A 57,262-nucleotide genomic window follows, 5' to 3' on the forward strand; every position below is an offset into this window, starting at 1 on the left:
TCGGCCAAGGTGCGTTCATCGCTTCAGAGGCCGCGGCAGCATTGCTGTTCCTGACGCTATTCGTGTGGCGTGAACGCACTGCCAGGCACCCCTTGGTGAATATTGCACTATTGCGCAAACCAGTGTTTTTGTACGCTAATCTAGGCGCCATGGCCATGGGCCTGGCGTTGTTCGGCTCCACCTACCTGATTCCTTTATTCGCTCAGACCGCATTGGGTTCCAGTGCCACCGAGGCCGGTTTGTTAATGTTGCCTGCGGGTATTGTTTTGGGCATTGTTTTTCCTATTGCCGGCAATATGGCGGACAAACACAGCAGTCGTAAACTGGTTATTTTTGGCATTCTGGCATTTACGTTGTCGGCCACACTGTTTGCGTTGTCTGGCTTCGAAACACCTCTGGGCTGGCTGGCTCTGTGGGCAGCGGTGGGAAGGGTTGGTATAGGTTTTATGTTGCCGGCACTGTCGATGGGTGCGTTGAATCCTTTGGCTCCAGCGGAGCTGGGCGCAGGGTCCAGTACCATCAGCTTTACCCGACAGCTTGGCGGGGCCTTTGGTGTCAACATGGTCGCATTGGCCATCGAACACGGTGATCATCAAAACGGCATGCCCACCGTAGAGGCGTTTCAGTTTGCCTGGTGGATGGTGGCGGTATTTTTGGCGCTGGCGATTATTCCAGTGTGGAAAATGCGCACCTGATAGCGCCGGTATTCATTGCCTTTTGTAGCCAAGCGCCAGTAATCTACTCGCTCTGCCGTCGGGTTCATTTTTGTGGCCTGTGCGTAATGGAACTCTTGGTTGGGTCCAGGGTCTGAATTTTGTCTATTCCTGTCTTTGAGTAGAATGTTATGGGTGTGAAAATGCGTTTATTGACACTGTTGCTGAGTGCAGCCTTTGCGCCTTTGCTGCTAGCTCAGGGCGCAGCGAATCCTGTTCCGGCTGATAAGGCAGCAAGAGTGGCTACCTACAGTATTCAGGGCGATATGGCCGGGCAGTTGAGTGTGTTTAAAACCCGCTACGAAGACACCTTTGCCAATATAGGTATCGCTGAGGCTCTGGGTTATCTGGAGTTGGTGAAAGCCAACCCGGGAGTAGACCCTTGGCTGCCTGGCGAAGGCACCAGTATTACTTTGCCCCGGCACTATGTTATGCCGGATGCGAAGCGAGAAGGTATTGTGATCAACCTGGCGGAATATCGCCTTTATTACTTTACCGACAGCGGCGTTCAGGTATACCCGGTGGGCGTTGGTACCGAAGAAAACCCATCACCGCTAACCAACGCTCAGGTGACTATGGCGCTGACGTCGCCAGCCTGGTACCCGCCTGAGAGTATTCGCGCCGAGCACGCCGCTGTTGGCGATTTCCTGCCGCGGATGATTCCGCCGGGGCCAGATAACCCGTTGGGTAGCCATGCGCTTATTCTGAGTGAAAAAGGCTATTTAATTCATGGTACCAATAAAAAATTCGGTGTCGGCATGGCGGTAAGCCATGGTTGTTTTCGCATGTATAACGAAGACATTTCGCGTTTTGCATATCAGATAGCAAAGGGCACACCGGTGCAGATAGTCCGTCAATCGGTGAAAGTGGGTGTGGCCAATGGTCAGGTGTGGCTGGAAGTACATCGGCCTGAGGAAGATTATTCTGCAGCGGACCGCAACAAGCTTTGGCTGGCTACTGTGGAACAGTTGGAACGTCTGGCTATTGCTCACCCAGAAGTGGAAGTACGGCGTAGGGCGATTGAAATTGCAGTTGATCAGGCAAGCGGCGTGCCTACGGTGATTGGCGAGAAAATGACATCGGTGGCGAAAGGTGAGCCTGTAAAGGTCCTAGAAAATGCCGGGCAACAGCTGTATTTTTAAGCGCAGGTGCCAGAGAGCACTCAAGCGCGGTTGTCTCAGGTACAAAATCAGGACACAAAAAAAGGCCGGGGTTACCGGCCTTTTTACAGTACAAAACTTACTTCTTGCTGGCTTGTTCAAGCATGCGCTTGGCGCGCTCGTTGGCTTCGTCAGCGGATTTTTGAGCAGCTTTGGCAGCAGCCAGAGCTTGGTCAGCTGTCTGCTTGGCAGAGCGGGCAGAACTGGCGGCGCTGTTGGCAGTGTTCATTGCATTTTCAGCCGTTTGCTCAGCTGAATTAGCTGTAGCAGTGGCTTCGCTCATAGCAGCGTCATCAGTAGTGGCACAACCAGCAGTCAAAGCAGCTGCCAGTGCAAAACCAGCGATCGTCAGTTTACGCATTGCAAATCCCCTTATTAGTCGTTGTATTTCCCGAAGTCCGACAATCAATGTAGCTGACGTCCCGTCAGCTCACCTCCTGCCAATACAGGTCTGATTGGTGATCAATTACCGAAACAGCAGACAGTGTAAATCAGTCTGCCACCAAATGTTAACTAAGCGTAGGTAAATGTCCGAAGCTTATGACAACAACGTAATCTTACACTTCGCTCCATGTCAGAAAATTATTCCAATGCCGACACTTAGCCTACTTTTTAACAAGGGTTTCAGGGCAGGATTTCAATCGGGGTGCCATCGCTTACCAGTTGCCAGATTTCATCAATCTCTTGATTGCTGACGGCAATGCAACCGTCAGTCCAATCAAGCCCCAAAAAAGCAAAAGCAAAATCGTCGTCGGTTCCGTTGGGCAGGCCGTGAATCATGATGCTGCCGCCTGGATTCAGGCCCCAATTTTCGGCCATTTCACGGTCTTTGGCGCTGGGGTAGGAAATGTGAATAGACTTGTAAAATGAACTGCCTGCGTTGCGCCAGTCCAGCGAGTATTCGCCTTCGGGGGTGCGGCTATCGCCTTCGTAAAGCTTGTGGCCCAGGGGGTTGTCACCCAGTGAAATGCGATATTGGCGGATAACCTGCTCACCACTGAGTAACTGCAGTGAACGCTCGCCTTTTTGCACCAGCACTTTGGTGATGGACGGTAGCTGGTCGATGTCTGACGAATGCGGAAATGGAAGACGGGTGTCTGCTCGCGCTAGCAAATCCGAAGCCAGGGCCTGGGGCGTGAGCAAAGTGAGCAGCAGTGAACATAGAATAAGTAATCGACTCAGGGCCATAAAACCGACTTACCGATGATTAAAGTTAATTTAGAATGTTTATATCATGACTGAAGGAGCAGTTGTTAATGGGTTTTGTCTTCGTCGGTGCTGTTATGTTTTGCCTCGGCTGCGTTTTGCTGGGCGTCCATTTTCAGGCCTACCTTGGCAACGGTGTCGCCGTTCATTGAACGCACCACCAGCGTAACCGGCCCCAGAGCGACCAGGTCGCCAATAACCGGGCGGCCCTTGGTACGTTGGGCAAAACATTCAGCAAGTGACAAGTCTGGCGGCAGTTCATCAAATTCAATGCCGTAAACCTGCTCTACATCGCCCAGCAGAGCGTCGCCGTTCAGCACAAAGTCGCCAAAGAACGCACGTTCGGCTAAGTGACCGGGAGCGTAGGCCCCGCTGAGTGATTTGTTCAGATCCGGTAAAACACTTGGGGTAGCAAATACGGCGACAACGTCGCCCTGAATCACTTCAAGATCGGGTTGTGATTGTAGGCACAGGCGGTTGCGGAATACGCCGGCCACCGCCGTGTTATCTGGAAGTTTGAGCTGGTCTAGGCGCCGCGGCAGTTCCCAGTTTTTGCCCCGCAGCGGAAACAGCATTAATTCATGGTCGCCGGCGGCCGGGGCGTCCAGCGGAAAGCGGCGAAACGGCGCGTTGTCGGCGGGCACTTCCAGTTTTAGCCAACGCGCTACAGGCGCCATGGTGGTGCCCTGAACCAGCAATGACACCAGCACGATAAAGAAAGCGGCATGGAACACCAGTTGCGCGTCTGGTAGGCCGGCAATAATGGGGAACAGTGCCAGCACAATAGGCACCGCACCGCGCAGACCCACCCAGCTGATAAAACTCAGCTCACGGCGGTTGAAGCCAAATGGCCAGAGCGTGGCCAATACGGTGAGCGGCCGAATCACGAAGATTAGAGCCAGCGCCAATATCAGGCCTCCGCCCGCCAAGGGCAACAACTCCGAAGGAGTTACCAAAAGCCCAAGCATCAAAAACAGGCACAGCTGCGCTAGCCAAGCCAAGCCGTCGTGCACCTGCAGAATCATCGGCATCATGCGTACGGGCCGGTTGCCAATCACCACGCCGGTCAGGTAAATCGCCAAAAAGCCACTGCCGCCCAGAGCGTTGGTGGCGGAAAATACGGCAATACCACCGGCGGCGACCAGTAGTGGGTAAAGCGGCGGTGCCAGGCGCATCCGATTGGCCAGTGCGACAACTGCAACGCCGCCGATCAACCCGGCAACACTGCCGATACCAAACTGTTGTACCAGTAATAGCAGAGCGGAGCCAACGGTGTTTTCACCTGCGTTACCAATCAGGGTGACCATCAGCAACGTCAGGAAAATGGCCATGGGATCGTTGCTGCCAGACTCGATTTCCAAGGTGGCGCTGACACGCTCGTTGAGATGAACGCCGCTGCCTTGCAGCATCGAGAACACAACGGCAGCGTCGGTAGACGAGATAATAGCGCCAACCAGTAACGCCAGCATCCAATGCAAATCGAACACCCACCAGGCCACGACCGCTGCGCCGGCAGCGGTTAGAAAAACACCGAGAGTCGCCAATACCAGAGCCGGGCGCAGGCCAACACGGAAGGTTTCAGCGCGGGTGCGCATGCCACCGTCCAGCAAAATTACGCCCAGGGCCAGACTGGCGATTAAAAACGCCAGCTGGTAATCATCAAAACGAATGCCTCCGGGTCCGTCTTGACCCATGATCATGCCGACTGCCAAAAAAATCAGCAGCACGGGCATGCCCAACCGACTAGAAAGCGGGCTTAAAACAATGCTGATAACCAGCATCAGGGCACCCACCAGGGTGAGAATCGGATCCATCACAACTCCACATCAAGAATGGCAAGCAGGGCCAGGCAAAAAGATCGTGTTGGCCTGCTTTAAGTCTGCCCATAGCTGGCACGGTTAACAAGTAGAGTCGATGAGGGTTGCGCTGGGTATGTCGCAGGCGTTGTTGTTGGGTGCTAAAGTGCGGTTGCCGAGAGTTATATATATGCACATGAATTCATACGTTAAATACCTATTTGCCGTTTGACTATCTTAAGAATCACATTAATACTCAACCCCGTTAATTTATCAGTCAGCGATATATGTTTTTATGTGCCTATATCAGTGCTGAGTGATTAATTCCAAGCTGTGATAAATAACAATACAACAACAAAATAGAGGTTATTGATGGATGGCATGGCACAAGACCGTTTACAAAACGGCGACGAGGCACGCTTCAACCCCGGTTTTTTTGACCGTGAAAACACGGTTGCAGGCCCCAATTTCAATCGTTGGTTGGTACCCACTGCGGCGCTGGCGATTCATCTTTGCATCGGCATGGCCTATGGCTTTTCGGTGTTTTGGCTGCCTATGGCCAATTTGGTAACGGCTGCAGACCCGGTGGCTTGCGCCGATATCGGCATACTTCAGGCAATGACGACTACGTCCTGCAATTGGGCCGTTAGCCATGTGACTTATACCTTCGGTATTTTTATAGCCATGCTGGGCATTTCGGCCGCGGTGTGGGGTGCCTGGCTGGAACACGCCGGCCCGCGTAAAGCCGGCGCCATCGCAGCGGTATGCTGGGGTGGAGGCATGATTCTGGGTGGCGTAGGTGTGATGACCCATCAGCTGTGGTTGCTGTATCTGGGCTGCGGTGTGCTGGGTGGTATTGGCCAGGGTTTGGGTTACATCACTCCGGTGTCTACGCTGATTAAATGGTTTCCCGACCGCCGCGGCATGGCGACCGGCTTTGCAATTATGGGTTACGGCGGTGGGGCCATGGTGGGTGCTCCACTGGCGGTTTGGTTGATGGGCTATTTTTCTGTAGACGGTGGCAAAGGTGTGGCCAGCACGTTGATGGTGATGGGCGTCATCTACTTTTTTGTGATGATGGCCGGCGCTCTGGGCTTTCGCGTGCCACCTAATGGTTGGAAGCCAACGGGTTGGGAACCCCCCCAAGGTAAACAAGCCAATGCCATGATCACTCACGGCCATGTACATCTGAGCAAAGCTTGGAAAACACATCAGTTCTGGATGATCTGGAGCGTGCTGTTTTTGAACGTAACAGCGGGTATCGCGGTGATTTCCATGGCCAGCCCCATGCTGCAGGATGTTTTTGGCGGCGCGCTTGTGGGCATTAAAGACTCTGCAGTGGCGCTCACTGCCGCGCAGAAAACAGCCGTTGTGGCAGCAGCTGCCGGGCTGGTTGGCCTGATCAGCCTGTTCAATAGTGTTGGTCGGCTGTTCTGGGCATCGCTCTCGGACAAGCTTGGCCGCAAAAACACCTATCTCGTGTTCTTTGTTCTCGGTATTGCCATGTACTGCCTGTTGCCCACGTGGGGACACCTGGGTATGGCGGGCATGTTCGTCATTTCCATCTGCGTGATCTTGAGTATGTATGGCGGTGGTTTCGCCACGGTACCCGCGTATCTGGCTGATATTTTTGGCACTCAAATGGTGGGTGCGATTCATGGCCGGCTGTTAACCGCCTGGACGGCAGCAGGGCTTGTTGGGCCGGTGGTTATTGCGTTGATTCGCGAGGTGCAGCTGGCGGCGGGAATAGAGCCTGCTCTGGTGTACGACCGCACGCTGTACATTATGGCGGGTTTGTTGGTGGTGGGTCTGATCTGTAACAGCTTGATCAAGCCGGTAGATCATTCACTGCACATGACCGACGCAGAGCTGGAACGCGAACGTAGGTTGCAGCGCGACAACGGTGTGTCGTCTCACGCCCAAACCGCCGCCCGTGGAGCTTTCGGAATTACCGGTGTGCTGGCCTGGATGGCGGTGGGTATACCGTTCCTGATCGGCCTGTACATTGCTCTGGCCAAAGCGGCGGCGCTGTTTTAACGAGCAGAGCCGGCCGGGTCCAGGTTATTGGTCAGAAGCGATCAGCTCGTCAAAGCCGGTAATCTGGCCGGGCTGGTCGGGCTGATAGCCTGGAACGTTGTCGATGCGCTCAAGCAGTTCGGGTGCACGAAGTAGCTCAATCAGATGGTCAAGCGTGCCTTGCGACAGGTGCTCTGGCCGATAGATCAGCAGATAGTGCTCGCAGGCCAGTTCCAAAAAGTCCAGGCCGAACTGGTCGGCTGCGGCCAGCACACCAAAGCCTACATCGGCCATGCCGGAGGCCACAAACGCCGCCACGGCGGTATGGGTGAATTCTTGCTGGCCACTGCCGTTAATGCTGTTGGCATCTAACCCTTGCTGCTCCAGCAGCAGATTGAACAGGATACGGGTACCGGAATGTAAGTCGCGGCTGATAAAGCGTAATCCGGATTTACTGAAGTCTTTCAGGCTGCGCACCTGCGGATGTTCGCCTTTGCGGAGCATCAGGCCTTCGCGTCTGGTCACAAAACGAATCAGTCTATGGCTGCCGTCGCTGAGTAAATCCCGGTAGTGGCTTAAAACTTGGCGAGCCAACTGCGGACAAGTCGGCAGGTGGAAGCTGGCAATGTCGCATTCACCGCGATTGAGCGCGGAAATCGCTTCTGCAGGATTGCGATATTGCAGGTTTATGTTCAGCTCTTCTGCCACTTCGGGCAGCAGCGCCACTGCATAACCGTGGCTGGCGTGCAGGCGCAGCGTTGGTTTTGTGTTGGCCAGCAGTTGCTGAATCTGGTCATTCAGTTCGGCAGTCATGCTGTCTATTTGCGGCCCTAAGCGCGCGTCGACCCGATGCTCTGCCCACAGCAGTTTTTCGCCCAGGGGAGACAGTTGGGAGCCTTGGCCTTTACGCATGATGACCAGTGGCAAGCCAATAATATGGCCGCCACGGTTAAGCAGGTTCCAGGCGTGGCGATAGGAAATGCCCGCGTTTGTAGCGGCTGCGGTAAGTTTACCGGTGTCGCGAATGCCTTCAAGCAGGCGGAATAGAATCGGCTCAAACAGTTCTCCGTTGGCTGTACGGAAAATCCAGGCCGGTGAAATATTAAGTTTTTTGTTATGCACTTTTATTCATATTCCGTAGGTTGGGGCAGAATGCTAGTTTAGGCACTGTTGAGAGATAGACTACTGTACCAAAATAAAAACAGGTAGGAACAATTATGCATATGTCAGAGACAACCGACCCAAAGGCGGCGGTTAAGTCCATGCTTGTGGCAGGCGATTGGAGTCCTGAGATTGTTCGTCAGGAAGTCGCTGCCCTCCAGCACAAACCCGGTGCACTTTTACCCATTCTGCACGCTATACAAGACCGCGTTGGTTATGTGCCGGAAGACGCGGTACCCATTATTGCTGAAATGCTGCAGCAGACCCGCGCCGATATTCACGGTGTTATCAGCTTTTATCACCATTTTCGCACTCACCCGTCCGGCAGCAATCTGCTGGAGGTATGCCGTGCCGAGGCCTGCCAGGCTCGCGGCGGGCGCGCTCTTGAGCGCCATGTTCAGAAACGTCTGAATGTGGGCTATCACGATACCACCGCCGACAACGAGTTCACTCTTGTGCCTGTGTATTGCCTGGGCAACTGTGCCTGTGGCCCGTCTATTCGTGTGAACAATGACATTATTGGCCGCGTTACGTCGCAGAAATTCGACCAGCTGGTCGACGCCTTAACAACGTCTGTTCTTCAGCTAAAATAAAGGCAGGAGCAAACTCCATGACAACAACAATTTATGTGCCCTGCGATACCACCGCCTTGTCTTTGGGCGCAGACCGCGTAGTACAGAAACTCCAACAGGCGGCAGACCAGAAAAATATTGAACTTCACCTGATACGCAACGGCTCTCGTGGTCTGTTCTGGCTGGAACCTCTGGTGGAAGTACAAACCCCTTATGGCCGTGTGGCTTATGGTCCGGTGGAACCGGAGCAGGTGGACGAGCTGGTGTCCGCCGGTTTGTTTGATGGTAACCCCGAGCACCCGCTGTTTCTGGGGGACATTTCCCAACACTCGTACTTGCAACAACAACAACGCCTGACGTTTGCCCGCATTGGTATTACCGACCCGATTTGTATTGAAGACTATATTGCCCACGGCGGTTTTGCCGGCCTGAAGAAAGCAGCTGCGCTGACCACTCAGGGCATTGTGGACGAAGTAAAAGTGTCTGGCCTGCGCGGCCGTGGCGGCGCCGCTTTTCCAGCCGGCATAAAATGGCAGACCGTCCTGGACGAGCCCCAAAACCAGCAAAAATATGTGGTGTGCAACGCCGATGAGGGCGATTCCGGTACCTTCGCCGATCGCCTGGTGATGGAGTGCGACCCCTACATGCTGATAGAGGGCATGACTATTGCCGGCTTGGCGGTCGGTGCAACTCTGGGCTTTATATACGTGCGTTCGGAATACCTGCTGTCGCAGAAGATGCTGGACGAAGCTATCCGCAGAGCCGAAGTACTCGGTTATTTGGGCGATAATGTCTGCGGCAACGGCCGCAGCTTCCGTCTAGAAGTTCGCTTGGGCGCCGGCGCGTATATTTGTGGCGAAGAAACCTCGCTGCTGGAAAGCCTGGAAGGCAAGCGCGGGCTGGTTCGCTCCAAGCCGCCACTACCTGCCATAAAGGGCCTTTTTGGACAGCCTACAGTGGTGAACAATGTGCTGTCTTTGGCCGCTGTGCCCTACATCATGGCCCATGGCGGCAAAGCCTATGCAGACTACGGCATGGGCCGCTCTTTAGGCACCCTGCCGATTCAACTGGCGGGCAACATTAAACACGGAGGCCTTATTGAACTGGCCTTCGGCGCAAGTTTACGCAAAGTGCTGGAAGATTTTGGCGGCGGTACCTTCACCGGCCGGCCCATGAGGGCGGTACAGGTAGGCGGCCCGTTAATGGCGTATTTGCCGGAAAGCCAGTGGGATACGCCGATGGATTACGAAGCCTTCGCCAAATTGGGCGCGGGCATTGGTCACGGTGGTGTAGTGGCGTTTGATGACACAGTGGATATGGGCGAGCAGGCCCGTTTTGCGATGGAGTTCTGCGCCGCAGAATCCTGTGGCAAGTGTACGCCTTGCCGAATTGGCTCAGTGCGCGGTGTGGAAGTGATTGACCGCATACGTGCCGGTGAACACCGCGATAACAATTTAATATTGCTGCAGGAACTGTGCGAAACCATGGTGGACGGCTCACTGTGTGCCATGGGCGGCATGACGCCCTTCCCGGTGCAAAGCGTGATGAAACACTTTCCAGAAGACTTGATGGCCAGCTCGCGCCCAGTGGAGGCATAACATGTTGCACTATTACGATCCAGGCACCCAAAACTACGAAGTCGGCAAGAGCGCCCTCAACCCCGATTTTGATTTTGGTACCCCTGCAAGGGTGTCCGAAACCTTGGTGTCGGTGTCTATCGACGGCCGCGAGATTACTGTTCCTGAAGGCACTTCTGTGCTGCGGGCAGCCGCGCTGGCGGGCATCAATATTCCGAAGCTGTGCGCCTCTGACAACCTGGAGCCTTTTGGCTCTTGCCGCCTGTGCGCGGTAGAAATCGAAGGTCGCCGTGGCTACCCGACTTCCTGCACCACGCCGGTGTCTGAAGGCATGGACGTGACCACCCAGACCGGAAAGCTGGCAAAATTGCGCCGCAATATCATGGAGCTGTACATCTCTGACCATCCGTTGGACTGCCTGACCTGTCCGGCTAACGGCGACTGCGAATTGCAGGATGTGGCTGGCGTGGTAGGCCTGCGGGAAGTGCGTTACGGTTTTGATGGCAAGAATCATTTAGACGCGGAAATTGACGATTCTAACCCGTACTTCAGTTTCGACCCTAGTAAGTGCATCGTGTGTTCCCGGTGCGTGCGCGCCTGTGAAGAAGTACAGGGCACGTTTGCTCTGACCATCGAAGGCCGCGGCTTTGATTCTATCGTCTCTGCCAGCCAGAACGAGCCGTTTATGGATTCCGAATGCGTGTCTTGTGGCGCTTGTGTGCAAGCTTGCCCCACCTCCACGCTGATGGAAAAGAGTGTGATCGACGCCGGTCAGCCGGAACACAGCGTGATCACCACCTGCGCCTACTGTGGCGTGGGTTGCTCGTTCAAAGCCGAAATGAAAGGCGAAGAAGTGGTGCGCATGGTTCCTTACAAAGGCGGCGACGCCAACCATGGCCACTCGTGTGTCAAAGGCCGCTTTGCCTTTGGCTACGCCACCCACAAAGACCGTATCAAAGAACCGATGATTCGTGAATCCATCAACGATCCGTGGCAAGTGGTGTCCTGGGACGAAGCATTGGCGTTCTCCGCCAGAAAACTCAAAGGCATTCAGGCCGAATTCGGTCGTGAAAGCATTGGCGGTATTACCTCTTCACGCTGCACCAACGAAGAAACCTATTTGGTACAAAAACTGGTGCGGACGGCATTTGGCAACAACAACACCGACACCTGCGCACGGGTGTGTCATTCCCCTACCGGTTACGGTTTAAAAACCACCCTGGGCGAATCCGCCGGTACCCAGACTTTTGATTCAGTGATGAAAGCCAACGCCATTGTGGTCATTGGTGCTAACCCGACTGACGCCCACCCGGTGTTTGGCTCGCTGATGCGCCGGCGCTTGCGCCAGGGCGCCAAGCTGGTGGTGATTGACCCTCGCCGTATTGATGTCTTGAAAACGCCTCACGCTGACGAAGGGCTGCATTTGCCGTTGCGCCCCGGCACCAACGTAGCAATGGTCAACGCCATGGCTCATGTGGTGGTGACCGAAGGTCTGGAAGACAAAGAATTTATCAATAGCCGTTGCGATACGGAAGCCTACAACGCCTGGCGCACCTTTATTGCCGAGGAACGCAACTCCCCGGAAGCCATGGAAGAAATCACCGGCGTGCCGGCCGCCAAGGTTCGGGAAGCGGCGCGAATTTACGCCGAAGCCGAAAATGGCGCGATTTACTACGGCCTGGGCGTTACCGAGCACAGCCAGGGTTCTACTATGGTGATGGGCATTGCCAACCTGGCGCTGGCTACCGGCAACATCGGCCGCGAAGGCGGCGGTGTGAACCCGCTGCGAGGCCAGAACAACGTGCAGGGTTCCTGCGACATGGGGTCTTTTCCCCACGAATTGCCGGGCTATCAGCACGTGAGTGACCCGGAAGTGCGGGAACGCTTCAAGGCGGTGTGGGGTGTGGAAATTGACCACGAGCCCGGGCTGCGCATTCCCAACATGTTTGACGCCGCCATCGCCGGTACCTTCAAGGCGTTGTATGTTCAGGGTGAAGACATTGCCCAATCAGACCCCAATACTCACCATGTGGAAGCCGCTTTAAAAGCACTGGACTGCTTGATTGTGCAGGATATTTTCCTGAACGAAACCGCCAAGTTTGCTCACGTGTTGCTGCCAGGCTCCACCTTCCTGGAGAAGAACGGCACATTCACCAACGCCGAGCGCCGCATCAATCGTGTGCGCAAAGTGATGGAGCCGATTGCCGGTATGGAAGACTGGGAAGTCACCATGGCGCTGTCAAACGCCTTGGGTTACCCGATGCATTACACCCATCCTTCTGAAATCATGGATGAAATTGCGTTGTTGACGCCGTCATTCACCGGTGTGAATTACGACAAGCTGGAACGGCTGGGTAGTATTCAATGGCCGTGTAACGATAAGCGCCCAGACGGCACGCCCACCATGCACACTCTGGACTTCCCGATTGGTAAGGGCCGCTTTGCAGTGACCGAATACTTGGCCACCGAAGAACGCGCCAGCCGCCGCTTCCCGCTGCTGCTGACCACTGGGCGCATATTGTCGCAGTACAACGTGGGCGCACAAACCCGGCGTACCGCTAATAGCGACTGGCACGAGGAAGACTTGCTGGAATTGCATCCTAGTGACGCCGAATTGCGCGGTGTAAAAGAAGGCGACTGGCTGGGTATCAGCAGCCGCGTAGGCCACACCGTGCTGCGGGCGAAGCTTAGCACCCGGATGTTACCGGGCGTGGTTTTCACCACCTTCCACCACCCAGGCAGCGGCGCTAACGTAATCACCACCGACAACTCGGATTGGGCCACCAACTGCCCGGAATACAAGGTGACCGCCGTGCAGGTAGAAAAAGTGTCCCAGCCATCTGACTGGCAGCGTAACTTTGTTGACTTCGACAAACGCCAGCAGGACTTTGCAAAACCGGCTAAGGAGCATTCGTCTGATGCCCATGCAAGCGCCCTCAAATAACGGATCGCCTGACGCCACAGCCGCGCCCACCGATGAATGCCCTGCGCCGGTGAGCGCTGCGATGGTGAACGTGTGCGGTGGCATTGAGAGGGCGCCAGGCCAGGACTGGGTCGCCGAAGAAGTGCCAGTGGCCATGGTGTACAACGGCGTGTCGCATGCAGTGATGATGGCGTCGCCCTGTGACCTGGAAGACTTTGCTCTGGGTTTCAGCATCAGTGAGGGTATTCTTGAAAAGCCAGAGCAGCTGTTCAGCATTGAGCTAAAACCCACGCAAGACGGTATTGAACTAGACATGCACATAGCGGGCGACTGTTATGCCCGCTTGCGCGAGCAGCGTCGTAACATGGTGGGCCGCACCGGTTGCGGGCTTTGTGGCACTGAATCTTTGGCTCACGTGGCGCGGGCTATTGCCCGGGTTTCGGCGCAGCCGTTGCCCGCAGACGACGCGGTTCAGGCTGCGCTTCATAGCTTGAAAAATTACCAGCCATTGCAGCTGCAAACCGGCGCCACCCACGGGGCGGCCTGGTGCGATAGCAGCGGGCAGATTGTTCAGGCAAGAGAAGATGTTGGCCGCCATAACGCCTTGGACAAGTTGATCGGGGCCCGCCTGCGTGAGGGTGGCGATCAGGCTTTTGACCAGGGTTTTGCGTTGATCTCCAGCCGCGCCAGTTTTGAAATGGTGCAGAAAAGCGCCAGCGTTGGCGTCAGCACGTTGGTGGCGGTATCCGCGCCAACGGCTCTTGCTATCCGAGAAGCTCGCAAAAGCGGCATGAACCTTATTGGCTTTGCTCGCCCGGGCCGCCATGTTGTCTACGCCCGCAACGATGACACTGCAAAGGAGAACACCGCGTGAGTGACCAGCAATTAACCAACCTGATCAAAATGATCGACCAGATTATTGCCAACAACCTGCACCACGGTGACGGCGACCAAGTGACCGACGTTGCCGCCGGCCACCTGCAAAAATTCTGGGCTCGCAGCATGAAGCAGCAGGTGATCGCTTATGCCAACAGCGAAGGCGCAGAATTGTCACCGTTGGCGCAAAAAACCATCGCTAAGCTGCAGGCCGTATCTTAGATTTTCGCCGCATCACAAGTTTGTGTACGTTGCTATCCCTTTCTGCCAGCGCCAGCTCGGATGTGTCATGAGGGATAAAAGAAAGTGGCTGAAAATTTTATTTTTCAAGAGCTTAACCTTGCGGATCGACCAGGCATAAACCGCCGAGACCCTTGTCTAGAAGCGGGTTTATGGCTATTTAAGTAGCAAGCTAATTTATAGCAATTAATGCTGCGCACGCCGGTGAATCTGGTCGTGGCTTTGCATTGGAAGCTGCGCAGTGTGCAGTCTGGCCCAGCTTAGCCGCAGTTCAAACTGTGAAATTCATGGTATTGTTAATGGCACGTTGGCGCCTGCCGAGAACTCGGTCAGTATCATGGTGCATGGCAAACAGTCTGTGGGTAAGTGCTTAGAGCGAATGCTTGACGCCGAGAGCACCTTAAAACTGCGTACCGGGTTCAGTCGTAGTATTGCATAACGGTCGACTTAGATGGCCGCAGCATTATCTACCCGGCGCTATGGGAAGAAGCTTATGGACCCAGTAAATCGGGAAAAACGCCGCCTCGCCGCACTTGAGCGACTGGCGATTATGGATACAGGGTCAGAAGAACGCTTCGATCGCCTGATTAATTTGGCCCGGCGCTACTACAATACGCCTATTGCCCTATTTTCACTGTTGGATGATAAGCGGCAGTGGTTCAAATCTAAACGCGGTCTGGATGTCAGCGAGACTCCGCGCTGCGTCGCTTTTTGCGACCACGCCATCAGACAGGATTCGGTGTTCGTCGTCCCGGACGCGACCAAAGATGAACGCTTTTGTAGCAACCCTCTGGTGACAGGTGAACCACACATCCGGTTTTATGCCGGTATGCCCGTTCGTGAGCCGAGCGGCTTCAAAATGGGCACTCTGTGCATTATCGATCGTAAACCGCGTGACATTCCGGAACACGAGTTGGATGTATTAAGAGCGCTTGCCAGCCTGGTTGAAGATGAAGTGGAACGTGTTTATCACGCGTCGCAGTATCAGAAGCAGGTTCCAGTGTCGCGGCTGAACCGTGCCATTCAGCGGGCTCAGAACGTTTTCCACACAGATGAGAATCAGGACGCCGCGTTTGAACTCCTGTTAAGTGATCTGCTGGTGTTGACCGACAGTCAGTTCGGGTTTATCGGTGAAGTCCTGACCAATAGCGACAACAGTCCTTATTTGCGCGTAGGTGCCATAACCGATATATCTTGGAGTTCGGAGTCAGCAAAGCGCTTTCAGCAGCGAAAAACGCGGGGCATGCTTTTCGAACGGCTGGATAGCCTCATCGGCGCATCGATGTTGTCAGACGAAGTTCTGTTGAGTAACGAGTTTGAAAGTGATGGCAGAGCCGGCGGATTGCCGCCCGGCCACCCACAGATTACCCGTTACATGGGCGTTCCTATATTTTCTGGTGATAACCGCGTTGGTTTGTTGGGCCTTGCCAATCGCCCCGTGGGGTACACCAACAAATTGGCCGCGGAGCTTGAACCGCTGCTGCAGACGGTGGGCCAGTTGATTGAGCGCAAGCGGATGTATCAGGAGCGGCAGGAGCACCAGAAAGGACTTGAACAGGCGGCAAATTTCGATTCGCTGACGGGTTTGCCCAACCGCAGGCGGTTAACTGAATTGTTTGAACTGGAGCTGACACTCGCGGATCAGCGCCAAGGCGCCCTGGCCATCTGCTTTATTGATCTGGACGGTTTTAAAGAGATCAACGACGACTACGGCCACTCAGTAGGCGATGCGGTTTTGAAAACCGTTGCGGCGCGGCTTCAGCATATTCTTCGTGAGTGCGACATTATTGCCCGTTTGGGCGGCGATGAATTTGTCGCCATTATCCGCGATGTGGAAAATAACGCGGTTTACGAGCGTATGCTTGAAGCGATTCGGCGGCCGATACACCACCAGGATGTCACGCTCAATCTGGCCGCTAGTATGGGCGTTACCCTATACCCGCGGGATCAGTCCACACCGGATTTGTTACTGCGACATGCCGATCAGGCGATGTATGTGGCAAAAGACGCCGGTCGCAATCGCTACAGCATTTTTGATTTCGAGACTCATGTGAGCCGCATTGAGCAGGGGCGGATTTTGGAGCAGGCAGCGAAGGCCTTGGACGAAGGCCAGTTTGAAATGTATCTGCAACCCAAAATTGTTCTGGCCAACCATCGGGTGGAAGGTTTCGAGGCTTTGATCCGTTGGAATCACCCAGAGAAAGGGTTACTCGGGCCAATCAGCTTTTTGCCACAGGTGGAGCACACGGAATACGCCGCAGAGGTGGGCCGGTTTGTCATCGCAGACGCGGTGGCCAAGCTGCAGCATTGGAAACAGCTGGGGCTGCCTTATTCGCTGAGTATCAATCTGAGCCCTACGCACCTTCTTAGCGATAGGTTTGTAGCGGATTTGCAGGCGGCTTTGCAGGGTTGCGATCCAGATGTACGCTCGAGCCTGATTATTGAATTGCTGGAAACCACGGCGCTGAACGATTCTGGAAGAATCATGGGTATTCTGTTGAAATGCCGGAATCTGGGCGTGCAAGTATCCCTGGATGATTTTGGTACTGGTTATTCTTCGCTGGACCATTTTCGCCGCCTGCCGGCGCAGGAAATAAAGATCGACCGTTCGTTTGTGAGCGACATGCTCACCAACGCGGACGATGAGATGATCGTAAAATCCATCATCAGCCTGTCAAAGAACTTCAAGCGCCGGGTAGTGGCAGAGGGCATTGAAACCCAGGCCATGCAGGACAAGCTGATTGACATGGGTTGTGAGCAGGCTCAGGGTTTCTTTTACAGCAAGCCCCTACCGGCAGATGCCGCTCTAGCCTGGGCTGAGACCTATCAGCAGCGCTAATAGGTTCCCGTTTGGCTCCACAATCCGTCTCTGAAAATCTTAGTGCAGCTTCAAACGCGGCTGCATTGCCCGGCTGATTTTGTCCATCAACCAGATAACGCCGGTACGCAGGAAACCGTGCAGAGCCACCTGGTGCATGCGGTACAAAGACACGTAAAAAAGTCGCGCTACCCTGCCTTCAATGTACATGCTACGACCTGACAAATTACCCATCAGGTTACCTACGGTGGTATAGCGGCTAAAGTTAATGAGCGAGCCGTGGTCGTTGTACACAAATGGCACGGCTGCTTTGCCTTGCAGGCGGTTGCACAGGGTTTTGAACAGCGCGTCGGCCTGCTGATGCGCAGCCTGAGCGCGAGGGGGCACCGGGCGCTCGGAGCCTGGTTGAGGGCAGGCGGCGCAATCGCCAAGAGCAAAAATATCTGTGTCATGGGTGGTTTGCAGAGTTTGCAGCACCACCAATTGATTATCACGGTTCACTTCCAGACCTTCCAGTTTACTCAGAAACACAGGTGCCTTGATGCCAGCAGCCCAGATGGTCATGTCGGACGGCAGCTCGGCTCCGTCCTTCATCACAACAGTGTCTTCTTTTATTTCGCTGACCGGTTGGCCCGTCAGCACCTTTACGTGCTGATGTTCCAGCTCGCGAGTTGCCGCAGAAGACAGTCGTGTGGGCAATGCAGGCAAAATACGGTCGGCCGCTTCAATCACTGAAATAGACACGTCAGACGCGCGCAGGTGGTTCATGCCGTACACCGGCAGTTCGCGCGAGGCCAGGCGCAATTCGGCCGCCAACTCCACACCGGTAGCGCCAGCGCCAATTATATTGATGTGCAGGCGGTGTTGGCGGCCTTGCTGAGCTTCGTGGTTTTTACGTAAAAAGGCGTTCAACATAAGGTTATGAAAGCGTCGGGCCTGTAACAGACTGTCCAGAAACAGACAGTTTTCCTGAGCCCCGGGGGTGCCAAAATCGTTCGCGGTACTGCCTACAGAAATCACCAGCGTGTCGTAAGCAATTTCCCTTTCGGGCACCACTTCTACGCCGTCTTCACCCATAAATGGCGCAACCACCAGGGTTTTGGTGGCGCGGTTTAGGCCACTCATGCGGCCGAGCTGAAATTCGTAATGATGTTTGCGAGCGTGGGCGCGGTAATTGATTTCGTTGGCATTGGCGTCTAAGGAGCCAGAGGCAACTTCGTGCAGCAGAGGTTTCCAGACGTGTGTCAGACCGGCATCCACCAAGGTAATGCGGGCTTTGCCTTTTTTCCCCAGTGTGTTGCCAAGACTAGTGATCAATTCAAGGCCGCCGGCACCGCCGCCAACAATGACTATGTGGTGGGGGCTACTATTATGGGATTTATTTCTCGGAGCAACCATCGCATTGGGCCTTCACAGAAAAGAGAACAAAGCGCTCTGACTGCTGGCGTATAAAAGCGCTTTGTTGTCGTGACTGAGACCCACAACCAACGAGCGATGTTAACGCGCCATGCGCCAGCAAACAATTAACACCGTGTAAGCAAAGTTGCTAAATTTTTGTACTTGTAAAGATACCAGAAACACCGTGTGAATTTTTTAAGCGACCCACTTTTATTCCAGGCGACTCACTTTGGCCATCAGTTTTCGCCATCCGATCGGCAGCGTGCGCTCCAGAGTGTTCAGCTTCGGATCTTTAGCATTTATGGCGTCAAGTGGCTGTCTACTGGCGTAAAGCACGGTGTTGTTGGTTTTGCTGCGGAACACTAGCAATACCGGAAAGTGTTTCCTCAGCTGGCGGAACCAGGCGTCGTTGGGAACGGGTGGGCGGTGGTAGTTCAGTGCCAGCCAGCCGTCATCTGTTAATACGCGGGCGCAGCTGTCCATAAAAACCCGTTGTGACTGGGCCGGGCTCATTCGATCGGCGTTGTACAGGTCAGCCAGGATCATATCGCTGCTGGCGTCAGGTAGTTGTTCCAGCGCAACGCGGGCGTCGGCGACGGTAACCTGCATGCGGTCGGTTTGCGGCAGGCTGAAGAATTCCCGGGCCACATCCACCACAATCTGTCGCAGTTCCACCACGTGTACGGTGCATTCGGGGTTGAGATGGTGGAACGCACTCGCCAACGCGCCTCCACCCAGGCCCAGAACAGTTACCCGGGCCGGCATATGGAAGGCGGCGGGCAGCATCATGGCGCGATTGTATTCGTGCACGGGCAGATGGGGTGTGCGGCGGTCTATTTTGCTTTGTTCAAAAATAGAGTTGAACGTCAAAACACGGTGTTTGCGTTCGTCGATAACCAGCACGCTGCCTAGGGCGTCGCGAACGTGGTGGATAATTTCTCCTTCATTAAACATAAGGATGACAACAATTCCATGCAGTAGTGGTTGATAAAAAAGGCATAGGCGATATGGTTGGCCTTTGTATCACAGATTCGCTGGAATTCTGCCACAATGGTGGTGAAAAACGTTGACGATCAATTGCTGACCAAAAGTGGTCAGGGCTAAGGAGGATTTGACGTGAAACTGACAGTGTCAGGAATTGAAGACGGTAACCCGGCACCAGAGAAGTTTGCCTTTGGCGTATTCAATGAAGACGATCACATGAGTTTTGGCGCTAATCGCAGCCCGGAAATGATCTGGGATCAAGTGCCGGAAGGCACGCGCAGCTTCGCCATTGTGATGTTTGATCCAGACGTGCCCAGCATCGCAGACGATGCCAATCAGGAAGGTAAAACCGTCTCCAAAGACATTCCGCGGGTCGACTTCTTCCATTGGCTGCTGGTCGATATTCCTGCCCGCATGCGCTGCCTGCCGGAAGGCGAAGACAGCGACGGCGTTATTCCAAAGGGCAAGGGGTCCGGCGGCGGCCCGGTGGGTGTGCGCGGTTTGAACAGCTTCACCCAGTTTCTGGCAGGCAATCCGGATATGGCCGGCACCTACTTTGGCTACGATGGGCCGTGCCCGCCCTGGAATGACGAGTTGCTGCACCATTACCACTACGAGGTACATGCACTAGATATAGAAACTCTGGGGCTTAGCGGAGAATTCGACGGCGCTAGCGTGCGTAATGCCATGAAAGGGCACGTATTGGCCAGCGCGCGAGTGATTGGTACCTATACTCTGAATCCGGATTTGCCCGAATGCCAAAGGTAAGTACTATGATCTTATTCTAAAAAGGAATAAATAAACGTGTGTTAATTCTTTTTTGAATAAGCCATAATGCCACTCTGTTAGAATTCTTGTGTGGAGTGGTATTATGGCCCGTTTTCTTGTTTCCTTCCTTATTCTGTTCAGCTCGCTGGCAACAGCCGCTGACCGCGATTTACCTCCGTTGGTTGATGCCGACTGGCTGCAACAGCAGCGCCAGCAGTCTGAACTGGTTATCGTCGATATCCGTTCCGGGATTGATAACGGCGGCGACCGCAGCACTTTTCGCAAAGCTCATATTCCTGGCTCGGTTTATAGCAGCTACACCGACGATGGCTGGCGTGAAAGCCGTGATGGCGTAACCGGTGTTATGCCACCGGTGTCCAGTCTGGAGCGCCTGATCAGCGGCTTGGGCATCAATAATGGCGATACGGTTGTATTGGTGCCAGCCGGAACCGGCCCCACCGACTTTGGCAGCGCTGCCCGGGTGTACTGGACGTTCAAGGTACTGGGCCACGATGCGGTGACCATTTTGAACGGCGGCTTCGCTGGCTGGAACGAGGCTGGATTTGAAGTGGCCAGTGGTGAAGGCGCCCAGCGTCCTTTCGGCGCTTTCAAAGGCGAGCTACAACCAAAGCTGCTGGCCACGCTTGAGGAAGTGGACGACGCCCGTCAGAATCAAGGCCAGCTGGTAGATGCTCGCCCGGCGGACTATTTTACCGGCAAGGAAAAATCATCGGCGGCCAAAGCTGCGGGCACCATTCCTGGTGCGATGAATCTTCCCCATCAGAACTTTCTCAGCCAGCAGGGTAAAGCCTGGTACCTGAACTCCGACATCATTGCTGGCCAGCTGCAAAGCACCAGTCTGGATCGCGACAAGCGCGCCATTGCCTTCTGCAACACCGCCCACTGGGCCGCTACCGACTGGTTTGTGCTGAGTGAACTGGCCGGATTTGACGAAGTGGCGCTGTATGACGGCTCCATGGCAGAGTGGTCTCAAGACAGCGATAGGCCGATGCAGGTGGAGAAGAAAGGTTTAGCGAAACTGCTCGACGTATTTAATTGATTCCGCGTGATGCTTTAGACAGCAAGAGAGAATGGCATGAGTGAAGTTGCTGCCCCCGCTTCAGCGATTCAATCGACCTGGCAGGTCGATCGTTTTGTTGTAGTAACAGCACTGGTCGGTTTTGCCCTTCTGGGTGGACTCATCTGGCTTGAAACCGCACCGTTCATGGTGGTGTTATTTGCGATTGGTACGGTGCTGGGTATTGCGCTGTACCACGGTGCGTTTGGTTTTACCGCCGGATGGCGCAACTTTGTTGTGCACAAGCGCGGCGCCGGCATGCGAGCTCAGCTGATGCTGTTTGGGGTAACTTCCATTGTGATGGTGCCGCTGCTTTACAGCGGTCAACCCGGTTTGATTGGTGCAGTAGCGCCAGTGGGTACTTCACTGGTGGTGGGTTCTTTCATGTTTGGTTTGGGCATGCAGCTGGGTGGTGGCTGTGGCTCCGGCACCTTGTTCACTGTAGGCGCGGGCAATCTGCGGATGATCATCACCCTGGTGTTCTTCATTATCGGTACGGTGCTGGGTTCTATTAACTTGCCTTGGTGGCTGGATCAGCCCGGGTTTGACCCGGTGCCGCTGGTCGCGAGTTTTGGCGTTACCGGCGCCATCGTGTTGCAGTTGGCCGGCTTGCTATTGATTGCTCGCTGGGTCAGTCGCATTGAGCGCAAAGCCCACGGCCAAGTGGCCAGCGATGAGCTGTTGTGGAAACAGAAAGGTCAGGGTTTTTGGCGCACACTGGTAACCGGCCGTTGGCCGTTCACTTGGGCCATTTTGATTCTGGCCGCTGGCAATATTCTTACCCTGGCCATCGGTGGGGCGCCCTGGAGCATCACCTTTGCGTTCAATGTATGGGGCGCTAAAGCACTGCAAGCCATCGGCGTCGACATGGGTCAGTTTGAGTTCTGGCAATGGGAATACCCGGCCATGGCTTTGAAAGATTCGCTGCTCACCAACATTCCATCGGTGATGAATTTTGGCTTGCTGTTAGGCGCCATGCTGGCCGCAGGGTTGGCTAATCGTTTCAACGAATCCAGTCGCAACAAGCTCCAAGGTCGCCCGTTTCTGGCGGCGGTGGTGGGTGGCCTGTTGCTGGGCTACGGCGCTCGCTTAGGTTTTGGCTGCAATATAGGTGCGCTTTTCTCAGGTATTGGTTCGGCCAGCCTGCACGCTTGGATATGGTTCGCTTGCGCGTTTGGTGGGTCTTACATTGGTATTCGCCTGCGGCCCTGGTTCCGCCTGCCGAACTGACAACGGGAGCACAGTTATGAATCCAGCTTACCGTAAAGGTCGTGTTCTGGCGTTGTTGGGTGCCATTTTGATACTGATTGTCATCGACCACCTGAATAGCCCGACGTTTGCGTTCAACTCAGGCCAGGGCAATGTGCAAACCGCGCTGTCGCAGAAAGACGACTCAGCCTGTGCGCCCTGTGGCGCGCCCTGCCCGTCTACCCGCGACTGACGTCAGTCTGCTCTCGTGGCGGGTCAGTAAGCGTCAACAATATAAGCCATATCGTCTTTAACGTCTTCAGATCCTAAGCAGAGAGGTTTCGCTCTGCTTGGGTGGCTTTTAAGTCCGGCCAGAATGGAATCGTAGCCAGCCACATGCTTGGCCAACTCCACACCGCCAGCCTCGGCATAGCGGGCAGATTGAATGATCGCTCAGTAACAAGTATCGTTAAAACTCAGTTGAAAATTCCTGAAAACGCTTCTCGCCTTCAACGTGGCCGGTAGAATACTCTAATGAACCGTTCACAATGGGCTTTCCGGCTCACTTTTCTGATCATAGTTGCACTCGTGATGGGGGCTATTTGGCTGCTTCTCCGTCAACTGGGCATGCCTGTTAGTCTGGCGCCAGAAGCGTTGGCTGAGTGGCTTGACCAGCAGGGTATGTCAGGACCAGTGTTGCTGATGCTGTTGATGATCCTCGCGGTGGTTGTTGGGCCGATTCCGACACTGCCTATCAGTGCTGCTTCAGGGCTCGTTTACGGAGTGTTCAGCGGAACCGCGATTGCAGCGTTGGGTGCCCTCGCCGGGTCTATTATTGCTTTTTATCTGGCGCGGGTACTGGGGCGTGAGGCGGTTCGGCGCAAACTGGGCGATAACCCGATATTTTCAGCCACCGGTTCCCAGCGTTTTCTGTTCATGGCGGTGACACTGACGCGCCTGATTCCGCTGTTTTCGTTCGCGCTGATCAGTTATGCCGCCGGTGTGACTGCAATTTCGTTTTGGCGTTATGCGCTCGCGACCACGCTTGGCATGCTGCCCATGACCTTCGTTTTTGCCGGACTTGGTCACAGCTTTGAGCTGAGCCCTTTGCTGACCGTGGTCGCTGCTGTGGTCATTCTGGTCGTCATGAGCACACTGCCGCTGTATCTCAGCCGGCGCCCCTACTCCCGGCTGTCTCGTTTTTTGCGTCTCGATACTCAGGCCTGAGGCTTTGAGCATCGCGTGTGTAACAGAGCGCCGTTGTGTTTATCTGTGGCCATTATTTTTCGGGGTTTCTGTAATTTTTATTAAAGTCATGTGTCCTGAAGACTCAAATTGTTGAATTTTCTGACCGAGCAAGGATCAACGACCGTGGAACCCATCTACTATGCCCTTTGTTGGCATTGTCATCGACGTTGCAAACACGGCTACGAAACCCGCTTCCACCCCCAGCGGCGTTCGAGCCAACATGGCGTGGTGGCAGTATCATGACCCGGAATCTGAACCAGGGGCAAAACGGACTGTTTCACGCCCTCGGCGTATCGGAAGCGGGCCTTGAAAAACGCCTTGCGGACACCGTCTGGCGCGGACAATCCCTGCGCTTCCTTCAGGACACCGGGTTAGCCCACGCCCATGTGCTTCTTGGCGATAGCGGCCAGTTACTGCGTATTCCCAAACAAAGCCAGGTGGGCCTGGATCCGGAACCGCATCTGGCCCACGAAGCAATCTGTTTTCAGGCGGCGGCGCCCTCTTTGGTAACGCCAGCACTGCATCAGGTGTTACCGGTCAGCCCGGCGCTGCCCCGGGGTGCTCTGGTGCTGGATTATGTGGACGGTGTGCCATTGGCGTTGCCTGAGCATGTGGCGTCTCTGAGCTTGTCATTGGCGAGAATACATTGTGTTGATGTGCCGCAAGCGAGCCACCAGCGCCTGAGCCTTCCTGAAGATCCATTGGTCAGCATGATTCAGGAAATTCGCAGCCAGGCGGAATTCCTGGCGCGCGCAGGGTTGTCCGCCGACGTTCAGGCACGGGTGCAGGGGCAGCTTGTGCTCGCCACCAGACTGGCCGGCCTGGATGAGCGACCGCCAGAAAGCCTGATCACCTTTGACGCCCACCCCGGCAACTTTCTGGTCGACAAACAAGGCGACGCCTGGATGGTGGATCTTGAAAAGTGTCGTATCAGCTACCCGGGCTTCGACCTGGCCCATAGTACCCTGTACACCTCGACCACCTGGGACATGAATTCTTACGCCGTTCTGGCGGTCGACGACATCGCCTATGCGTATCAGTCGTGGGAGCAGGCTTTTGGTGCCAGGGGCGCCGATCACCGCCCCTGGCATGTGCCGCTTCGCCGACTTATGTGGTTGTGGTCAACGACCTGGTGCGCAAAGTGGCTGGCACTGTCCAGTAACGCACCCGGGCCGGATGCCGGCCAAAACTGGTCCGAATCCAATAATGAAAATGCACTCAATGCCCATGTGCGGAATCGGGCGAAACATTACCTGGAACCAGCGGTCATTGACGCCATTGTATCTGAATTCGATGAGCTGGAACGGCTGCTGGCTTAGGCGGTGGCCTGCACGGTTTTTAACCAACTAACAACGACAAACAGAGGTCCTGATGAAGTCTACTTTACTGGCGTTATCCGTGAGCCTGGCGCTGCCGCTGGGAAGCCATGCTGCAGTATCCGATGAATGGCCGGCCATCGTTGAGCAGGCGCGCGGACAAACGGTCTATTTCAACGCCTGGGGCGGAGAATCGAACACCAATAACACCATCCGCTGGGCCGCGGGGCAGGTCGAGGAACGTTACGGTATCGACCTTGTCCACGTGAAACTGGGTGATACCGCCGAGGCCGTTTCACGGGTCGTTGCGGAAAAGCAGGGGGGTAACACCTCCGAAGGCGCTGTTGACCTGATTTGGATAAACGGCGAGAACTTCGCAACGCTTAAGGAAGCAGGCCTGCTGTTTGGCCCCTGGGTCGGGCAACTGCCGAACTTCAGCCTGACAGACCCCGAAAAAAACCCCGCAGTAACGACCGACTTTACCGTGCCGGTGGGGGGCATGGAGGCGCCCTGGGGCAAGGCGCAGGTGGTGTTCTATTACGACAAATCGCTGACGGACAACCCTCCGGGCTCGATGCCTGAGCTGCTTGAATGGGCGCAGGAAAATCCCGGTGAGTTTTCCTATCCCAAGCCGCCTCAGTATCTGGGCACCACGTTCCTGAAACAGGCTTTAATTGAACTGACAGGCGATGGAGACGCGCTGTATGGACCGGTTGCCGAGGCAGATTTCGAGGCGGTCACAGCGCCACTCTGGAATTTTCTGGATCAACTTCACCCACACCTTTGGCGGTCCGGCCGTAATTTTCCCGACAATGGTCCGGCCCTGCGTCGTCTGATGGGGGATGGCGAGCTCAGCCTGGCTTTCTCCTTCTGGCCCGCCGAGGTGCCAGCCGCCATCGCCAATAACGAGCTGCCGCCAACGGTGGAGAGCTATGTGCTGGACGGGGGCACCATCGGCAATGTCAGCTTTCTGGCCATACCCTTCAACGCCCAGCATAAGTCAGCCGCCATGGTGGTAGCGAATTTCCTGCTGTCTCCAGAAGCTCAGGCTTACGCGCAGCATCCGGACAACTGGGGCTTACTGACTGTATTGTCTATGGATCAACTGGACGCCGAACAGAAAGCCCTGTTCGAAGCATTGCCGTCGCCTAAGGGCGGAGTGACACCGGCAGAGCTCCAGCAGGTCGTGGAGGAACCTCATGCCAGCTGGGTTGAGGCCCTGGAAACCGCCTGGATTGAGCGATACAGCGGCAACTGACCCCATTTGATGATGATCTGAGCTTGCCAATGCTGCGCCTTGCACCCTGGATTATTGTTCTCAGTCTGGTCTTGCCGGTGGTAGGAGGCACCTTGTTTACTGTGCCACCGGCTTTTGGCTACCTGCCTGTACTTGGGGGCGATGACTGGTCGTTTCGTCCGTGGCTTGAGCTGGCGGCAACGCCCGGCATTCTGCGGTCGGTTGCCGTGAGTTTTGGTAGTGGCCTGTTGGCGACCGGCCTGGCGCTGATCATCGTCTTTCTGTTTCTGTCGACCATTGCCAATACCCGGTTTGATCGCTGGATCCAGCGGCTGGTTTCTCCCCTGTTGTCGATCCCCCATGCCGCCGCGGCGTTTGGGTTTGCTTTTCTGGTCGCGCCTTCCGGCTTGCTGCTGCGGTGGCTTTCCCCGTCATTGACCGGGTTTGAGCGACCACCGGATTGGCTGTTGCTGAATGATCCTTTCGGCATGTCGCTGATCAGCGGCCTGGTGTTCAAGGAAATTCCTTTCCTGCTGCTGGTCAGTCTGGCGGGTTTGCCCCAGCTCAATGCAGGTCAGCGAGTCATGCTGGCACGTTCTCTTGGTTACCTGCCTCGGGTTGCCTGGTTTAAAACGGTGGCTCCGGCACTTTATCCGCTGATCCGACTGCCAGTGTATGCGGTGCTGGCGTTTGCCACGTCCACGGTGGATGTGGCGATGATTCTGGGGCCCAATCTACCTTCCACCCTGAGTGTTCAGGTGGTGCAATGGTTCAATGATCCGGACCTTTCCCGCCGTTTTCTGGCCTCGGCTGGAGCGCTGCTTCAGCTTCTGGTGACCGTATCGACGTTGTCAGTTTGGTGGGGGTTGGAGAAACTGATTGGCACGGGCTTCAATGCTTGGATAGCCGGCGGCAACCGGCAACGATTTGACGGCACGTTATGGCTGGCCGGGCGCGGACTCATGTTGATTGCAACGCTGCTGCCGATGCTGGGACTGTTCGCCCTCGCGCTCAACTCCGTCGCCGGCTTCTGGCGTTTTCCCGACGCCTGGCCAGGGTCCATTACCCCGAGCCACTGGCTGCAGGCACTGCCGGATTTGGCCCGGCCGTTCTGGACGACCATGGTCATCGCGACGGCGGCATCCGCGCTGGCTGTGGCCATGGTGCTCGCTGCGCTGGAGCATGAGCAGCGCCGGAACCGACCGGCTCCCCGCGCACTCTGGCTGCTCTATCTACCCTTGCTGGTGCCGCAGGTGGGCTTTCTGTCCGGCATTACCGTGCTAAGCCAAATAGCGGGGCAGGCTCCGGCGCTCTGGGTGGTGGTCTGGGCACACCTGCTTTTCGTGTTGCCTTATGTGTATCTGACGCTGGTGGAACCCTACCGTCGCTTCGATTTCCGGTGGCTCATTCTGGGTCGATCATTGGGAATCTCGGTCAATCAGGCTTTCTGGCGCATTCGATTGCCGATGATGCTGAGGCCTGTGCTGACCGCGATGGCTCTGGGCGTGGCAATCAGCGTCAGCCTTTACCTGCCTACCCAAATGCTGGGGGGTGGGCGCATCGTCACGGTGACGACGGAGGCAGTGGCACTGTCATCGGGCGGGGATCGCCGCCTTATTGGGGTTTGGGCCATGGTGCAGGCCATCACACCTTTCATCGGCTTTCTGCTGGCACTTCTGATTCCGAGGTTATTATGGAAAGAACGTCGGGGCATGCAGGCCCTTTAGCTGAGGCTGGCTGCTTACAACTGCAAGACGTTGCCCTGGAGCTACATGGGCACCGTCTGCTTCATCTGAACGAAACCATCAGCCCCGGCGGAGTGCTGACCGTTATGGGCCCCTCCGGCTCTGGCAAGTCCACGCTGCTGGCCTGGATTGCCGGCTTCATGTCGCCAAGCTTTCACGCGACCGGCCGGGCCATTCTGGATGGTGAGGATATTACCGGCCGACCGGCAGAAAAGACCGGGGTTGGCCTGCTGTTCCAGGACCCGTTGCTGTTTCCGCATTTGTCCGTTGCCGGAAACGTAAGATTTGGCGCCCGGGTAGGAAAGGACGGCGTAGCCGAGCGGGTAGAAAACGCGCTTGCCAGTGTTGGCTTGGCGGGGTTCGGACACCGCGACCCTGAGACGCTTTCAGGTGGGCAGCGGGCGCGAGTCGCGCTGGTTCGGCTGATCCTTTCCCGACCCCGGGCAATCCTGTTAGATGAGCCGTTTTCTAAGCTGGATGCGCCCTTGCGGCGGGAATTGCGCGCTGTCGTTTTTGAGCACCTCCGGCAACAGAATGTGCCTGCAGTGCTGGTAACACACGATCAGGAAGACGCCGACGCGGCTGGCGGCCTTATTGTCACGATCGACTGACTTGTTGAGCTTTGCCATGCAGCAAGGACAATGCAACGAAGCCTGCAACGGCTAGTGGCCGGGTCAAGCCGTTACCTGTAATTTGCAATGAGACGATGTCCAAGATGGTCGAAAAAAAGGAGCGATCAATGAACAAAGTGTGCGTGATTATTGGTGTGGGACCCGGCAACGGTGAAGCATTGGCCCGCCGTTTCAGTGAGGGCGGCTTCTAGTTGGCGATGCTGGCGCGCAGCCGGGATTACCTCGAATCCCTGGCGGAATCCCTAGCGCAATCCCTTGCCCGGCAGTTGGGGCCGGAAAGAATTCATGTGGCCAACGTGGTGATTGACGGCGTGGTGGATTTGCCACGTACCCGCGAGTGGCTGCATGACAAAACGGATGATTTTTTCGTCAACCCATCTGCCGTGGCGGATACCATTTGGACCCTGTGTCACCAGGATCCTTCGGCCTGGACATAAGACCGTTCGGGGAAAACTGGTAACGGTGTCGAGATTGCAGTTTAAGGCTCAGTCCGAGGGCGACTGATCCTGAAAGAGTTGATGCGCCTCAGCGAGGGTGCTCATAACCATTTCCGCCGAGTCCATGGGGATCTCGCGGACCACCCTTTGGTCATAAGGCCGCAATGCTTGCACACTGTTGGTTGTGTTCACAGTTGGCATGTTTTCTCCTTAAGCATGACGTTGAGGATTTCGTGATTGAGTGAGTAATCCACGGGCAGTTCAATGACGTGAACCCCGGTAGACGTCAAGCAGGTGTCCAGAGTTTGTTGAAAGTGCTCATCGTTTTGTATCCGGTAGCCGTGAGCGCCGAAACTTTGGGCGTAAATAACAAAATCCGGGTTGGCGTAATCCAGGCCAAAATTGTCAAAACCCATGGCATGCTGTTTCCATTTAACCATGCCGTAGGCATTGTCGTTGACGATGATCACCACGAGATTAAGCTTCAGGCGAACAGCGGTTTCCAGCTCTTGTGAATTCATCATGAAACCGCCATCACCACAAACAGCCACGACTTGAGTATTGGGGTACAGTATCTTAGCCATCATGGCGCTGGACAAGCCCGCGCCCATAGTAGCCAGTGCATTATCCAGAAGCATGGTGTTGGGGAAATAACATTTGTAGTTGCGTGCAAACCATATTTTGTAAACGCCGTTATCCAGGCTAAGCACTGCGTCTTCCGCCAGGGTTTCTCGCAGCACATGTACTAAACGTTGCGGCAGCATCGGGAACCGGGTATCGAGAAAATACTTCGACAGATGCTGGTCTACTTCTGTTTTGATGGTTTTGAAAAAGGACAGGTCCCAATGGTTCTTGTTTTTAATCAGCTTCGCCAGTTGCTGCACGGAAAAAGCAATATCTCCCACCACGTTGAGTTGGGGGAAGTACACCGCGTCCACCTCGGCAGGTGAAAAATTCACATGAATGACTTGCTTGCCGCCATGCTCCATAAAAAATGGAGGCTTTTCCACTACATCATGGCCCACATTGATAATCAGATCCGCTCGGTCAATGGCGCAATGCAGGAAATCGTGGTCGGACAAGGCGGCTGATCCCAGGTAAAGGGGATGGCGTTCGTCGACAACACCTTTGCCCATTTGGGTCGTGAAAAACGGAATGCCGGTGGCCTCGACGAAAGCCGTCAATGCCTCGCTGACGCGTTTGCGGTTAGCACCCGCTCCGATCAACAGTAGAGGGCTTTTTGCCGCCTCGATCATGCTGGTTGCTTCGCGCAGTGCGTCTTTTGTGGCGTGGGGGCGGAGGTGACCAATCGGCGGGAAAACTGTCTCCGCACATTCCTCGTCGGCGATGTCCTCTGGTAATTCCAGGTGCACGGCCCCCGGCCTTTCTTCAATGGCCAGGCGAAATGACTCGCGCACCAGTGAGGCGATGGTGTTGCCATTGACAATCTGCTTGGTGGATTTGGTGACCGAGCGCATCAAATCCACCACATCGAGGATTTGAAAACGACCTTGCTTGCTTGTTTTGATCGGTTTTTGTCCGGTGATCATGAACATCGGCATGGCGCCCAATTGGGCGAAAGCCGCCGGCGTGATCAGATTGGTTGCGCCAGGCCCAAGGGTTACCAAGCAGACGCCGGGCTGACCGGTTAAACGGCCATAGGTGGCGGCCATGAAACCCGCGCCTTGTTCATGGCGGGTGAGAATCAAGCGGATGCTCGAGTTCTTTAATGAATTCAGTAAATCGAGATTTTCTTCGCCGGGAACGCCAAAAATGTACTGGACTCCCTCATTTTCCAACGCTTTTACGAATAAGTCAGATGCTTTCATCAGGTTTGCGCGAGATACCCCGTCCATTGGGTCGGGGAGGGATAGCACGTCGCCGTTAGGCGGCCCTGGTCTCGCTTTCTCCGTTTTGGTTGAGTGCTATCTTCGGTTGTTGATGATAGTCATACCGGTCGTTGCCATGTTCGCCTTCCCAACTGCCAAGAGAGAAGTAAACGTTAGTGTAACGGATCTGGTAAAAGTGGGCGCGTTGATGGATTGCGTCTTAAAGACGCACGGAAGCCTCGGCCTACTCCAGGTCCGGTTGCCATTTTATGCCCGGCATGAAGGCACCCGGATGACCCGATTTTTAAAGCGAGGATGAACAGTTTCAGAGCTTGATGTTAATAAAATTACTTTGCGCTCTTTTAATCCGCTCGCGCTCGTTCATTGCTCCGGGTCTGACCCTTTCCTCCCATCGCTTGCGTCCATGGTGTTCTGCAGAACGACGGAATAGCAGGAGCTGGCCTTCCCCGCTCAAAGTGCGACAACGGCCGTATCCGTCGATGCCGCAAAGCTGACCATGAGGGCCAGCAACAGTGCTTTGAGAACTGGTTGAAGGTTGTTGGAGATAGAGTGTCTCCGCTTTAGTTGAATAACGTGAGGGATCGCTGTCCCTCTGAGACAGACTAGACAGAACCGTCGTTGTTACACAAAGCGGGAAAAAATTTTAGATAACCGCACGTTGCTATCAAGCAAAGATCCGAAAACAGCTTTAGCTCGCTCATGGCGGGTTCGGCGGCATGGCGCATGGCAATGATGAGTTCATTGTCGCCTCGAATGCCAGGGAGCTGCGGGCGCTGGTGAATTTCGAGACTGGCGGTTTTATCAAGATGGTGGCCGAACGTGGCTCAGGACGGTTGTTTGGGGTCCAGGTGGTCACCGGCGAGGGGAGTGAACTGATCCATACGGCGGTGATGGCATTGCGGGCGCGAAATCTCATGATATCCGTACCCATAATGACCGTGGTGGCTGTGGCAGGTTTCAACATACACACAGGCTCTAATCTTGGCCTGATTCCCTCTGCGGAAGCCGCGTAGGGAGAGGCTGAAGGGGATGCAAAGGGCGAAGCTGAAGCCGAGGGAGAAAGCGTATCAGCGAGCCTCAAGAAAGCCGTGCGCCGCCCCGAAGGTTACACACCCTTACAGGGTGATGTTGCGGAACTGAGAACCTTGGGTGAAAAGCTGTTCAACGACAATAGCCTGTCCTCCAATGGTTTGTCCTGTGCCACCGGTCATATCAACGGCATGGTCTACCTGGACACTTTCAAGACTCAGTGCCCGCATTTTGTTGCCATGGGCAAGCGGGACTTCGGTATGGACATGGTGCACCTGGATGAGATGGCCCAGATATGCATGGTGGCACCGATGGCCGCCGAGCCTCTTGAATGGGACTCCAAGGAGTTGGCAGCATTGACCGAATACACTCGACAGGAGCAGCAGAAGTATATCGACAAGCCGTAGCGTTGTTTTGCATCGACAATTCCACTGTCGACCTTGGATGGGGCCACATGCTCCATCCTTTTTTTGGATGGCAAAGGATTCCAGAAGCAGGTTCTGATTGTTTGCAGCCTCGGGGTTAACCGTCCTCCCAGGCGATGGCCCGGTAATCGAATTCGCCTTCAATGGTGGGTTTTATAATCCGGAAATAGGGTGAAGCATCAAAGTCCCTCGGGGTGAACAAGGAATGATGCCTCACCCGGAAACGTTCATGCACGCAATCGGCACAGTCAGGATCGTTGGCGGAAAGTGTTTTCACCACCGGCAGAATCGGATAGCGCAGCTGCTGGAATCCTTCGGCAATGAACGTTGAACAGATCGCCCGGGTGGGATCGCCGCTTCCGAACGCCAGCAGTTTGTGTCTGTAGCGGGTTGGCACCGGAGGCGTTGACCAAAGGTAGCGGGCCAGATCAAACACGTTTTTCATATCGTACTGATGGCCGAGTCTGCTGAAAGCGTATTCAGCAAGCGTTCGAAGGTCCTTGTCGCTTAACCCGACCGGGCGGCAAATACGGGTGTGGGCGTGACGATAATAGCAAAGTGGCAGCGGACGGATACCGTGTTCAAGGTCCGCCTCAACGAGCACGTGAGCTTCACCATCGTCCGATACTCCAAGTCCGGCATCCGGTCCAAGGTAAAGCGCAGCGTGAGACCAGGTGGACTGAGTCAGGTACTTGATGGCAACGCTGATCCGCGTGTTGCCCTCTACCAGCAGAACGTCTCCGGGTTGGAGAGTATTCACCATCGCGCCCCAGGTGGACGTTCTGATGGAGTGCCGGGAGATTTCCTTCGAAAGGTAAGCGGTCAGGCGCCTCGAAAGCCAATTCAGTAGCATGCAGTACCCCGGTTGTTTGTCTTTGTTTATAGTGATAACACAGACAAACAACCGCGAATACTGTTACAGCACCAACGGATCGTGCCTAGTCGGTGGCTGGAACGAGTTGCCGTGAAAGTGTCAGCGTGTCGTACTCACGTAAAAGGAACAGCGCAGGGCGGGCGGGTGGCATTGGCCAGGCAGAAAAGAACATGAGGTTATCGAAGGGCTGGAGGTATTTGCCGAGGCTTCCCAACCGATAGAACACGGCAAAGGCTTCCGCCTCGTGTTCGGTCTGGACCATTTTTTCCAGAGTCCAGACCAGGAACACGATAAATACACCGAGTCTGAGCAGTAAAAAGGCGAGGGGTAACCGCGTGGGACTACTCTATCCGTTGGTTTTTGAATGGTGGTTCCAGAGACCAGAGTGTTACTCGATGACCTCGCTGACCTGAACCGTCGGTTGTACGTTGGTAAAATTCGGGATATCCCCCAGGATCTCTTTGGCGTGGGGCCCGAACGCCGCCTCGAAGTCACTGGGGGAATCAAAATACAGGTGCCCCATGGCGATGTAGGTGGGCGCCTCTCCCGGCGTGCCTCCTGCAAGGCCTGATTCGATAGCTGTTCGCTTGCACGCGCCCCCCAGTCTTTCGCGAACCAGCGCCATATGAGTGTCACGGTAATAGGCAATGTCGAACGTACTATCTTCAGCTTTTGGGTAGAGTACGCTGACTTTTATCATTATTGGGGTCTCGCTTTTTGAAGTTCGGATGTAAGGCTTTACAGTGAATCGTATCCAGAGCCTATGGCCAATGGCACTTTAGAACGAATTTTGAACAATCACTCATGATTCCCATCACGGGGTTTTCGTGTCTTGAGCGCTTTGGCTACCTGTTCATCAATCCGACGTATGAATTCCTCGTCCGGCTTGCTGGAGGAGTGCGCCTTTATAAGATCGGTGCTGACACGAAGGTTACCGATAAACGAGCGGCAGTGCTTGCACATCATCAGATGCATTTTCACAGACAGATTCCGTCGGCCGGTCAGCTCATCATCGATGTAATCACTGGCGATTTCGGCCAGGTCCCTGCACATTAACATTCGCCCGTCTCCTGGAAGGCTTCCACCATGAGAAAGATTTTCTGCCTGGCACGGTGTAAAAGGACACGAAAGTTAGAGGCACTGACATCCAGAATGTTACAGACGTCCTCGGATTTGTGTTGGTGGGCTTCGTACAGCATCAGGGCTGAGCGCTGGGTTTCTGGGAGCGCGGACAGGTGTTTGTCCAGGCAATCGCTGAGCGCGTCATTCTCCATTAAGGTATCTGCCGACTCATGGAACTTGAGTGATGGCGGCAGGTTCCAGTGGCCTGCTGCATTGAAGCGGTTGGCAAGCTCCGGTTCCAGGCTTTCAGAAAAATCAATCGCTACTTCCCGCTTGCTGGATCGGAGCTTGTTCTTGCAGCGGTTTGCGACAATTCGGTGCAACCAGGTTTTCAGGCCTGAGCGGCCTTCAAATTTGTGAATGGCATCGATCACCGTCACCCAGCAATCCTGAACAATCTCTTCAGCACTGGAATAATCGAGGTAAAACCGGGCGACGGCCAACATACCTGGGGAATATTCCCGAACGGCTTTTTTGTAGGCAGATGAATCGCCTCTTTTCAGGTCTTCGATCAGCGAGCATTGGGAGTCCGGATGCACTGCGGTGTTCATGGGATTCCGTTCCTTATCAGGCTGGGTTTGGTCGTTATGTTTGTGTAGTGTTTCGGATTAAGGGAAAGTTTCAGTATTCTGGAACGAACGTTCAAAAAATCTTAGTTCAATCGCTATGTAACATCCAGTCGGTGACCGTGTCTTAGCGTGAACAGCGTATTGGTTGATACCTCTTAAAGGGCATGGATATGACGCGTAGCAAGCTTTTACTTATTTTAGTGATCGCCGTGATTGTTGGTTTTTTTCTCGGCTTCGATGGGCACAAGCTGCTGACTCTGGAGAACCTTCAGGCGAATCAAGGTGCCCTGGCACAATGGATTGACCAGAACCTCCTGACAGCCGTTGTCGGTTATGCCGTAATTTATGTGGTGGTCACAGCTCTGTCCTTGCCGGGGGCGACCATCATGACTCTGGCCGGCGGTGCCTTTTTCGGTAACTTGTATGGCTTGGCGGCGGTTTCCATTGCCTCAACGCTGGGGGCTTCCCTGGCGTTTTTGGTGGCGAGATTTCTCATGCGTGACACCCTAAGGGCGCGCTATCGGGAAACCATCGCCAAAATGGACCGTGGCATCAAAAAGGATGGCGCGTTCTATCTGGCAACCCTTCGTCTTGTGCCGGTGTTCCCATTCTTTCTAATTAACCTGGCGATGGGCCTCACAGGGATGAAGCTGCGGATCTACGCTTTGGTCAGCTGGGTTGCGATGTTGCCGGGCACGTTTGTTTTTGTGAATGCCGGCACTCAGTTGGGTCAAATTCAGTCCACTGGCGACATAGTCTCTGCGGATTTGCTGCTGTCTTTTGCCTTGCTCGGGCTTTTCCCGCTGATTGCAAAATTTGTGGTTGGCTTTCTCCGTCGTCGCAAGGTTTATGCCGGTTGGAAGAAGCCGGCAAAGTTTGACTACAATTTGCTGGTGATTGGCGGCGGTTCTGCCGGCCTGGTATCGGCTTATATTGCTGCGGCGGTGAAAGCCAAAGTGGGTTTGATAGAAAAACACAAAATGGGTGGTGACTGCCTGAATACCGGTTGTGTGCCCTCCAAAGCGCTGATTCGCAGTGCTAAAGCCGCCGACACCCTGCGCCACGCCAATCGGTATGGCCTGGAATCAGTGCCGGTGAAAGGCTCGTTTAAAGCCATTATGGAACGGGTGCAGCAAGCCATAAAAACCATTGAACCACACGATTCGCCGGAGCGTTACCGTTCGCTGGGCGTAGATGTAATGCTTGGCAGCGCCCGCTTCATTAGCCCTTGGGAACTGGAAGTACAACATAACGATGGCCGCAGCGAGCGGCTGACGGCGCGCAGTATTGTTATCGCCACTGGCGGTAAGCCGGCAGTGCCGAATATACCCGGGCTGGCGGACATGAACCCGCTGCATTCCGACAATCTATGGCAGCTGGAACAACAACCGCAGAGGTTGCTGGTCTTGGGTGGTGGGCCCATTGGCTCCGAACTGGCCCATGCTTTTGCGCGCCTGGGCTCGCAGGTTGTGCTGGTACAACACGGCGATCAAATTCTGGCCAAGGAAGACGCCGACGTTGCTGAGCTGGTGCTGGAGCAATTCCGCGCCGACGCTATAGATGTGCGCTTGAACCATACTGCGGCCGAATTCTGTCTCGAAAATGGCGAAAAAGTCGCTTACTGTGACCACCAGGGTGATCGCGTGCGCATTGCTTTTGACGAGGTGTTGGTCGCCGTAGGGCGAGCCGCGAATACCGAAGGCCTGAACCTGGAAGCGTTGGGTATCGAGCCCCAAAAAAATGGCACGCTGCCCACTGAAGATGATTTAAGCGTGCGCTTTCCCAACATTTTTGCTTGCGGCGATGTAGCCGGGCCCTATCAATTTACCCACGCAGCTTCCCATCAGGCCTGGTACGCGGCGGTAAATGGCCTGTTTGGATCGTTTAAGCGCTTCAAGGTGGATTATAGAGTGATGCCTTGGGTTACTTTTACCGCGCCGGAAGTGGCTCGGGTGGGTTTGAGCGAAGCGGAAGCCAAGGCGCAGAAGATCGACTATCAGCTTACCCGTTATGATCTGGGCGGCCTGGATCGTGCCATTACCGAAAGCGAAAACGTCGGGTTTATAAAAGTGTTAACGCCACCCGGCAAAGACAAAATCCTCGGCGTGGTGGTGGTGGGTTCCCATGCCGGCGAAATTCTGGCGGAATTCACTCTGGCGATGAAGCACGGCCTGGGATTAAATAAAATTCTTGGCACAATTCATCCGTACCCGACCTGGAATGAAGCGGCCAAAGCTACTGCGGGCCAGTGGAAGCGGGCCAATGCGCCCCAGCGTTTGCTGGCTGTGGTGGAAAAGATTCACAGTTGGCGTCGCGGTTGAGACGCGTCCGGCGTCAGCGCCGGTCTGATTACTGCTGTTTGTCAGCTGTCCTGATGCTGTCTGACTGCTAAATATAACGTGTGTCGAAATTTTTAATTATGGAGCCTTTATGCCGCCGACCCTAGCCAGTACGCCCATTAAGGCTTCCCGTACACGCATTCCGCTGGTGGAAGTTCTGGAGCCTCGCGCAACCGACAGCTGGACGCACACCCGCAACGGCGACCCTCGTGGGTATATGGATGCGGATACTTTAAAAGAGCTGTGGATTCACACTGGTACTGCCTGCAACCTGGCGTGCCCATTCTGTCTGGAAGGCAGCCATCCTGGTGATGGCCGCATCCCCGGTATGAAGCTGAGCGATGTGAAGCCGTTTATCCAGGAAGCTATGGGTATGGGCGTGGAGCAGTTTTCCTTCACTGGTGGCGAGCCGTTTGTGATTCGGGATTTTGTGAATATCCTGAATTATGCCAGCCAGCACCGGCGATGTTTTGTGTTGACCAACGCCACCGAGCCGCTGTTGAAACGCAGGCATCAAGTGCTGCCGCTGCTGAACAATCCCTATCCCATTCACTTCCGCGTTAGCCTGGATTTCCCCGATCGCACCCGCCATGACAAAGACCGCGGTGAAGGCAGTTTTGATCAGGCATTAGAGGGTGTGCACTGGCTGGTTGAGCAAGGTTTTAAGGTGTCTATTGCGCGCCAGACCGATGTCAACGAAGTGGCGGCCGAGGTGGAAGCTGCGTTCCGCGAGATCTTCCGCGAATGGGGCATTCCTGAAACCCTGGCGTTTACCGCGTTTCCAGACCTGGGTACGCCGGGCTCGGAAGATGGTAGTCCGGAGATTACTGAAAGCTGCATGGAGAAATACCCCACCAGTGATAGCCGCGCGCACTTTATGTGCGCGTATACGCGGATGTTGGTGAAGAAGGGTGACGATGTGCGGGTTTATGCCTGTACGTTGGTGGATGATGATCCGCAGTACGATTTGGGTGGCTCGCTGACTCAGAGCATGGATGAGCGCGTTATGTTGCGCCATCATCGGTGCTTTTCTTGTTATCGCTATGGGGCCAGTTGTTCGGCGCCTGCTTAGGTTTTTTTGGGTGTTTGGGCTTGGTCATTCTGGCATTGGAGTTAACGGTCTGGGCGGCGGGGCTTTCTTTCCTGGGAAAAGAACTCGCTGCGCTCTGACACCTTTTCCGGGTGGAAAGAAAGCCCCACCACCCAGACCTGATGGCGCTTTGTGTTTGCGTCTTGGATTAGCACTCCGCGTGTTGGTCGTTGGAAGTATTGTTTGGCGCCGTTCAGTCGGGAGGAACATTTACGCGTAGAGATCTCTGACACCGTTGGTGGGATCGCCTTCGGTGAGCATCTCGGTCAGGCGTTTTCGCTCGTTTTCATTGGGCAGGACACCGGTTATTTCTGCTTCAAGAACGGTGACTCCGTCACCATTGATGACGTTGATTTCTGCCTTCGCGCGTTCTTGTTCGTCGATTTTGCTGATGACCCAGTCGCAGGTCAATGTTTCACCGGCATAGACAGGTCGTTTGAATTTGAATGTCATGCCTGATGCCAGCCAGCCTATTTGACCGCCGATTTCGGTGATGAGACTTGCTGTCAGGAGGCCGTGAGCAATAGGTTCGCGCATACCTTTGATCGTCGCAAAATGGCTGTCGCAATGGACCGGGTTGTAGTCTCGGGAAATCGCCGCGAAGGATGCGATGTCTTCAGGGCTAAAACAGCGGGTTATGGTAAAGCGATCGCCGGCACTTAGCCCTTCGGCAGCGCGCTGGCGGATGTTTGTGATGAGTACCTGGGGCTTGTCTGGCATGATCTGTTTTCCTTATGAGGCTTAACCCGCCGGTGGCCGCTGAGTTTTCATCTGAGTTTCTGGACCGGTCTTGCGCTAGGCCTGGCCTTGGCCGTTGGTGCTATTCCCGCTGGGGGATTGATGACGGCAAGTACGGCCTGCTGTTGGGCGTTAATGCCGAGGGCTTTTTGCCTTGGCGCAACTTTAAGCTCCCTGGCACGTCAATTACGTACAAAAAGCCATCAAAATTTGTTGTTTAATCTCGGTATTGACGGCTATTATTTTGGCGAAATATGCTGTTGAAAATCCGTAATTAGCCCGCCATCTTTCGAGTAAACTTGAAATTTAATGCGTGGTCTATATAATTTATCTTGAATTTTCAAGGTAAATAGATTCGTTATGACATCAGAAGGATCGAATACCACCGCCATCAACCTGCGGAAACCTGTGAAGGATGATGGCTTCAGGCTGAATCAGTTGGTGGCTGAGTGTCCGCCGCTGGATCCGAATTCAATTTACTGCAATCTTTTGCAGTGCAGCGATTTTGCCGACACGGCAGTGGCTGCGGAGAAAGACAGCGATCTTGTAGGCTTTATTTCCGGTTATATTCCCCCCCAGAAGCCGGAAACAGTCTTTGTATGGCAGGTTGCGGTCCACGAGAAAGGTCGCGGTCAAGGGCTTGCCAAGCGTATGTTGAAGGCGATTGTGGCACGGCAAGAACTCAGTCACATTAGCTATATGGAAACCACCATTACCGCTGACAACGACGCTTCCTGGGCGCTGTTCCGCTCGTTCACCCGAGATATGGGTACCGAATTGACCTTTGAGGAGCACTTCACGAAAGACGTGCACTTTGGCGGTCAGCACGACTCCGAAATTTTGCTGCGCATTGGGCCCTTCACCAAGCCTGACTGAGTCCGAATGCCCGAGTAAATGCGCTAGCCGACAAGCCACTGGTTGAGCTTGCCACAGCGTGCCGTCTGAAATCTGACGTGCAAAGAGGTAAAATCATGGGATTATTTAAAACCGTTGAATCTGAAGCGCGTGCCTATAGCCGTGCTCTCACGGATTTGTAATCGCACCAAAGAAGCGATAGTAAAGGTGAAATTATGACTGCGCAATTACATACCGTTGAAAAAATCGGCGGCACCTCCATGACCAACTACGAGGCCGTACGCGACAACATCATTATTGGTAATCGTAGCAAAGACGAGATGTATCAGCGCATCTTTGTGGTGTCGGCCTACGCCGGTGTCACCAACGAGTTACTAGAGCATAAAAAAACGGGTAAGCCGGGCGTTTATGCCCTGTTCGCGGATGCGGAATCGGATTGGGCCTGGGGCGACGATCTCACCAAGCTGGTGCGCTTTCTTACGGACATCAACGGCGAGATGTTTGAAGACTCGATGTTAAAGCAGCAAGCCGACCAGTTCATTACTGATCGGGTTGAAGGCGTGCGAGGCTGTCTGATCGACCTGCAGCGCTTGTGTTCGTATGGTCAGTTTCAGCTTGAAGAACACTTGCTGACGGTGCGCGAGATGCTGGCCGGTATTGGCGAAGCCCACAGTGCCTTCAACACGACATTGAAACTGCAGCAGGAAGGTGTCAACGCCCGCTTTGTAGACTTAACCGGCTGGCGCGATGCAGAACTGTTGCCGCTGGATGAAAAGCTTAAACAGGCGTTCGATGCGGTAGACCTCACCCGTGAACTGCCCATTGCCACCGGCTATGCGCAGTGCAAGGAAGGCCTGATGCGTACCTTTGATCGCGGTTACAGTGAAATGACCTTTAGCCGGGTGGCGGTGATCACCGAAGCCCGTGAAGCCGTTATTCACAAGGAATACCATTTGAGCTCGGCCGACCCCAATATTGTGGGTGCCGATAAGGTAGTACCTTTGGGCCGCACCAACTACGACGTGGCCGACCAACTGGCCAACTTGGGCATGGAAGCCATTCATCCACGTGCCGGTAAAGGCCTGCGCCAGAATGATATTCCACTGCGGGTGATGAACACTTTTGAACCGGAACATACCGGTACTCTGATCACCAAAGACTACGTTAGCGAAAAACCTCAGGTAGAAATTATCGCCGGTGCCAAGGGCATCTTCGCTATTGAATTGTTTGATCAAGACATGCAGGGCGAGCCAGGTTCAGACCGCAAGATTTTGGACGTGCTGAGCCGGTTTAAGGTGCGCTTTGTGTCAAAAGACACCAACGCTAACACCATCACTCATTACGTGAGTACCACGCTGAAACACGTAAAGCGGGTGGTGAACGCGCTGAAAGAGACGTTCCCCAATGCTGAGGTGAATACTCGCAAAGTGGCGCTGGTATCGGCCATTGGCAGTGACATGAAAGTGCTTGGCATTCTGGCACGATCAGTAAAAGCGCTGGCCGATGCAGAAATCAGTGTGCTGGCGTTGCACCAGTGCATGCGCCAGGTGGATATTCAATTCGTGATCGATGAAGACAATTATAAGGCTACTATTGTGGCGCTGCATGCCGCGTTGATAGAGCCGCATAATCACGAATACGCGATTGCGTCGGCCGAGCAGTGCGCTATTGGTTAAAATATGTTCTGAGTTAAAGGGGGCGCTTAGTTAAAGTGTGCCTCGGGTTGGCAAGAAGGCTAGCGCCAATCTTTTTCTGCGAAGTGAACCACTTGGTTCTGATAAATCAGCCGTAATGTACGGCGAAGAACCAGGTGGCTACAATTACCTGACAGACCACCACTGTCAGCGTTAATCCCAAGCGCAGGCGAAGATACCATGCTGGCCAGTAAATCTTCATCCAGCGTGCATCTACCAGATACAATCCCAAAAATGCCAATGTAAACAGTACCGCTTTCCACGGCGAAGACACTAATAAGCCCACACCTGCCGCAATAAAAAATATCTGACTGAATAACATCGACACGAACGGCGACATTGGGTAGCAGCGGTCTTCACGCTGCAGCGCAATTGTCCAGTAAACGCCCGCCATAAAGGCCAATATTCCAGCGCTATAGGTGTAGAACCAGCTGCTGACCACTAGGCTGTGATGGGGCATAAAAAACAGCGCCAAAACAGCGCCTATGAAAGGAATCAGACCGGCCAAGCCAACAAAGATGGCCAGTCGGGCCACCGCAATCACGGCTTTTGCCTCTGTACCCGAACCCTTAGCGGTTCAGCGCTGCTAGGTTCCATACCCACCATTTCATTGTATGCTGATAAATGAACCACTTGAGTTTCAAGTATGTGAAAACTGCTCAGCATGTCTTGGGCATGCCAGGTGCTGCGAAACTGCGTGGTGGTGCCGCGCTCATCAGACAAAATCATCTGTTGGCCATCTACTGTAAGCCTCGCCATATAGCTTTGGCCTTCCAGCGAAAGTATTTCCATCAGCTCGATACTGGCATTGTTGCGATTTTTCAGTTGTTCCACGGTAATACGCAAAGTGACTCTCCGGTTTACTTCTTTCTGCATTAGATACGCAGGATCAGTTGTTTAAGATCAGTTGTTTAAGATCAGCTGTCGCGAGACGCCATAGAGCGGATTGGGCGCTGAAACAGGGGTTCCCAGAGGGAGTCCAAAGTATCTGCCGGCGTGAGCCTGTAGTCGCTCAGGGGCGGTTTCAGCAACAGGATGGAAGGCCAGGCAAGAGGTGTTTCGGGTGCCTCTACCGCCAATCGGCGATACACCAGAGTGACCAAAAAACCGTCTACATAGATGCAGCAGGCCTGCCATGGCCGAGTGTTGTCGTACCGGTCGCCGCAAAGTTCGAACCCACGGCGCACCTCTAGGGTTTGCAGATTACCGGCAATACCGCGGCCGGTGGCTTTTAGCCAGGCTTCTTTCAATGTCCATACTTTCAGAAATTCCAAGGCGTCGTCTTGGGCCAGCAGCCATTCCTGTTCAGCCGGTGAAAACCAGCGTTGCACCACTTTCCGCCAGTCTGGGCGGCGCTGGCAGGGCTCAATGTCCAGGCCGACCTCTTCTTGCAGGTTGGTCGCGCAGGCCGCTATTCCGCTGCTGTGGCTGAGCGATAAACGCCATTCAGGAGGGTACTGCGATTCTGTAGGTCGCCCCTTACATGGGGAGCACGCACTAGGCGTCTCGCCGCTGGCACCCGCCAGTGCCTGACGAATTAACCAACGGCTACTGAGAAACCCGGCACGCCGAGCGTCGCTGCAATGCACAGCCCGGTCATATTCACTGGCATTTAACCAGGATGGCAGTTCAACGTGAGTGCTTTTGGTTTGATGGCAGAGCCATACAGTTGGTGTCACTCAGGGTTGCAACCGATCGATAGTCCACAGTTTACCATCGCCTGGTTCAGTTTGGTTATATTCGAACCGATCGTGAAGGCGGCTGGGGCGACCCTGCCAGAACTCGATGCTGTGGGGCACCACCCGAAAACCACCCCAAAAACTAGGCAGTGGCACTTCACCATCATTAAACTTACGCTTTATTTCCGCAACTTTCTGTTCCAGCAGTCCGCGGGAGGTAATGACCTTGCTTTGCTCTGACACCCAAGCGCCAATCTGGCTGCCGCGAGGGCGCGAGGCAAAGTAACGCAAGGATTCGGTTTTGCTGACTTTTTCAACTTTGCCCTGAATGCGCACTTGGCGATTCAGGCCCAACCAAGGAAACAATAGGGCCGCTTTTGGATTCTGCTCCATTTCATGAGCCTTACGGCTGCCATAATTGGTATAGAATACAAAACCGCTGTCGTCGAAGTATTTAAGCAAAACGGTGCGCAAATCGGGCAAGCCATCGTTGCCGGCGGTGGCTAGCGACATGGCATTAGGTTCCAGAATGTCAGCTTTCCGAGCATCTTCAAACCAGACTTGGAACTGTTGCATGGGGTTGTCATCCAGTTGGTCCCGATCCAGACCGTCGCTCTCGAAATCCCGGCGCATATCTCCGATGTCCATCAACCTTCCTCATTTGGGATGTGTGCGTGTACCTTGCCCGTATTATATCGCAGGACATATACGAAACGGGACTTTATCGGGTTCATGAGAGCTGACAAAGGACCTGTTTGGCGTCTATCCTTCCAATACATCGACTATTTTCAAGGAGACCTCTGTGGCCGAGCGTCCTGTTCGCCAGATTCGTCAACGTAACGTGTGGCCAAGGTTGGCTGTGGTTGTGTTGATCGTTTTGTTGCTGTGTTACGCGCTGGGCGGTTTTCTGCTGTTGCCTTGGTGGGTGCAGAAAAACCTGCCGCACTACGCTCAGCAACAGCTGGGATGGCAGGCAACGGTAGGCGAGGTGCATGCCAACCCCTTCACGTTCAGTGCAGAACTGCGGAATCTTCAGGCTAATGATGCAAGTGGCGAGCCAGTGCTGGCCTTTCAGCGGCTTTATGTGAATCTGAGCGCGTTTGACTTGTTTAACGGTACCACCGGTTTTCAGGCTGTCGAGCTGGAACAACCCATGTTGCGGCTGGATGTGTTGGCAAGCGGGCAGTTGAACCTGATGCGTGATTGGCAACAAGCTCCAGCCCGAGCCGGGCAGTCGTCAGACACTACTGATATTCAGAGCGATACCGTGCCGGGCAGTCTTCGCATTTATTTGCAGCAGGGTGACTTGAGCGCGGGCACGCTGGTATTGCGTGACTTTAATAAAAACAGCAGCGTTGAGTTTCGCATAACACCGCTTACCTTCAGTTTGCAGAATTTGGCGACCTGGGCACGACCCGGCGATATTGGCCAATATCGGTTGGAGGCCGTGCTGGACCAACAAGCGTTGAGCTGGCAAGGCAGTTTTGAGGTAGACCCGATGTACTCCCGCGGTAGCCTGAGCGTTGATAATCTGGGGCCGGGCGTGTTGTCTTACCTGCTAGCGCCCTATATGCCCTTCCAGTTGCGGTCCGGTCGGGTTAGCCTTAATACCGATTACCAATGGCAGGCAGCGCAACCCATGGAGTTGTTGACCCAGCACGGCAAGCTGACGTTTGATGATGCAACTCTGGCTTTGGCGGCCGAGCCTAGTGAAGTAGCCTTCCGTAGCGGTGCCCTTACTGTCGACCAGATTCGTTTTGACCTTGCCGCCAGGCGAATAGAGGTAGGCAAGATCGAGTTCGACGGGCCCGAGCTGAACCTGAACCGCAGCGCCAACGGCGACATCGACTGGTTGGTTGCTGACGTCCGGCCCGCGGGCGAAGGCTTTGCTAGTCGTTATGGTCAGTACGACAGCAGCCCTGAATTTCGCTGGTCGGTGGCTGGAATGAACATTCGCGATGGTCAGTTAAGTTGGCGCGACCAAGTGCCCGCTAATATTGCAGAGTTGCAATTGAACGACTTGAACCTGAGCCTGGGAGCATTTACAGACCACTTTGACGAGCCGGTAAATTATCGTGCAAACGCCGTTCTGGCCAGCGGCGGTAGTCTGGACGTGAATGGCCAGTTCACCACGCGGCCATTTAATCTGGAAATGGCCGTTGTGGGCAATGAGTTGGCGCTGCCTGCGTTCGCGCCTTATGTGCAACAGCGCATGGCAATAGAGTTACCGGCGGGGCTGCTGTCAGTCGATGGCAGCCTGAATCTGGACCAGCAACGTTTGCCTCTGACCGGCACTTTCAACGGCAGTGCTTCGGTGACCGGTCTGGACACCCGCTTGCCTGGCAATGGCCAACCACTGCTGGCCTGGCAGACGCTGCAGCTGGCGCCCATTGAGTACAACGTAAACCCGGCCCGCCTGGAAATCGGCCGCGTAACGCTGATCGACCTTGCCGCGAACATCACTCGCAACGACGATGGCAGTCACGACATCACCCATCTGTTAACGCTGGCTCCTGCAGGCACGCCGACGGCTGCGGCTGCGAACGAAAACCAGGGCTTCATATTCCGAATTGGCGAGTTGCAATTAGACAACGCCGATGTGGACTTCACCGACCGCACTCTGACGCCCGAACTGACGACCCGTTTCGGGCAGCTTCAAGGCAACTTCAGTGGTTTGAGTAATATCCCGCCACAGCAGGGCAGAGTGAGCTTAAAAGGGAAGGTCAATCAGGTGGGCAACCTTGATATGAACGGCCTCATCGCCACATTGGGTACCGACCAGCAAAGTGACTTGGTGTTAAATCTGGAAAACCTTGAGTTGCCACGTCTGTCACCCTATTTCGGCCGTTATCTGGGGTATGGCATAGCCGGCGGTAAACTGGACCTCAAGTTGGACTATCAGCTACAAGGCACCCGTATTAATGCCTCAAATCAGATTATTTTGAACCGTTTGGAATTGGGCCAACCCATGCCCAGCGAGCAGGCGATTGGCGGACCCATTAAGCTGGGGCTGGCGTTGCTGCGCGACGACAATAATGTGATTGAATTAAACGTGCCGGTAAACGGCGATTTGGCTGACCCCAAATTTCAGATGGGCAAGGTAATGATGCGTTCCTTTGTAGACGCGCTGACAAAAGCGGCCACCTCGCCGTTCGCACAGATGGGCACACTGACAGACATCGCTGGCCTGGGTGGTGAACAGCTGCACCAGGTCAGCTTTGCACCGGGTGGTATGGAACTGACAGCCACCAGCACCCGAAAGCTGGCAGCATTGGCTCAGGTTTTGAACCAGAAAACGGAGCTTATTCTGAGTATTCGCGGCGCAGCAGCGCCTGAGGCCGACACCGGCGTCGGCGCCGGTGCACCGTCACCTGGCGCCCTTGCTGACAACCGCGCCGTGGCTTTGCGCCAGTTACTGGTGAATACTCACGGTGTAAACTCGCAGCAGATCGTCGTGAGCGCACCCGAAACCGACGCCAGCGTGGATGCCAATGGCAATATTGCCGTAAATTTCACTCTGGACGCCCGCTAACCAATATGAGCCGCCCTGTGAGCCACTTTTTTGCCTATATTTCCCGCCTGCGCTGGATAAAGCGTTGGGGCCTGATGCGTAACGCTATCGATGAAAACGTCGCTACCCATTCCTGGGAAGTCGCGACTCTGGCCCACGCCCTGGCGTTGATCCGTAATGAACAGTTTGGTGGTTCGGTGAACGCCGACCGTATTGCGGCGGCGGCGCTTTACCACGATGCCACCGAGGTGATTACCGGGGATTTGCCAACACCGGTAAAATATCACTCAAAGGTGATGCGCCAGGCGTTCGGAGACATTGAGCACAAAGCCGAGGCCGAACTGCTGGCGTTATTACCGCCACATTTACAAAAGGTGTTTGCGCCCTATGTGCAGGAATCTGCTTTGGGTGAGGAAGAGAAAAAGTTGATCAAAGCCGCAGACCGGTTATCGGCGTGGCTAAAATGCCGCGCGGAAGTGGCGGCAGGAAATCGCGAGTTCGAGCCAGCCGCGGCTCAGATACACCGGCGACTGACGGAAGAAACCTTGCCGGAAGTGACGTACTTTTTAGAGGTATTTGCCCCCAGTTACGATCAGCCGTTAGACAACCTGCTGGGCTAGAGCCCAACAGGTCAGGTGCAACAAACCTCAGGCCTGGCCGGAAGCTCCCAGCATGCCGGCGCGCAGACCGTCTTTTTTCAGTGAGCTGCGCACCGCATCCTCCGGGCTGCCCGCCAGGTCGCGGAACATACCCATAGAGCCCAGCAGCGCAGACGACTCGTAAGGCACGAAAACCCGCTCGCCGTCTTTGGCCATATTGGGCAATACCTTGATGTAGCTTTGCCCCAGCAAATAGCCGATAACGGTTTGCTTGTTGTCTTCGCTGTCGCCGATGGCGCTCAACACCAGGCGAATCGACTCCTGCTCGCCCTGGGCCCGCAAAATGGCGGATTCTTTGTCGCCCTGGGCGTTCAGGATGGCTGCTTCACGTTGGCCTTGAGCCTTGGCGATGGCGGCGGTTTTTTCACCCTCGGCTTCGGTCACCGTGGCACGACGTTTACGCTCGGCCGCCATCTGCAGGCGCATGGCCTCTTCTACTTCTTCGGGCATGCTGATGTCCTGCACTTCTACCCGAGTCAGTTTTACTCCCCATTTGGACGCAGGCTCTTCCATTTCGGCCTGAATGGCGTTGTTGACTTCGGCGCGGGACTCAAACAGCTTATCCAGCTCCATTTTGCCCACCACAGAACGCAGGGTGGTTTTGGCCAATACTTCAACCGCCTGGCTCATGTTGGCTACTTCATACACGGCGCGGCGTGGATCGATAATCTGATAGTACAGGGCGCCGTTGATCGACACGGTGACGTTGTCAGTGGTGACCACCGGCTGGCCGGGAAAATCCATCACGGTTTCGCGCCGGTCGATGCGTGCTTCATCACTCATCACGGCCTGGTAATCCTGGCCGCTGCGCAAATAGCGAATCATGGTGATGGCGCGCGGCCGTTCAATGAACGGAATAATAATGTTCACGCCGCTTTCCAGAATTCGGTTAAAAGAGCCCAAACGCTCGATCACCATCACTTCAGACTGGCGCACAATCACCAAGCCTTTGGTAATGATAAAAATGCCAATGGCGACAACAATCAGACTGATGACCAGCCCGGGGGTTAGAAACTGTTCCATGGTTACAGGTCCTTGGAGGTTGCAAGTTCAACAATGGCGGTGGTGCCATCGAAGTGGTCAAAAATAAGCGCTGTGCCCTCTGGCAGTTCGGTTTGTCCGCCCGATTGTACCCGCAGGCGGTAGAAGTCACCGTTGACTTTTATGCCGGTGGCGTCGTCAAAATCACGGCGTAAACTGCTGAATTTTTTTCCCTGATCTACGCCGGTGCCGGTCGTGCCGTAGGCTACGCCTCTCGGCGAGAAGCGCGGCTTCAGCCAGCGAACGACAATGGGCACCAGGATGCCCGAAAACAGGCCCATTCCTGCCAATTGCCATTCCAGGGAAAAGCCTAAAAACGCCAGTACCGCCGTAAATGCAGCGGCAATCGCCAGGGCCAACAGCACCATAACGCCGGATGTCAGCTCGGCCAGGCCCAATAAGAGCGCCAGAATCAGCCAGAGGTGGGTAATACTCCATTCCATAGTGAGTTCCGTAGCGTGTGCGTTACGAGCGTAAACTCGAAGATGAGTCTCAATTGTACTCAAATTGGGAGCTGCTGCCATGGAATGAATTGGGGTTCGCGGGACGCGTGCCGTTCAAACCCTGTATATTTGGCGTATGTCTGATTTGCCGAGGGTAAAACTGCGTTATGTGCGAACTGCTGGCGATGAGTGCCAACACCCCGACTGATCTGTGTTTCAGCTTCACCGGCCTGACCCGCCGTGGCGGCGACACCGGGCCCCACAAAGATGGCTGGGGCGTGGCTTTTTATGAAGGCAAGGGTGTGCGGGCATTTCACGATGTAGACGCCAGTGCCAATTCCCGCATTGCCGAGGTGGTACAAACCCATCCTATTAAAAGCGAAGTGGCGCTGTGCCATATTCGCCAAGCGAATGTGGGTGAAATTTGCCTGGCCAACACCCACCCGTTCATGCGCGAACTCTGGGGCCGTTACTGGGTGTTCGCTCACAATGGCCAGCTGTCGGATTTTTGCGCGAAGCCGGGGTTTTATGAGGCCGTTGGCAGTACCGACAGTGAAGCCCTGTTCTGTGATTTACTAAATCATTTGCGCGATCATAGTGACCGCCACAGTACGGAGCAGGATACGGTAGACCAGTTGGTTCAGCTTTCAGCGGCCTATGCCCGGCAAGGCGTATTCAATCTTTTGCTCAGCAACGGCGATTGGCTGTTCACCTTTTGCTCCACCAAAATGGCCAGCATTACTCGTCGCGCACCTTTTGGGCCGGCGCGCCTAAAAGACACCGACGTGACCATCGACTTTGAAGCAGAGACCACCCCCAATGACATCGTTAGCGTGGTGGTCACCGAACCTCTGACCTCTGATGAACAGTGGGATGTGTATCAGCCCGGAGAGTGGCGTTTGTGGCGCAAGGGAGAAGTCATCCAGAGCGGTGTGGTTGCTCTGGCGAAAATTGATCCGGCACCAACTCAGGCCTATATAGAGTCATAATTGGGCTAGGCATCAAGCGTTTATGCCAATTTAGACCACTATTGAGAGCGCTAGCTAGAGCGCTGTCTAGAGCACTATCGAGAACACTATGCAAGAACCGGATACACACAGTAAGTTTTTTGGCTACCTACTCTGGATTTTTGGCTTTCTGGGCGCGCACCGTTTTTACTACGGCAAGCCGATTACCGGCACCGTCTGGTTCTTCACATTGGGTCTGTTTTTGGTGGGCTGGATCGTCGACCTTTTCCTGATTCCAAGTATGGATGAAGAAGCTGATTACCGCTTTGTCGAAGGCCCCGTCAGTTACAACATAAGCTGGTTACTGCTGACGTTTACCGGTTTGTTGGGTCTGCATCGGATGTACATGGGAAAATGGATAACCGGAATTCTTTACCTGCTTACCGGTGGCCTGTTTCTGGTGGGTGTTCTGTACGATTTTTGGACACTGAACACTCAGATATCAGAGCGCAATCACGGCAGTCTGCTTCACTGATTACCGTCCTTTAACGGGCGGTCAGCATAACCTTGGGTACCCGGTAGAGCAGCCCGCGGCTGGCACCAGTACCTTTCACTGTGCAGGTCTTGCTATTCACCCTGCTAATGACGCCCTGTCGCTGGCGCTGCCCCACGCCAAAATTCACACATTCACCTACCTGCCACTGGTGCTGCGACACCTCGGGTTCGGCGTGGATTGGCGAGAACGGCTGCGCAGGCAGGCTTAGCTCGCGCTCGCCTGCCTGCTTCTGTAAAAATGCCCGGGCACTCTGGGCTGCGCCGCTATTATGCAACTGGTCCAGAATGTCGTAAAAATGGCGATTGTGTACTGAGCCAAAGTGGCGCTGACCTGCTACCTGTTGCAACAGATGGGCAAACTCGTGGCAACAGGTATGGGCCAGCAGATTAAGCGGGCTTACCTCACCGTCAAAATAACCCCTTTTTCGAATTTCCCGCGCCGACAACCAGCCAGCAGCGGTTTCCGGCTGGTATTTGGCCAAAATCATGCGTTGTCCGTAGTTGATGACATGCGTATGGCTGCGGGTGTCGTAACGGTGATAGGTAGCCTGCCCGGACCCCACACGGCATAGCAGTGACTTTGCCTTGCCTTGAGCATTAATCCAGCCCGCAGCGGGTTGCCACAAAATTTGGTCGGTAGCCTGGCACATAAGCCGGCCAAGGTTTATGGCCTGATACTGTGAAATAGACGTCGTCATTACGAGTAGCAGCGCGTTGCAATGAATTTACAGCAAGTTTTACAAGATTATGAGGGTAATGGCTAGTTTGCTCGTGCCCTGCAGCGGCTGCATGTTATTCGCTGCAGGGCATTAGCGACGTATAAAGCCGAACTAGGCTTTGATCGGCGTGCGCCAGTCGTCAGCGCCGGAAGTGCCAGCGTGTAATGAGTGTTGCCGCTAATGAGTGTTGCCGCGCCTCGCGGGCTGCTTTGCGGTTATAAGCATAGTCCATGTATTTTGTGGGTGTACGGGTCTGCTAAACTGAGTGCCACGTGTCAACGCGCTGTGATCAGGGAGCCATGAGTGCCGATTATTCAAAATTGTTTGCGATATCAACGTGTTGATTAAGCGCTGGTTGGGCAGTCTGGTGAATCGGGCGACCGCTATGGTCGTTGTTGTGATTCTAGTGGTTGCGCTGACGGTCATGCTAGTGGGTGGTCTGCTGAGCCAGCGGGAACTGGAGCAGCAGGCAGAAGTACAGGTTGAGTCCATCGCCGCTCTAGTGTCTTACGAACTGGACGATAAATTGTCCATGCGTCTGAATATTGTCAGCCACGTGGCAGAAAACCTGACCATGACCGAACGGGTGTTTCGTGATCGGGCTGGGCTGTTATTGGCGCGCCAAACCGAGTTGCTGCATCTTTTTGATGGCCTGTTTATTCTCGATGCCGAAGGTCTCCTGCAGGCGGAAGCTCCGCGCTTTGGCTTGCCCAAAGGGCTGGATCTCAGCACCCGCGAGTATTTTGACCGCATATCCACGCTGATGACGCCGATCATCAGCGAGCCTTACGCATCTTCTTACGACGGTAAACCTGCGGTTATGATCGGTGCGCCGGTGTTCAATCATAACCAGCGTTTTATCGGGATGATTGGCGGCGTCATGCTGCTTGAGGGCGAACACATTCTGAAGAAATTTGGAAATATCCGCTTTGCGGAAACCGGTTATATCCGCATTGCGACCCGCAGTGGCACAACGTTGGTAAACGGGCGTACCGGGCAGTTTATGGTGCCCCTGCGATCGGAGAACTCGATACTTATACAAGCCATGGATGGGTTCGAGGGAACCGCAAAAACTGATAACGGCGATGGTGACGTAATCATTATGTCGGTGCGGCAACTGGATCAGGCACCTTGGTTTGTAGCCGCGGTTTGGCCTACAGAGGAAGCTTTTGCGCCGATTGGCCGCATGGGCAGTGGGCTGGTCTGGACGCTGTTGTTGATTCTATTGGTGCTGGTGCCCATCGCCGGTTGGCGTTTTCGCATGCTGATGCGGCCTTTGAAACTGCTGGGTGAGCAGGTACAGGATCGCCACCTTGGCTTGCGTACGCAGCCAGTTGCCATTCCCGGCAGTATCGAAATCCAGCGCGTAGCCACTATATTCAATACGTTGATGACCGAGCGTGAGAGCGCCACGCTGTCGTTGGTAGAACGCGAGGCTTTTTACCGTTCGCTGACCGAAAGCGCACCCATTGGCATAGCCCAAACCGACGTACTCGGCCGCATCGAGTTTGCCAACCCTGCGTTGGAGGTCATTCTTGGCCGTCCGGCCGCAGAGCTAATTGACACGCTGATAATGGGTTACCTGCAAAATAGCGACATGAAGACGTTAATTACCGGCTGGCAGCGTGGTATCTATCAGAGAAAAACGTTTCATGGCCGGGTGCGCCTGGCGGCGTTTGACGGGCAAGATGGTCTGTGGATTGACATGATGTCGGCGGTGATCGAAACCGACGAGCGCACTCTGGGTACGATTACCGTTATGCGGGATATTACTCAAGAGCTGGCAGTGGCCAGCGCCCTGGAGGAGGAACAGCGCAGAGCGCAGAGTATTATTGGTGTGCTGCAAGAGGGCGTGCTGATGGTTGATAACACCGGCGCTGTCCGTTACGCCAATAGCGCTGCGCTGCAACTTTTGGGAATACGTGAAATCATTGAACCGGCCAATTTCTTTGATCTTGTGTCGATCAATGATGAGAATTGCAACTATACCTTAGAGAAATTCCGGGCCAGCCAGAAAATCGATAATCTTTACGCGATTTTGTGCAATCACGCCGGCGGCGAGTTCGATATCGACCTAACCATGCTAAAGGTTCGCCACGGTGAGTCCCACGAGCGCCTGGTATTTGTATTGCGCGACGATAGCGCACGTCGGCAGGAAAACGAACGGCTGTCGTGGGAAGCGTCCCACGACCCACTGACCCAGCTTTTTAACCGCCGCGCCTTTGGCCAGGAATTGGACAAAGCGCTGGCAGAGGCCGGCCAGCATAAGGTGGCCACTGTGATGTTGCTGATTGATCTTGATTACTTCAAGCCGGTGAACGACAAAGGGGGACACCTCACCGGTGACAAGCTTCTGCACCGCCTGGCTGATTTGCTACGGCAGACAGTTCGCCAGTCTGACACTGTCGCGCGCCTGGGCGGGGACGAGTTTGGAATACTTCTGCCCTGCTGTGGTGTGGAACGCGCCGAGGCTCTGGCGGAGCAGATTCGCGCAGGGATCGAAGCCCTGGTCGTTGAACACGAAGGCGAAGACTACAGGGTAACCGCCAGTATTGGCCTTGCCCAGATCAATCCCACTGACACCAGCACAAAAGCCATTATGGCCCGTGCTGACGAGGGCTCATACCTGGCCAAAGGCCGCGGCCGTAATCAGGTGGTTGTGGTTTTGGTGTAAGGCGCCTAAAACCTGCGGATATCATTTATCACCAAGCGCCCGCGGCACCTGCCTGCCAAAGCAGACGCAGAGCCAAGGCTGTCAGTAGCAGATTCAGCACCATGCCAAAGCGCTGATCGCTGAACGCATTCAACAGGCGCAGACCAAGCCATGTGCCGATAAAGCCGCAGCCAATCATCGCCACGATCAACGCCAGCCAGTCACTTAACATAAACCCGGTCAGTCCGAAGACAAGGGCTTTCGGCGCGTGTTGTAGAGCCATGGCGGTTGAAAACGTGGCAATGGTAATAAAGCGGTCGCGGTGAATCTGTTTGATAAACGCTGCGACCAGTGGTCCGCTGGCCCCGACAAACAGGCTGATAAAACTCGTAAACGCCGAGGCTATAACAATTCCTGGAGTGCCGATGGCGGCTTTCGGCAGTTTGGGTCCCCAGCACAAAAACAGCACAAACAGTGCAATGGTCAGCTGCCAGATTTGAGCGGGTAAATCCACCAGTAACCACGCACCCAGGCTGGCTCCAAGCACGACGCCGGGAGCAAAAGCGGCAACCACTTTCCAGTCGATATGGCGCCAGGTCAATGCGGCTCGGCCACAGTTCGAACCCAACTGCACCAGACCGTGCACCGGAATAATGGCGGCCGGGGGCATCCAGCTGGCCATAATAACGATCAGCAACAGGCCGCCGCCGGCACCCAGACCAGCACTGATCATCGAGCCGAGCACCGAGGCCAGTAACAGCAGCAGAGCGACACCTGCGGCCAAGCCATCTGGCAGCAGCGTTATTTCCATTGACAGAACTCGGAGTTTTTCAGCTTGGGGCTTTCACACAGGGCCTCCGTGGCCAGCTGTACATCCGCCACGTAATACAGTGACGACAGGCCAAAACGATCCCGCCCCAAGTTGTGGAAAATCATTCCGAACGCGATATCCCCCGCGGAATATTGGGCCTGGTGGCGCGCAAAGTATTCCGCAGGCCGGCTCAGCAGCTCATCTTGCAATAGGCTTTTCACTCGTCCCGCACCGCCGTGGTAGGCCTGAACCAGCAATAAACTGAACAGTTCATCGCGTTTTTGCGCGGGTAACTCACCGAAGCGGTCGGTAAATGCCGGGCGTAAATTACGCGCGTTCTGATTGCTCAACTGAAGAGCGCAGTCCATCTGTGCCAGCCTGTGCCAGTAATTCTTTGGTGAAATACGGCAGTCTGATAGCGCTGCAGGCGACAATTGCATGATGCCGCGGGCGTTGGCCGTTGAATGGGCTCGGGTTTGGGCGCCGCTTTCGATCAGTAATTGCCCGGCCAAATAGCGCGGTAACGCCGGCGGGAGTTCACTTAAACGTTGCTGACTATTGCGCTTTTTGTACACGGCCATCAGCGTTTTGTGCAGCGACACTGAATCGCCCTGGCCGCCTACCTTGATGTCATCCCATGCGCCCCACAGGCGATCTTCCTCTTTTAGGCCAAGGTAGCGGGCAATGGAGCCGGGAAGATCAACGTGAGGCTGGTCGCAGGCCAGTGCAAATGGATACCCTGTCACATCCGCTGCGCCGACGGCCCAAGCGCTGCTGCGGCCATCCTTGAACATTTCCTGACGGGTGTTGTTGAGCTGCTGTTGGTTGGCTTCGACGGTGTCAGCGTCTTCACTCCAGCCTAAAAACTGGCCGCGCATATCGTAAAAAATATGGCGGTTCTGGTGGGTGCAGTAGCTCGACTCGTTCAATACCCAGCTGCGAACAGTGAGCACGTTGCGATAGACGCCCTGGCTGGACCAGTACGGAGCAGCGCGCACCACATCGGTCCAGGTGTCGGCTTTGCCGGGGCTGGCAGTGGCAGTGTTGGAAAGCCATGGCAGCGTTGCCAGAAGGGCCGCCAGTAATAGCCGAGTTATGGAGAAAAAGAAACGTTTCATAAAGGCGGCTTCGTATATTGAGAAACTGGATATTGACCCTTTGGCCGGCCAACGTTGTTACAGGTACGGATGTGGGCTCACAATAGCAAAAGTGATGCCTGTTGAAAGCAGATTCATTGTTTTACCGGGGCTTGTGATTTGCTGTTATCGCCCTCACGTTTATCTTTCCATGTTGTAACAGGCTATGCTGATTGATGGGGAGTGCGGTTCTCCCTGTTTTATTCTGATGGCATCGAGGAGGCTAGAGCATTATGAACCAACCGATGGCAATCGAAGAACTGGTATCGGTCGCCCAGGCGGAAGCCATGGGAGAGTTAGATGCCCCAATGATGGCCATAGTGCTGGCCAGCGAACACAGCTACGATTTACCCATTCAATCTCTGGAAACCGACGCCGACAAAGCCCGTTGGGGGCTCATTCTTCGCGCTGCGCGCGAGCATGTCGAAGCTGACGCGGTAGCGGTGCTTTACCCGGCCTGGACCACCATCCGCAACAAAAAGTCAGGGCCGGCGACGGACTCTGTTGCGGGCACAGATCCCAATGGCGAGAACGACATCGAAGCGGATGAGGAAGATGAGGCGGATGGCCCCATTGACACCCTGTTTGTGCAATTACACACCCGTGACCACATCTATTGGCGCGGTTTCGAGCAAATCCGCGACCCACGGCATCAGCGCATTATTGGTTTCCGTAAAATCAAAGCCTTGTCTACCGATTATCAGCGTGATGAGGCGCCTTTGGTTGCATCGTGGCTCAGCACCCTGTTCGACCCACTGCCTAACGAAGGCGAGGAAACCGCCACCGACCGCCAACTTTCAGATTTGCTGGAAGAGCCGGAGGTAAGCGCCGCGCTTTACCCTCGTGAGTTGCGGGCCTTGCACTAAGTGCCATTGTTTTAGTGGAACGAGCGTTAGCCGGCTTAGGCGCAGAGCCTCAGCCGGTTTCTATCTAAAGCCTCGGTCAGTTCCGATCGAGAGTTTCCGTGAGTTTTTATAGAGAGCCTCAGCCGGTTAATGCGGACTCGGGTTTGATCAGCGAATAGTCTATAATCGCGGCCTTCCAAATTTGCACCGACAAGACACTGACGCCCAAGGCGCAACAAGGTTGATCCGTGATCGTATTTGACCAGATAGAGAAATCCTACCGGGTGGGGGGCAAGGCCATACCTGCGCTGCACCCCACCAGTTTTGCTATTGAAACCGGCGAAGTGTTCGGCATTGTCGGCCATTCCGGTGCTGGTAAATCCACCCTGGTGCGACTCATTAACCTGCTGGAACACCCTACCGGCGGCAGCATCAAGATCGATGGCGAAGACGTTACCCATTATAACGCCGCCCAGTTGCGCGCCTTCCGCCGCAATGTTGGCATGATCTTCCAGCACTTTAATCTGCTGTCATCGAAGACGGTGAACGACAACATCGCTTTTCCTATGAAGCTGGCCGGCATCTACAC

General features: G+C 54.8%; 54 protein-coding genes and 2 pseudogenes (2 of these 56 only partly in view). 33 read left to right on the forward strand and 23 right to left on the reverse strand.

Features of this window, described 5'->3' with window-relative positions; genetic code table 11:
• On the forward strand, positions 1 to 695 hold the final stretch of the coding sequence (locus ABA45_RS00475; RefSeq protein WP_048383564.1) for a DHA2 family efflux MFS transporter permease subunit. The gene continues 697 nt to the left of window position 1, outside the view; the window shows 695 of its 1,392 coding nt (coding positions 698-1,392); its start codon lies off the left edge, out of view; its stop codon occupies positions 693 to 695.
• A gap of 149 nt (positions 696 to 844) precedes the next feature.
• On the forward strand, positions 845 to 1,855 hold the full coding sequence (locus tag ABA45_RS00480; RefSeq protein ID WP_048383566.1) for a L,D-transpeptidase family protein: 1,011 nt from the start codon (positions 845 to 847) through the stop codon (positions 1,853 to 1,855).
• A gap of 97 nt (positions 1,856 to 1,952) precedes the next feature.
• Here ABA45_RS00480 and ABA45_RS00485 read toward each other — a convergent pair whose 3' ends face one another.
• The 3 genes from ABA45_RS00485 to ABA45_RS00495 all read right to left on the reverse strand — a co-directional run bounded on the left by ABA45_RS00485 (position 1,953) and on the right by ABA45_RS00495 (position 4,893).
• The gene (locus ABA45_RS00485; RefSeq protein WP_048383568.1) at positions 1,953 to 2,234 is read right to left on the reverse strand and encodes an Lpp/OprI family alanine-zipper lipoprotein; all 282 of its coding nucleotides are present in this window, start codon (positions 2,232 to 2,234) and stop codon (positions 1,953 to 1,955) included.
• Between the two features lie 263 nt (positions 2,235 to 2,497).
• Entirely contained in the window at positions 2,498 to 3,061 is a 564-nt protein-coding gene (locus ABA45_RS00490; protein ID WP_048383570.1) for a L,D-transpeptidase family protein, read from the reverse strand.
• Between the two features lie 65 nt (positions 3,062 to 3,126).
• Positions 3,127 to 4,893, reverse strand: coding sequence for a potassium/proton antiporter (locus tag ABA45_RS00495; protein ID WP_048383572.1), 1,767 nt, complete (start codon positions 4,891 to 4,893; stop codon positions 3,127 to 3,129).
• 354 nt (positions 4,894 to 5,247) lie between these two features.
• Between ABA45_RS00495 and ABA45_RS00500 the strand changes: the two genes are divergently transcribed.
• Positions 5,248 to 6,912 carry an L-lactate MFS transporter gene (locus tag ABA45_RS00500; RefSeq protein ID WP_048383573.1) on the forward strand — a complete coding sequence of 555 codons (1,665 nt, stop codon included), beginning with the start codon at positions 5,248 to 5,250 and terminating at the stop codon, positions 6,910 to 6,912.
• A 24-nt stretch (positions 6,913 to 6,936) separates the two neighbouring features.
• Here ABA45_RS00500 and ABA45_RS00505 read toward each other — a convergent pair whose 3' ends face one another.
• Positions 6,937 to 8,013 (reverse strand): substrate-binding domain-containing protein, encoded by a 1,077-nt coding sequence (locus ABA45_RS00505; RefSeq protein WP_048383575.1) that lies wholly within the window; start codon positions 8,011 to 8,013, stop codon positions 6,937 to 6,939.
• A 101-nt stretch (positions 8,014 to 8,114) separates the two neighbouring features.
• Between ABA45_RS00505 and ABA45_RS00510 the strand changes: the two genes are divergently transcribed.
• From ABA45_RS00510 to ABA45_RS00540, 6 genes are all read left to right on the forward strand, one after another.
• On the forward strand, positions 8,115 to 8,645 hold the full coding sequence (locus tag ABA45_RS00510; protein WP_227506089.1) for a formate dehydrogenase subunit gamma: 531 nt from the start codon (positions 8,115 to 8,117) through the stop codon (positions 8,643 to 8,645).
• 17 nt (positions 8,646 to 8,662) lie between these two features.
• Positions 8,663 to 10,222 carry a formate dehydrogenase beta subunit gene (locus ABA45_RS00515; RefSeq protein ID WP_048383577.1) on the forward strand — a complete coding sequence of 520 codons (1,560 nt, stop codon included), beginning with the start codon at positions 8,663 to 8,665 and terminating at the stop codon, positions 10,220 to 10,222.
• Position 10,223: 1 nt separating this feature from the next.
• Positions 10,224 to 13,145, forward strand: a complete 2,922-nt coding sequence (gene fdhF / locus ABA45_RS00520; RefSeq protein ID WP_048383579.1) for a formate dehydrogenase subunit alpha — start codon at positions 10,224 to 10,226, stop codon at positions 13,143 to 13,145.
• Positions 13,120 to 13,998, forward strand: a complete 879-nt coding sequence (gene fdhD / locus ABA45_RS00525; RefSeq protein WP_048383581.1) for a formate dehydrogenase accessory sulfurtransferase FdhD — start codon at positions 13,120 to 13,122, stop codon at positions 13,996 to 13,998. The genes fdhF and fdhD overlap by 26 nt, the downstream gene beginning before the upstream one ends.
• Positions 13,995 to 14,222, forward strand: a complete 228-nt coding sequence (locus tag ABA45_RS00530; protein WP_048383583.1) for a formate dehydrogenase subunit delta — start codon at positions 13,995 to 13,997, stop codon at positions 14,220 to 14,222. Before fdhD ends, ABA45_RS00530 begins: the two co-directional genes overlap by 4 nt.
• A 469-nt stretch (positions 14,223 to 14,691) precedes the next feature.
• Positions 14,692 to 17,079, forward strand: coding sequence for a sensor domain-containing phosphodiesterase (locus ABA45_RS00540; protein WP_084708237.1), 2,388 nt, complete (start codon positions 14,692 to 14,694; stop codon positions 17,077 to 17,079).
• A gap of 39 nt (positions 17,080 to 17,118) precedes the next feature.
• Here ABA45_RS00540 and ABA45_RS00545 read toward each other — a convergent pair whose 3' ends face one another.
• Together ABA45_RS00545 and ABA45_RS00550 are read right to left on the reverse strand one after the other, a co-directional pair.
• Positions 17,119 to 18,456 carry an NAD(P)/FAD-dependent oxidoreductase gene (locus ABA45_RS00545; protein WP_048383589.1) on the reverse strand — a complete coding sequence of 446 codons (1,338 nt, stop codon included), beginning with the start codon at positions 18,454 to 18,456 and terminating at the stop codon, positions 17,119 to 17,121.
• Positions 18,457 to 18,666: 210 nt separating this feature from the next.
• On the reverse strand, positions 18,667 to 19,410 hold the full coding sequence (locus ABA45_RS00550) for a spermidine synthase (RefSeq protein ID WP_048383591.1): 744 nt from the start codon (positions 19,408 to 19,410) through the stop codon (positions 18,667 to 18,669).
• 162 nt (positions 19,411 to 19,572) lie between these two features.
• On the opposite strand from ABA45_RS00550, the gene ABA45_RS00555 reads away from it, so the two are divergent.
• The 10 genes from ABA45_RS00555 to ABA45_RS00600 all read left to right on the forward strand — a co-directional run bounded on the left by ABA45_RS00555 (position 19,573) and on the right by ABA45_RS00600 (position 29,089).
• A complete protein-coding gene (locus ABA45_RS00555) occupies positions 19,573 to 20,208 on the forward strand; it encodes a YbhB/YbcL family Raf kinase inhibitor-like protein (RefSeq protein WP_048383592.1) in 636 nt (211 codons plus the stop codon).
• A 103-nt stretch (positions 20,209 to 20,311) separates the two neighbouring features.
• Positions 20,312 to 21,268 (forward strand): sulfurtransferase, encoded by a 957-nt coding sequence (locus ABA45_RS00560; RefSeq protein WP_048383595.1) that lies wholly within the window; start codon positions 20,312 to 20,314, stop codon positions 21,266 to 21,268.
• 36 nt (positions 21,269 to 21,304) lie between these two features.
• Positions 21,305 to 22,516, forward strand: coding sequence for a YeeE/YedE family protein (locus tag ABA45_RS00565; protein ID WP_048383598.1), 1,212 nt, complete (start codon positions 21,305 to 21,307; stop codon positions 22,514 to 22,516).
• Between the two features lie 16 nt (positions 22,517 to 22,532).
• Positions 22,533 to 22,727: a hypothetical protein gene (locus ABA45_RS00570; protein ID WP_007349268.1), complete on the forward strand. Its 195-nt coding sequence runs from the start codon at positions 22,533 to 22,535 to the stop codon at positions 22,725 to 22,727.
• Positions 22,728 to 23,008: 281 nt separating this feature from the next.
• Entirely contained in the window at positions 23,009 to 23,701 is a 693-nt protein-coding gene (locus ABA45_RS00575) for a TVP38/TMEM64 family protein (RefSeq protein ID WP_048383601.1), read from the forward strand.
• Positions 23,702 to 23,961: 260 nt separating this feature from the next.
• On the forward strand, positions 23,962 to 25,041 hold the full coding sequence (locus ABA45_RS00580; RefSeq protein WP_048383603.1) for a phosphotransferase: 1,080 nt from the start codon (positions 23,962 to 23,964) through the stop codon (positions 25,039 to 25,041).
• Positions 25,042 to 25,093: 52 nt separating this feature from the next.
• Positions 25,094 to 26,296, forward strand: coding sequence for an ABC transporter substrate-binding protein (locus ABA45_RS00585; RefSeq protein WP_048383605.1), 1,203 nt, complete (start codon positions 25,094 to 25,096; stop codon positions 26,294 to 26,296).
• Positions 26,297 to 26,325: 29 nt separating this feature from the next.
• Positions 26,326 to 28,002, forward strand: coding sequence for an ABC transporter permease (locus ABA45_RS00590; protein WP_048383607.1), 1,677 nt, complete (start codon positions 26,326 to 26,328; stop codon positions 28,000 to 28,002).
• Positions 27,969 to 28,631, forward strand: coding sequence for an ATP-binding cassette domain-containing protein (locus ABA45_RS00595; RefSeq protein ID WP_048383609.1), 663 nt, complete (start codon positions 27,969 to 27,971; stop codon positions 28,629 to 28,631). The genes ABA45_RS00590 and ABA45_RS00595 overlap by 34 nt, the downstream gene beginning before the upstream one ends.
• 212 nt (positions 28,632 to 28,843) lie before the next feature.
• Entirely contained in the window at positions 28,844 to 29,089 is a 246-nt protein-coding gene (locus tag ABA45_RS00600; protein ID WP_053076093.1) for a Rossmann-fold NAD(P)-binding domain-containing protein, read from the forward strand.
• A gap of 48 nt (positions 29,090 to 29,137) precedes the next feature.
• Here ABA45_RS00600 and ABA45_RS19015 read toward each other — a convergent pair whose 3' ends face one another.
• Together ABA45_RS19015 and ABA45_RS00605 are read right to left on the reverse strand one after the other, a co-directional pair.
• Complete coding sequence (locus tag ABA45_RS19015) at positions 29,138 to 29,290, reverse strand: hypothetical protein (RefSeq protein ID WP_198147016.1); 153 nt, start codon at positions 29,288 to 29,290, stop codon at positions 29,138 to 29,140.
• Positions 29,278 to 30,918 (reverse strand): acetolactate synthase large subunit, encoded by a 1,641-nt coding sequence (locus ABA45_RS00605; protein ID WP_048388531.1) that lies wholly within the window; start codon positions 30,916 to 30,918, stop codon positions 29,278 to 29,280. The genes ABA45_RS19015 and ABA45_RS00605 overlap by 13 nt, the downstream gene beginning before the upstream one ends.
• 788 nt (positions 30,919 to 31,706) lie before the next feature.
• Here ABA45_RS00605 and ABA45_RS19165 point away from each other — a divergent pair.
• Positions 31,707 to 31,847, forward strand: a pseudogene (locus ABA45_RS19165) (mercury(II) reductase); the annotation flags it as partial.
• A gap of 180 nt (positions 31,848 to 32,027) precedes the next feature.
• The gene (locus tag ABA45_RS18815) at positions 32,028 to 32,375 is read left to right on the forward strand and encodes a hypothetical protein (protein ID WP_157035508.1); all 348 of its coding nucleotides are present in this window, start codon (positions 32,028 to 32,030) and stop codon (positions 32,373 to 32,375) included.
• 115 nt (positions 32,376 to 32,490) lie between these two features.
• Here the strand turns inward: ABA45_RS18815 and ABA45_RS00615 are convergent, their stop codons facing one another.
• The 5 genes from ABA45_RS00615 to ABA45_RS00635 all read right to left on the reverse strand — a co-directional run bounded on the left by ABA45_RS00615 (position 32,491) and on the right by ABA45_RS00635 (position 34,940).
• Entirely contained in the window at positions 32,491 to 33,246 is a 756-nt protein-coding gene (locus tag ABA45_RS00615) for a YiiX/YebB-like N1pC/P60 family cysteine hydrolase (RefSeq protein ID WP_048383612.1), read from the reverse strand.
• 85 nt (positions 33,247 to 33,331) lie between these two features.
• Positions 33,332 to 33,556 carry a hypothetical protein gene (locus tag ABA45_RS00620; RefSeq protein ID WP_227506090.1) on the reverse strand — a complete coding sequence of 75 codons (225 nt, stop codon included), beginning with the start codon at positions 33,554 to 33,556 and terminating at the stop codon, positions 33,332 to 33,334.
• A gap of 99 nt (positions 33,557 to 33,655) precedes the next feature.
• Entirely contained in the window at positions 33,656 to 33,967 is a 312-nt protein-coding gene (locus tag ABA45_RS00625) for an EthD family reductase (RefSeq protein ID WP_048383616.1), read from the reverse strand.
• A gap of 98 nt (positions 33,968 to 34,065) precedes the next feature.
• Entirely contained in the window at positions 34,066 to 34,326 is a 261-nt protein-coding gene (locus ABA45_RS00630) for a zf-HC2 domain-containing protein (RefSeq protein WP_048383618.1), read from the reverse strand.
• The gene (locus ABA45_RS00635; protein WP_048383620.1) at positions 34,320 to 34,940 is read right to left on the reverse strand and encodes an RNA polymerase sigma factor; all 621 of its coding nucleotides are present in this window, start codon (positions 34,938 to 34,940) and stop codon (positions 34,320 to 34,322) included. Before ABA45_RS00635 ends, ABA45_RS00630 begins: the two co-directional genes overlap by 7 nt.
• 188 nt (positions 34,941 to 35,128) lie before the next feature.
• On the opposite strand from ABA45_RS00635, the gene ABA45_RS00640 reads away from it, so the two are divergent.
• Both ABA45_RS00640 and ABA45_RS00645 read left to right on the forward strand, forming a co-directional pair.
• The gene (locus ABA45_RS00640; protein ID WP_048383622.1) at positions 35,129 to 37,279 is read left to right on the forward strand and encodes an FAD-dependent oxidoreductase; all 2,151 of its coding nucleotides are present in this window, start codon (positions 35,129 to 35,131) and stop codon (positions 37,277 to 37,279) included.
• 109 nt (positions 37,280 to 37,388) lie between these two features.
• A complete protein-coding gene (locus tag ABA45_RS00645) occupies positions 37,389 to 38,369 on the forward strand; it encodes a radical SAM protein (protein WP_048383624.1) in 981 nt (326 codons plus the stop codon).
• A gap of 228 nt (positions 38,370 to 38,597) precedes the next feature.
• Here the strand turns inward: ABA45_RS00645 and ABA45_RS00650 are convergent, their stop codons facing one another.
• Positions 38,598 to 39,107, reverse strand: a complete 510-nt coding sequence (locus tag ABA45_RS00650) for a MaoC family dehydratase (protein WP_048383626.1) — start codon at positions 39,105 to 39,107, stop codon at positions 38,598 to 38,600.
• 33 nt (positions 39,108 to 39,140) lie between these two features.
• On the opposite strand from ABA45_RS00650, the pseudogene ABA45_RS19735 reads away from it, so the two are divergent.
• The 3 genes and pseudogenes from ABA45_RS19735 to ABA45_RS00660 form a co-directional block, all read left to right on the forward strand.
• A pseudogene (locus ABA45_RS19735) lies at positions 39,141 to 39,346 on the forward strand (hypothetical protein); the annotation flags it as partial.
• A 139-nt stretch (positions 39,347 to 39,485) separates the two neighbouring features.
• Entirely contained in the window at positions 39,486 to 40,001 is a 516-nt protein-coding gene (gene ectA / locus ABA45_RS00655; RefSeq protein WP_041635005.1) for a diaminobutyrate acetyltransferase, read from the forward strand.
• Positions 40,002 to 40,195: 194 nt separating this feature from the next.
• Entirely contained in the window at positions 40,196 to 41,656 is a 1,461-nt protein-coding gene (locus tag ABA45_RS00660) for an aspartate kinase (protein ID WP_048383628.1), read from the forward strand.
• Between the two features lie 106 nt (positions 41,657 to 41,762).
• On the opposite strand, the gene ABA45_RS00665 is transcribed toward ABA45_RS00660, so the two are convergent.
• From ABA45_RS00665 to pdxH, 4 genes are all read right to left on the reverse strand, one after another.
• Positions 41,763 to 42,218, reverse strand: coding sequence for a DUF3429 domain-containing protein (locus ABA45_RS00665; RefSeq protein ID WP_048383629.1), 456 nt, complete (start codon positions 42,216 to 42,218; stop codon positions 41,763 to 41,765).
• The gene (locus ABA45_RS00670; protein ID WP_048383630.1) at positions 42,215 to 42,520 is read right to left on the reverse strand and encodes a DUF6482 family protein; all 306 of its coding nucleotides are present in this window, start codon (positions 42,518 to 42,520) and stop codon (positions 42,215 to 42,217) included. Before ABA45_RS00670 ends, ABA45_RS00665 begins: the two co-directional genes overlap by 4 nt.
• A gap of 71 nt (positions 42,521 to 42,591) precedes the next feature.
• Complete coding sequence (locus ABA45_RS00675) at positions 42,592 to 43,353, reverse strand: 4'-phosphopantetheinyl transferase family protein (RefSeq protein WP_048383631.1); 762 nt, start codon at positions 43,351 to 43,353, stop codon at positions 42,592 to 42,594.
• Positions 43,354 to 44,001, reverse strand: coding sequence for a pyridoxamine 5'-phosphate oxidase (gene pdxH / locus ABA45_RS00680; protein ID WP_048383632.1), 648 nt, complete (start codon positions 43,999 to 44,001; stop codon positions 43,354 to 43,356). It abuts the gene before it with no gap.
• Between the two features lie 154 nt (positions 44,002 to 44,155).
• On the opposite strand from pdxH, the gene ABA45_RS00685 reads away from it, so the two are divergent.
• Together ABA45_RS00685 and yfbR are read left to right on the forward strand one after the other, a co-directional pair.
• Complete coding sequence (locus ABA45_RS00685; RefSeq protein WP_048383633.1) at positions 44,156 to 46,885, forward strand: DUF748 domain-containing protein; 2,730 nt, start codon at positions 44,156 to 44,158, stop codon at positions 46,883 to 46,885.
• A 5-nt stretch (positions 46,886 to 46,890) separates the two neighbouring features.
• A complete protein-coding gene (yfbR, locus tag ABA45_RS00690; RefSeq protein WP_048383634.1) occupies positions 46,891 to 47,484 on the forward strand; it encodes a 5'-deoxynucleotidase in 594 nt (197 codons plus the stop codon).
• A gap of 27 nt (positions 47,485 to 47,511) precedes the next feature.
• On the opposite strand, the gene ABA45_RS00695 is transcribed toward yfbR, so the two are convergent.
• Both ABA45_RS00695 and ABA45_RS00700 read right to left on the reverse strand, forming a co-directional pair.
• A complete protein-coding gene (locus ABA45_RS00695; RefSeq protein WP_048383635.1) occupies positions 47,512 to 48,546 on the reverse strand; it encodes an SPFH domain-containing protein in 1,035 nt (344 codons plus the stop codon).
• A 2-nt stretch (positions 48,547 to 48,548) separates the two neighbouring features.
• Positions 48,549 to 49,007 (reverse strand): nodulation efficiency, NfeD-like protein, encoded by a 459-nt coding sequence (locus tag ABA45_RS00700; protein ID WP_048383636.1) that lies wholly within the window; start codon positions 49,005 to 49,007, stop codon positions 48,549 to 48,551.
• 167 nt (positions 49,008 to 49,174) lie between these two features.
• Here ABA45_RS00700 and ABA45_RS00705 point away from each other — a divergent pair, with 167 nt between their 5' ends.
• Entirely contained in the window at positions 49,175 to 49,996 is an 822-nt protein-coding gene (locus tag ABA45_RS00705; RefSeq protein WP_048383637.1) for a class II glutamine amidotransferase, read from the forward strand.
• 88 nt (positions 49,997 to 50,084) lie between these two features.
• On the forward strand, positions 50,085 to 50,489 hold the full coding sequence (locus ABA45_RS00710) for an NINE protein (protein ID WP_048383639.1): 405 nt from the start codon (positions 50,085 to 50,087) through the stop codon (positions 50,487 to 50,489).
• A 10-nt stretch (positions 50,490 to 50,499) separates the two neighbouring features.
• On the opposite strand, the gene ABA45_RS00715 is transcribed toward ABA45_RS00710, so the two are convergent.
• Complete coding sequence (locus ABA45_RS00715; protein ID WP_227506091.1) at positions 50,500 to 51,207, reverse strand: hypothetical protein; 708 nt, start codon at positions 51,205 to 51,207, stop codon at positions 50,500 to 50,502.
• Positions 51,208 to 51,613: 406 nt separating this feature from the next.
• Here ABA45_RS00715 and ABA45_RS00720 point away from each other — a divergent pair, with 406 nt between their 5' ends.
• Entirely contained in the window at positions 51,614 to 53,902 is a 2,289-nt protein-coding gene (locus tag ABA45_RS00720) for a sensor domain-containing diguanylate cyclase (RefSeq protein ID WP_227506092.1), read from the forward strand.
• A gap of 28 nt (positions 53,903 to 53,930) precedes the next feature.
• On the opposite strand, the gene ABA45_RS00725 is transcribed toward ABA45_RS00720, so the two are convergent.
• Both ABA45_RS00725 and ABA45_RS00730 read right to left on the reverse strand, forming a co-directional pair.
• Positions 53,931 to 54,692, reverse strand: a complete 762-nt coding sequence (locus ABA45_RS00725) for a sulfite exporter TauE/SafE family protein (protein ID WP_048383643.1) — start codon at positions 54,690 to 54,692, stop codon at positions 53,931 to 53,933.
• Positions 54,683 to 55,828, reverse strand: a complete 1,146-nt coding sequence (locus tag ABA45_RS00730) for a lysozyme family protein (protein ID WP_048383644.1) — start codon at positions 55,826 to 55,828, stop codon at positions 54,683 to 54,685. Before ABA45_RS00730 ends, ABA45_RS00725 begins: the two co-directional genes overlap by 10 nt.
• Positions 55,829 to 56,061: 233 nt before the next feature.
• Between ABA45_RS00730 and ABA45_RS00735 the strand changes: the two genes are divergently transcribed.
• Both ABA45_RS00735 and ABA45_RS00740 read left to right on the forward strand, forming a co-directional pair.
• A complete protein-coding gene (locus ABA45_RS00735) occupies positions 56,062 to 56,694 on the forward strand; it encodes a hypothetical protein (RefSeq protein WP_048383645.1) in 633 nt (210 codons plus the stop codon).
• Between the two features lie 227 nt (positions 56,695 to 56,921).
• Positions 56,922 to 57,262 carry the beginning of a methionine ABC transporter ATP-binding protein gene (locus tag ABA45_RS00740; protein ID WP_048383646.1) on the forward strand. It continues 667 nt past the right edge of the window, so the window shows 341 of its 1,008 coding nt (coding positions 1-341); it begins with the start codon at positions 56,922 to 56,924; its stop codon lies off the right edge, out of view.

The organism is Marinobacter psychrophilus (assembly GCF_001043175.1).
Classification (GTDB): Bacteria; Pseudomonadota; Gammaproteobacteria; order Pseudomonadales; family Oleiphilaceae; genus Marinobacter; species Marinobacter psychrophilus.

Bases quoted from the DNA above. Each gene is read 5' to 3' on its own strand.
- ABA45_RS00480 (WP_048383566.1), top strand. From the start codon at position 845: ATGGGTGTGAAAATGCGTTTATTGACACTGTTGCTGAGTGCAGCCTTT.
- ABA45_RS00485 (WP_048383568.1), bottom strand. From the start codon at position 2,234: ATGCGTAAACTGACGATCGCTGGTTTTGCACTGGCAGCTGCTTTGACT.
- ABA45_RS00490 (WP_048383570.1), bottom strand. From the start codon at position 3,061: ATGGCCCTGAGTCGATTACTTATTCTATGTTCACTGCTGCTCACTTTG.
- ABA45_RS00495 (WP_048383572.1), bottom strand. From the start codon at position 4,893: ATGGATCCGATTCTCACCCTGGTGGGTGCCCTGATGCTGGTTATCAGC.
- ABA45_RS00500 (WP_048383573.1), top strand. From the start codon at position 5,248: ATGGATGGCATGGCACAAGACCGTTTACAAAACGGCGACGAGGCACGC.
- ABA45_RS00510 (WP_227506089.1), top strand. From the start codon at position 8,115: ATGTCAGAGACAACCGACCCAAAGGCGGCGGTTAAGTCCATGCTTGTG.
- ABA45_RS00515 (WP_048383577.1), top strand. From the start codon at position 8,663: ATGACAACAACAATTTATGTGCCCTGCGATACCACCGCCTTGTCTTTG.
- fdhF (WP_048383579.1), top strand. From the start codon at position 10,224: ATGTTGCACTATTACGATCCAGGCACCCAAAACTACGAAGTCGGCAAG.
- fdhD (WP_048383581.1), top strand. From the start codon at position 13,120: ATGCCCATGCAAGCGCCCTCAAATAACGGATCGCCTGACGCCACAGCC.
- ABA45_RS00540 (WP_084708237.1), top strand. From the start codon at position 14,692: ATGGCCGCAGCATTATCTACCCGGCGCTATGGGAAGAAGCTTATGGAC.
- ABA45_RS00545 (WP_048383589.1), bottom strand. From the start codon at position 18,456: ATGGTTGCTCCGAGAAATAAATCCCATAATAGTAGCCCCCACCACATA.
- ABA45_RS00550 (WP_048383591.1), bottom strand. From the start codon at position 19,410: ATGTTTAATGAAGGAGAAATTATCCACCACGTTCGCGACGCCCTAGGC.
- ABA45_RS00560 (WP_048383595.1), top strand. From the start codon at position 20,312: ATGGCCCGTTTTCTTGTTTCCTTCCTTATTCTGTTCAGCTCGCTGGCA.
- ABA45_RS00565 (WP_048383598.1), top strand. From the start codon at position 21,305: ATGAGTGAAGTTGCTGCCCCCGCTTCAGCGATTCAATCGACCTGGCAG.
- ABA45_RS00570 (WP_007349268.1), top strand. From the start codon at position 22,533: ATGAATCCAGCTTACCGTAAAGGTCGTGTTCTGGCGTTGTTGGGTGCC.
- ABA45_RS00575 (WP_048383601.1), top strand. From the start codon at position 23,009: ATGAACCGTTCACAATGGGCTTTCCGGCTCACTTTTCTGATCATAGTT.
- ABA45_RS00580 (WP_048383603.1), top strand. From the start codon at position 23,962: ATGACCCGGAATCTGAACCAGGGGCAAAACGGACTGTTTCACGCCCTC.
- ABA45_RS00585 (WP_048383605.1), top strand. From the start codon at position 25,094: ATGAAGTCTACTTTACTGGCGTTATCCGTGAGCCTGGCGCTGCCGCTG.
- ABA45_RS00590 (WP_048383607.1), top strand. From the start codon at position 26,326: ATGCTGCGCCTTGCACCCTGGATTATTGTTCTCAGTCTGGTCTTGCCG.
- ABA45_RS00595 (WP_048383609.1), top strand. From the start codon at position 27,969: ATGGAAAGAACGTCGGGGCATGCAGGCCCTTTAGCTGAGGCTGGCTGC.
- ABA45_RS19015 (WP_198147016.1), bottom strand. From the start codon at position 29,290: ATGCCAACTGTGAACACAACCAACAGTGTGCAAGCATTGCGGCCTTAT.
- ABA45_RS00605 (WP_048388531.1), bottom strand. From the start codon at position 30,918: ATGAAAGCATCTGACTTATTCGTAAAAGCGTTGGAAAATGAGGGAGTC.
- ABA45_RS00615 (WP_048383612.1), bottom strand. From the start codon at position 33,246: ATGCTACTGAATTGGCTTTCGAGGCGCCTGACCGCTTACCTTTCGAAG.
- ABA45_RS00625 (WP_048383616.1), bottom strand. From the start codon at position 33,967: ATGATAAAAGTCAGCGTACTCTACCCAAAAGCTGAAGATAGTACGTTC.
- ABA45_RS00630 (WP_048383618.1), bottom strand. From the start codon at position 34,326: ATGTTAATGTGCAGGGACCTGGCCGAAATCGCCAGTGATTACATCGAT.
- ABA45_RS00635 (WP_048383620.1), bottom strand. From the start codon at position 34,940: ATGAACACCGCAGTGCATCCGGACTCCCAATGCTCGCTGATCGAAGAC.
- ABA45_RS00640 (WP_048383622.1), top strand. From the start codon at position 35,129: ATGACGCGTAGCAAGCTTTTACTTATTTTAGTGATCGCCGTGATTGTT.
- ABA45_RS00645 (WP_048383624.1), top strand. From the start codon at position 37,389: ATGCCGCCGACCCTAGCCAGTACGCCCATTAAGGCTTCCCGTACACGC.
- ABA45_RS00650 (WP_048383626.1), bottom strand. From the start codon at position 39,107: ATGCCAGACAAGCCCCAGGTACTCATCACAAACATCCGCCAGCGCGCT.
- ectA (WP_041635005.1), top strand. From the start codon at position 39,486: ATGACATCAGAAGGATCGAATACCACCGCCATCAACCTGCGGAAACCT.
- ABA45_RS00660 (WP_048383628.1), top strand. From the start codon at position 40,196: ATGACTGCGCAATTACATACCGTTGAAAAAATCGGCGGCACCTCCATG.
- pdxH (WP_048383632.1), bottom strand. From the start codon at position 44,001: ATGGACATCGGAGATATGCGCCGGGATTTCGAGAGCGACGGTCTGGAT.
- yfbR (WP_048383634.1), top strand. From the start codon at position 46,891: ATGAGCCGCCCTGTGAGCCACTTTTTTGCCTATATTTCCCGCCTGCGC.
- ABA45_RS00695 (WP_048383635.1), bottom strand. From the start codon at position 48,546: ATGGAACAGTTTCTAACCCCCGGGCTGGTCATCAGTCTGATTGTTGTC.
- ABA45_RS00700 (WP_048383636.1), bottom strand. From the start codon at position 49,007: ATGGAATGGAGTATTACCCACCTCTGGCTGATTCTGGCGCTCTTATTG.
- ABA45_RS00705 (WP_048383637.1), top strand. From the start codon at position 49,175: ATGTGCGAACTGCTGGCGATGAGTGCCAACACCCCGACTGATCTGTGT.
- ABA45_RS00710 (WP_048383639.1), top strand. From the start codon at position 50,085: ATGCAAGAACCGGATACACACAGTAAGTTTTTTGGCTACCTACTCTGG.
- ABA45_RS00715 (WP_227506091.1), bottom strand. From the start codon at position 51,207: ATGACGACGTCTATTTCACAGTATCAGGCCATAAACCTTGGCCGGCTT.
- ABA45_RS00720 (WP_227506092.1), top strand. From the start codon at position 51,614: ATGGTCGTTGTTGTGATTCTAGTGGTTGCGCTGACGGTCATGCTAGTG.
- ABA45_RS00725 (WP_048383643.1), bottom strand. From the start codon at position 54,692: ATGGAAATAACGCTGCTGCCAGATGGCTTGGCCGCAGGTGTCGCTCTG.
- ABA45_RS00735 (WP_048383645.1), top strand. From the start codon at position 56,062: ATGAACCAACCGATGGCAATCGAAGAACTGGTATCGGTCGCCCAGGCG.